53 protein-coding genes are annotated in these 57,671 nt (G+C 46.5%); 33 read left to right on the forward strand and 20 right to left on the reverse strand.

The window, feature by feature from the left end:
• Positions 1-413: 413 nt before the first annotated feature.
• The 3 genes from hemG to NL626_RS20630 are packed head-to-tail and all read right to left on the reverse strand — an operon-like array spanning position 414 to position 3,078.
• A complete protein-coding gene (hemG, locus tag NL626_RS20620; RefSeq protein ID WP_054577148.1) occupies positions 414-941 on the reverse strand; it encodes a menaquinone-dependent protoporphyrinogen IX dehydrogenase in 528 nt (175 codons plus the stop codon).
• A gap of 9 nt (positions 942-950) precedes the next feature.
• Positions 951-2,408 carry a TrkH family potassium uptake protein gene (locus tag NL626_RS20625; RefSeq protein WP_005378893.1) on the reverse strand — a complete coding sequence of 486 codons (1,458 nt, stop codon included), beginning with the start codon at positions 2,406-2,408 and terminating at the stop codon, positions 951-953.
• Positions 2,409-2,454: 46 nt separating this feature from the next.
• The gene (locus tag NL626_RS20630) at positions 2,455-3,078 is read right to left on the reverse strand and encodes a YigZ family protein (RefSeq protein WP_005378891.1); all 624 of its coding nucleotides are present in this window, start codon (positions 3,076-3,078) and stop codon (positions 2,455-2,457) included.
• Positions 3,079-3,339: 261 nt separating this feature from the next.
• Between NL626_RS20630 and fadB the strand changes: the two genes are divergently transcribed.
• The 3 genes from fadB (at position 3,340) to NL626_RS20645 (ending at position 7,932) form a co-directional block, all read left to right on the forward strand.
• Positions 3,340-5,511 carry a fatty acid oxidation complex subunit alpha FadB gene (gene fadB, locus NL626_RS20635; RefSeq protein ID WP_253657695.1) on the forward strand — a complete coding sequence of 724 codons (2,172 nt, stop codon included), beginning with the start codon at positions 3,340-3,342 and terminating at the stop codon, positions 5,509-5,511.
• Positions 5,512-5,525: 14 nt separating this feature from the next.
• Positions 5,526-6,701: an acetyl-CoA C-acyltransferase FadA gene (fadA, locus tag NL626_RS20640; protein WP_006743176.1), complete on the forward strand. Its 1,176-nt coding sequence runs from the start codon at positions 5,526-5,528 to the stop codon at positions 6,699-6,701.
• A 250-nt stretch (positions 6,702-6,951) separates the two neighbouring features.
• Positions 6,952-7,932 (forward strand): MDR family oxidoreductase, encoded by a 981-nt coding sequence (locus tag NL626_RS20645; RefSeq protein WP_025768943.1) that lies wholly within the window; start codon positions 6,952-6,954, stop codon positions 7,930-7,932.
• Positions 7,933-7,984: 52 nt separating this feature from the next.
• Here NL626_RS20645 and NL626_RS20650 read toward each other — a convergent pair whose 3' ends face one another.
• Positions 7,985-8,929: a LysR family transcriptional regulator gene (locus NL626_RS20650; RefSeq protein WP_017821924.1), complete on the reverse strand. Its 945-nt coding sequence runs from the start codon at positions 8,927-8,929 to the stop codon at positions 7,985-7,987.
• A 168-nt stretch (positions 8,930-9,097) separates the two neighbouring features.
• Positions 9,098-9,280, reverse strand: a complete 183-nt coding sequence (locus tag NL626_RS20655) for a hypothetical protein (protein WP_005378880.1) — start codon at positions 9,278-9,280, stop codon at positions 9,098-9,100.
• 133 nt (positions 9,281-9,413) lie between these two features.
• Between NL626_RS20655 and tusA the strand changes: the two genes are divergently transcribed.
• The gene (gene tusA / locus NL626_RS20660) at positions 9,414-9,662 is read left to right on the forward strand and encodes a sulfurtransferase TusA (protein WP_005378879.1); all 249 of its coding nucleotides are present in this window, start codon (positions 9,414-9,416) and stop codon (positions 9,660-9,662) included.
• A gap of 44 nt (positions 9,663-9,706) precedes the next feature.
• On the opposite strand, the gene NL626_RS20665 is transcribed toward tusA, so the two are convergent.
• Together NL626_RS20665 and NL626_RS20670 are read right to left on the reverse strand one after the other, a co-directional pair.
• Positions 9,707-9,967 carry a hypothetical protein gene (locus NL626_RS20665; RefSeq protein ID WP_005378878.1) on the reverse strand — a complete coding sequence of 87 codons (261 nt, stop codon included), beginning with the start codon at positions 9,965-9,967 and terminating at the stop codon, positions 9,707-9,709.
• A gap of 160 nt (positions 9,968-10,127) precedes the next feature.
• Positions 10,128-10,682, reverse strand: coding sequence for a TMEM165/GDT1 family protein (locus tag NL626_RS20670; protein ID WP_005378877.1), 555 nt, complete (start codon positions 10,680-10,682; stop codon positions 10,128-10,130).
• 484 nt (positions 10,683-11,166) lie between these two features.
• On the opposite strand from NL626_RS20670, the gene glyQ reads away from it, so the two are divergent.
• The 4 genes from glyQ (at position 11,167) to NL626_RS20690 (ending at position 17,949) form a co-directional block, all read left to right on the forward strand.
• Positions 11,167-12,084 (forward strand): glycine--tRNA ligase subunit alpha, encoded by a 918-nt coding sequence (gene glyQ / locus NL626_RS20675; protein ID WP_005383818.1) that lies wholly within the window; start codon positions 11,167-11,169, stop codon positions 12,082-12,084.
• Between the two features lie 13 nt (positions 12,085-12,097).
• Positions 12,098-14,164, forward strand: a complete 2,067-nt coding sequence (gene glyS, locus NL626_RS20680; protein ID WP_005378875.1) for a glycine--tRNA ligase subunit beta — start codon at positions 12,098-12,100, stop codon at positions 14,162-14,164.
• A gap of 217 nt (positions 14,165-14,381) precedes the next feature.
• The gene (locus NL626_RS20685) at positions 14,382-16,466 is read left to right on the forward strand and encodes an alpha-amylase (RefSeq protein ID WP_253657696.1); all 2,085 of its coding nucleotides are present in this window, start codon (positions 14,382-14,384) and stop codon (positions 16,464-16,466) included.
• Between the two features lie 229 nt (positions 16,467-16,695).
• On the forward strand, positions 16,696-17,949 hold the full coding sequence (locus NL626_RS20690) for a valine--pyruvate transaminase (RefSeq protein WP_017635592.1): 1,254 nt from the start codon (positions 16,696-16,698) through the stop codon (positions 17,947-17,949).
• A 126-nt stretch (positions 17,950-18,075) separates the two neighbouring features.
• On the opposite strand, the gene NL626_RS20695 is transcribed toward NL626_RS20690, so the two are convergent.
• From NL626_RS20695 to dnaA, 6 genes are all read right to left on the reverse strand, one after another.
• Positions 18,076-18,513 (reverse strand): Hsp20 family protein, encoded by a 438-nt coding sequence (locus NL626_RS20695; RefSeq protein WP_005378857.1) that lies wholly within the window; start codon positions 18,511-18,513, stop codon positions 18,076-18,078.
• A 532-nt stretch (positions 18,514-19,045) separates the two neighbouring features.
• A complete protein-coding gene (locus tag NL626_RS20700) occupies positions 19,046-19,462 on the reverse strand; it encodes a GreA/GreB family elongation factor (RefSeq protein WP_017635594.1) in 417 nt (138 codons plus the stop codon).
• 343 nt (positions 19,463-19,805) lie between these two features.
• The gene (gene gyrB / locus NL626_RS20705) at positions 19,806-22,223 is read right to left on the reverse strand and encodes a DNA topoisomerase (ATP-hydrolyzing) subunit B (RefSeq protein WP_005378841.1); all 2,418 of its coding nucleotides are present in this window, start codon (positions 22,221-22,223) and stop codon (positions 19,806-19,808) included.
• Positions 22,224-22,236: 13 nt separating this feature from the next.
• Positions 22,237-23,316, reverse strand: a complete 1,080-nt coding sequence (gene recF / locus NL626_RS20710) for a DNA replication/repair protein RecF (RefSeq protein ID WP_005378839.1) — start codon at positions 23,314-23,316, stop codon at positions 22,237-22,239.
• Positions 23,317-23,325: 9 nt separating this feature from the next.
• On the reverse strand, positions 23,326-24,426 hold the full coding sequence (dnaN, locus tag NL626_RS20715; protein ID WP_005394106.1) for a DNA polymerase III subunit beta: 1,101 nt from the start codon (positions 24,424-24,426) through the stop codon (positions 23,326-23,328).
• 63 nt (positions 24,427-24,489) lie between these two features.
• Positions 24,490-25,896 carry a chromosomal replication initiator protein DnaA gene (gene dnaA, locus NL626_RS20720; protein WP_005378835.1) on the reverse strand — a complete coding sequence of 469 codons (1,407 nt, stop codon included), beginning with the start codon at positions 25,894-25,896 and terminating at the stop codon, positions 24,490-24,492.
• A gap of 412 nt (positions 25,897-26,308) precedes the next feature.
• Here dnaA and NL626_RS20725 point away from each other — a divergent pair, with 412 nt between their 5' ends.
• The 23 genes from NL626_RS20725 (at position 26,309) to glmU (ending at position 46,567) form a co-directional block, all read left to right on the forward strand.
• Positions 26,309-27,055: an amino acid ABC transporter substrate-binding protein gene (locus tag NL626_RS20725; protein ID WP_005378831.1), complete on the forward strand. Its 747-nt coding sequence runs from the start codon at positions 26,309-26,311 to the stop codon at positions 27,053-27,055.
• 114 nt (positions 27,056-27,169) lie between these two features.
• Entirely contained in the window at positions 27,170-27,841 is a 672-nt protein-coding gene (locus NL626_RS20730) for an amino acid ABC transporter permease (RefSeq protein ID WP_005378829.1), read from the forward strand.
• Positions 27,838-28,575 carry an amino acid ABC transporter ATP-binding protein gene (locus NL626_RS20735; RefSeq protein WP_005378827.1) on the forward strand — a complete coding sequence of 246 codons (738 nt, stop codon included), beginning with the start codon at positions 27,838-27,840 and terminating at the stop codon, positions 28,573-28,575. Before NL626_RS20730 ends, NL626_RS20735 begins: the two co-directional genes overlap by 4 nt.
• 242 nt (positions 28,576-28,817) lie before the next feature.
• Positions 28,818-28,952, forward strand: coding sequence for a 50S ribosomal protein L34 (gene rpmH / locus NL626_RS20740; RefSeq protein WP_005378825.1), 135 nt, complete (start codon positions 28,818-28,820; stop codon positions 28,950-28,952).
• A gap of 46 nt (positions 28,953-28,998) precedes the next feature.
• Entirely contained in the window at positions 28,999-29,322 is a 324-nt protein-coding gene (rnpA, locus tag NL626_RS20745; RefSeq protein WP_005394102.1) for a ribonuclease P protein component, read from the forward strand.
• Positions 29,289-29,546, forward strand: a complete 258-nt coding sequence (gene yidD, locus NL626_RS20750) for a membrane protein insertion efficiency factor YidD (RefSeq protein ID WP_005378822.1) — start codon at positions 29,289-29,291, stop codon at positions 29,544-29,546. The genes rnpA and yidD overlap by 34 nt, the downstream gene beginning before the upstream one ends.
• Before the next feature lie 2 nt (positions 29,547-29,548).
• Positions 29,549-31,171 (forward strand): membrane protein insertase YidC, encoded by a 1,623-nt coding sequence (yidC, locus tag NL626_RS20755; RefSeq protein ID WP_005383834.1) that lies wholly within the window; start codon positions 29,549-29,551, stop codon positions 31,169-31,171.
• Between the two features lie 130 nt (positions 31,172-31,301).
• A complete protein-coding gene (gene mnmE, locus NL626_RS20760) occupies positions 31,302-32,663 on the forward strand; it encodes a tRNA uridine-5-carboxymethylaminomethyl(34) synthesis GTPase MnmE (protein WP_005383836.1) in 1,362 nt (453 codons plus the stop codon).
• 100 nt (positions 32,664-32,763) lie between these two features.
• Positions 32,764-33,198 carry an FMN-binding protein MioC gene (gene mioC, locus NL626_RS20765; protein ID WP_005378900.1) on the forward strand — a complete coding sequence of 145 codons (435 nt, stop codon included), beginning with the start codon at positions 32,764-32,766 and terminating at the stop codon, positions 33,196-33,198.
• 477 nt (positions 33,199-33,675) lie between these two features.
• Positions 33,676-35,571 (forward strand): tRNA uridine-5-carboxymethylaminomethyl(34) synthesis enzyme MnmG, encoded by a 1,896-nt coding sequence (gene mnmG / locus NL626_RS20770; RefSeq protein ID WP_005378901.1) that lies wholly within the window; start codon positions 33,676-33,678, stop codon positions 35,569-35,571.
• Positions 35,571-36,206, forward strand: a complete 636-nt coding sequence (gene rsmG, locus NL626_RS20775) for a 16S rRNA (guanine(527)-N(7))-methyltransferase RsmG (RefSeq protein WP_005378902.1) — start codon at positions 35,571-35,573, stop codon at positions 36,204-36,206. Before mnmG ends, rsmG begins: the two co-directional genes overlap by 1 nt.
• A 10-nt stretch (positions 36,207-36,216) precedes the next feature.
• Positions 36,217-36,990 (forward strand): ParA family protein, encoded by a 774-nt coding sequence (locus NL626_RS20780; RefSeq protein ID WP_005383838.1) that lies wholly within the window; start codon positions 36,217-36,219, stop codon positions 36,988-36,990.
• A 24-nt stretch (positions 36,991-37,014) separates the two neighbouring features.
• Positions 37,015-37,896 (forward strand): ParB/RepB/Spo0J family partition protein, encoded by an 882-nt coding sequence (locus NL626_RS20785; protein ID WP_005383840.1) that lies wholly within the window; start codon positions 37,015-37,017, stop codon positions 37,894-37,896.
• A gap of 198 nt (positions 37,897-38,094) precedes the next feature.
• The gene (locus NL626_RS20790; RefSeq protein ID WP_005378921.1) at positions 38,095-38,484 is read left to right on the forward strand and encodes a F0F1 ATP synthase subunit I; all 390 of its coding nucleotides are present in this window, start codon (positions 38,095-38,097) and stop codon (positions 38,482-38,484) included.
• 8 nt (positions 38,485-38,492) lie between these two features.
• Positions 38,493-39,305: a F0F1 ATP synthase subunit A gene (gene atpB, locus NL626_RS20795; RefSeq protein WP_005378922.1), complete on the forward strand. Its 813-nt coding sequence runs from the start codon at positions 38,493-38,495 to the stop codon at positions 39,303-39,305.
• A 57-nt stretch (positions 39,306-39,362) separates the two neighbouring features.
• Positions 39,363-39,617 (forward strand): F0F1 ATP synthase subunit C, encoded by a 255-nt coding sequence (gene atpE / locus NL626_RS20800; RefSeq protein ID WP_002540812.1) that lies wholly within the window; start codon positions 39,363-39,365, stop codon positions 39,615-39,617.
• Between the two features lie 74 nt (positions 39,618-39,691).
• Positions 39,692-40,162 (forward strand): F0F1 ATP synthase subunit B, encoded by a 471-nt coding sequence (gene atpF, locus NL626_RS20805; RefSeq protein WP_005378929.1) that lies wholly within the window; start codon positions 39,692-39,694, stop codon positions 40,160-40,162.
• A gap of 14 nt (positions 40,163-40,176) precedes the next feature.
• Positions 40,177-40,710 carry a F0F1 ATP synthase subunit delta gene (gene atpH, locus NL626_RS20810; RefSeq protein WP_017635596.1) on the forward strand — a complete coding sequence of 178 codons (534 nt, stop codon included), beginning with the start codon at positions 40,177-40,179 and terminating at the stop codon, positions 40,708-40,710.
• 13 nt (positions 40,711-40,723) lie between these two features.
• Positions 40,724-42,265 carry a F0F1 ATP synthase subunit alpha gene (gene atpA / locus NL626_RS20815; protein ID WP_005378931.1) on the forward strand — a complete coding sequence of 514 codons (1,542 nt, stop codon included), beginning with the start codon at positions 40,724-40,726 and terminating at the stop codon, positions 42,263-42,265.
• A gap of 44 nt (positions 42,266-42,309) precedes the next feature.
• Entirely contained in the window at positions 42,310-43,176 is an 867-nt protein-coding gene (atpG, locus tag NL626_RS20820) for a F0F1 ATP synthase subunit gamma (protein WP_005378932.1), read from the forward strand.
• Positions 43,177-43,211: 35 nt separating this feature from the next.
• A complete protein-coding gene (gene atpD / locus NL626_RS20825; protein ID WP_005383849.1) occupies positions 43,212-44,615 on the forward strand; it encodes a F0F1 ATP synthase subunit beta in 1,404 nt (467 codons plus the stop codon).
• Between the two features lie 18 nt (positions 44,616-44,633).
• Complete coding sequence (locus tag NL626_RS20830; RefSeq protein ID WP_005378937.1) at positions 44,634-45,056, forward strand: F0F1 ATP synthase subunit epsilon; 423 nt, start codon at positions 44,634-44,636, stop codon at positions 45,054-45,056.
• 149 nt (positions 45,057-45,205) lie between these two features.
• Positions 45,206-46,567 (forward strand): bifunctional UDP-N-acetylglucosamine diphosphorylase/glucosamine-1-phosphate N-acetyltransferase GlmU, encoded by a 1,362-nt coding sequence (glmU, locus tag NL626_RS20835; protein WP_047102566.1) that lies wholly within the window; start codon positions 45,206-45,208, stop codon positions 46,565-46,567.
• An 80-nt stretch (positions 46,568-46,647) separates the two neighbouring features.
• On the opposite strand, the gene NL626_RS20840 is transcribed toward glmU, so the two are convergent.
• A complete protein-coding gene (locus NL626_RS20840; RefSeq protein ID WP_005383852.1) occupies positions 46,648-47,388 on the reverse strand; it encodes an amino acid ABC transporter permease in 741 nt (246 codons plus the stop codon).
• Between the two features lie 115 nt (positions 47,389-47,503).
• Between NL626_RS20840 and NL626_RS20845 the strand changes: the two genes are divergently transcribed.
• Positions 47,504-48,280: a transporter substrate-binding domain-containing protein gene (locus tag NL626_RS20845; RefSeq protein ID WP_005378944.1), complete on the forward strand. Its 777-nt coding sequence runs from the start codon at positions 47,504-47,506 to the stop codon at positions 48,278-48,280.
• A gap of 44 nt (positions 48,281-48,324) precedes the next feature.
• On the opposite strand, the gene punC is transcribed toward NL626_RS20845, so the two are convergent.
• Complete coding sequence (gene punC, locus NL626_RS20850; protein ID WP_213896499.1) at positions 48,325-49,530, reverse strand: purine nucleoside transporter PunC; 1,206 nt, start codon at positions 49,528-49,530, stop codon at positions 48,325-48,327.
• A gap of 151 nt (positions 49,531-49,681) precedes the next feature.
• On the opposite strand from punC, the gene punR reads away from it, so the two are divergent.
• Positions 49,682-50,584, forward strand: coding sequence for a DNA-binding transcriptional activator PunR (gene punR, locus NL626_RS20855; protein ID WP_005378948.1), 903 nt, complete (start codon positions 49,682-49,684; stop codon positions 50,582-50,584).
• A gap of 54 nt (positions 50,585-50,638) precedes the next feature.
• On the opposite strand, the gene ilvA is transcribed toward punR, so the two are convergent.
• The 5 genes from ilvA to ilvG are packed head-to-tail and all read right to left on the reverse strand — an operon-like array spanning position 50,639 to position 56,937.
• Complete coding sequence (gene ilvA, locus NL626_RS20860; RefSeq protein WP_253657697.1) at positions 50,639-52,186, reverse strand: threonine ammonia-lyase, biosynthetic; 1,548 nt, start codon at positions 52,184-52,186, stop codon at positions 50,639-50,641.
• Positions 52,187-52,188: 2 nt separating this feature from the next.
• Positions 52,189-54,030: a dihydroxy-acid dehydratase gene (ilvD, locus tag NL626_RS20865; RefSeq protein ID WP_053308105.1), complete on the reverse strand. Its 1,842-nt coding sequence runs from the start codon at positions 54,028-54,030 to the stop codon at positions 52,189-52,191.
• A gap of 13 nt (positions 54,031-54,043) precedes the next feature.
• Positions 54,044-54,982, reverse strand: a complete 939-nt coding sequence (ilvE, locus tag NL626_RS20870) for a branched-chain-amino-acid transaminase (RefSeq protein ID WP_005378953.1) — start codon at positions 54,980-54,982, stop codon at positions 54,044-54,046.
• Between the two features lie 12 nt (positions 54,983-54,994).
• Positions 54,995-55,279 (reverse strand): acetolactate synthase 2 small subunit, encoded by a 285-nt coding sequence (gene ilvM, locus NL626_RS20875; protein ID WP_005378958.1) that lies wholly within the window; start codon positions 55,277-55,279, stop codon positions 54,995-54,997.
• Between the two features lie 11 nt (positions 55,280-55,290).
• The gene (gene ilvG / locus NL626_RS20880; RefSeq protein ID WP_005378960.1) at positions 55,291-56,937 is read right to left on the reverse strand and encodes an acetolactate synthase 2 catalytic subunit; all 1,647 of its coding nucleotides are present in this window, start codon (positions 56,935-56,937) and stop codon (positions 55,291-55,293) included.
• Positions 56,938-57,671 lie beyond the last annotated feature (734 nt).

Below are 57,671 nucleotides of genomic sequence, written 5' to 3' on the forward strand. Positions count from 1 at the left end.
TTGACTGTGCTGAATCCGAAGATTCAATGGTCACTTCGTTTCATTGAAACCTAATTTGATACCGAAGTATCGAATTGGATTATCATCAACGAGTGCCCACACAGATTGATAGGTCTATATTGTTAAAGAGCTTTCCTGTTGAGCTTTACTCAAAACAGGACGGCCATTTTAGCGAGTTAAAGTTTAGTGTCAATCACTTTTTTCAAACTTTCTTCAAGCGTTTCCGCTTGGCTAATTTGGCTTGCTAACTTGGCTTCTTACTTTCGAAACTTAAGCTTCGAAGCGTTGCCGTGTCAGCGAGGTGGCATTATAGAGATTGCGATCACATTGGCAAGCCCTTTTTCTCGTTTTTTTTGATTTTTTTATCGTTCGGATAAATTTGCATCAAAAGCGGTCAAAAGAGCACGTTATTTCTACAGTTCTCTGAATTTATCTGCGAAAAGAGCCACTTTTTCCCAATTGGTGTACTCCACCTCTTTGGTCGTATCAGTTTCGCCACCCGTCATCGACATAATGAACCTAATCATAGTTCTGTCGAACCAGCTGTAACGTGGGTAATAAAGTGCACCAGCAAAAACACCTATTAGCGTTGGTTTCCAAGGCGACTTAATTAGGAACTTGTGAATGTAGGCACTACCTTCAGGTGTATCCTTTCCTTGGTCCTCTTTACGAGCGGTTAGGTTTACGCAGAAAAATGCCACTTTATTTTGCTCCAATTGATTGAGGTTTCGCTCAATAAACTGGTATAGCTTTTTATTAAGATGGCCATAGCGAATAGAGGCGCCTATCAATACTCTGTCGTATTGGCTGAAGTCAATCGTCTCGACATTATGTAAATCCACCAGCTCACAATCGAAGTCTGGAAGTTGTTCATCTATATAGTGGAGAATTTTTTTAGTCTGCCCTTCGCGGGAAGAGTATAGAAATAATGCTTTTGCCACGATTTCCCCTTAGCTACGCCAAAACGTCGGCGTAAGTAGAATAAGTAAGGTAAAGATTTCCAAACGACCAAACAGCATAGAAACTATTAATACCCATTTTGCTTTGTCGTTAACATCACCAAAGTGAAGCGCCACTTCTCCCAAGCCAGGACCGAGGTTGTTCAGAGTCGCAGCCACCGCCGAGAACGCACTGAGCTCATCCATTCCTGTTGCAATCAACCCCAACATACAAACCACAAATACCAATGCGTATGCGGAAAAGAAGCCCCAAACCGCATCGACAACACGTTGCGGTAGGGCACTGCCACCTACTTTGATGGTGTAAACCGCGCGTGGATGGACTAAACGTTTTAGTTCACGCGCACCTTGTAAGGTAAGAAGAAGGATACGGATCACTTTCATGCCGCCGCCTGTTGAACCAGCACAACCACCTATAAAGGAAGAGAACAATAACAGCACAGGTAAGAAGAGCGGCCAATCCGCAAAACCTGTTGTCGTAAAGCCCGCTGTTGTGGATATTGATACGGTTTGGAACAGAGCCTGATCGAAAGCATCGTATGTCGATGTGTAAGAGTGATGTTTCAGTAATAATAGAAAGCAAATGATAAATAGCAGCACTTGAATAAACAAGAAGGCGCGAAACTCAGGATCTTTCCAGTAATACTTGGGATGTACGCCACCTGATGCAAATGCAGCAAAGTGCAGTGTGTAATTACACGCAGATATAAGCAGAAAAACCACCGTAATCAGGTTAATCGCGTAACTATCAAAGTATCCGATGCTGGCATCGTGCGTAGAGAAGCCACCGATAGCAATGGTGGAAAAGCTGTGACTGATGGCGTCAAATGGCGTCATACCAGCTAACCAAAAAGCCGAAGCACAGGCGATAGTCAGGCTCAAATAGATGTACCAAAGCGCCTTAGCAGTTTCTGCTATGCGCGGCGTCACTTTAGTATCCTTGACTGGACCAGGGATCTCGGCGCGGTAAAGCTGCATACCACCAATGCCAAGTACTGGCAAAATCGCCACAGCTAATACGATAATTCCCATACCGCCGAACCACTGCAGTAACTGTCGATAGAATAGAATCGCTTTAGGTAACTCATCCAAACCAACAATAACGGTCGCCCCGGTCGTCGTGAGAGCAGAAAACGATTCAAAAAACGCATCTGTCACTGAGACGTTCGGGTTGTCAGCAATGAGAAAGGGGATCGAGCCTGCACTGCCAAGTACTGTCCAGAATAAGACGACAATAAGAAAGCCATCTCGAGCTTTAAGCTCGTGCTTATACCTGCGGTTTGGGTACCAACAAACGGCCCCACAAAACAGCAGAACAAAAAATGTCGTGACAAAAGGCACACCAGCACCATCTCGATAGATCAGCGCAACGAGTGCTGGCGCAAGCATAGTGACACTAAAGAGTGCGAGCAGTAGCCCGACGATTCGAATAATTGAACGAAATTGCATGGATAAATTGACTAGCGAAGCTGTCCCTGTTGCTTCCTGTTTTTCATTATTGTCCGTCTAGCGGAGTGACAATTGCCTTTGCCCCGCTTTTATTGATGATTGCTTGGGTAAACGCGCTCACTTCTCGAAGCTCAATTTCCACCACTAATACGACCTGATCGCTGTATTCAGCCTCGACTTCTATCGCGCCAAATTGCGGCATGATTGATTGTGCGATAGGCATAAACCCATAGTCTAACGTTAGTCTGAGCTTTGTGGTTATTTTTTTCTCAATAGTTTGAAGCAGCTTGAGCGCTTGTTGAACCCCACCCCCATACGCTTTAACCAAGCCGCCTGTACCTAACTTGATTCCACCAGAGTATCGCGTGACCACAGCCGTGATCTCCCCCACCCCAGATCCAGACAGCTGCGCCAGGATTGGTTTGCCTGCTGTTCCGGACGGCTCCCCATCATCACTAAAGCCCCATTTCATTGAATCTTCCGGGCGACCAGCAACAAAGCCCCAACAGTTATGTCTAGCATCAGCGTGTTTAGCTTTGATTTGATCAACAAATGCTTTTGCAGCTTCGATACTTGGCGTGTGCGCTAAATAAGTAATGAATACGCTCTTTTTAATTTCTTCTTCAAATTGAGCGGGCTCTGCTGGAATCAGATAAGGCTTGTCATTCATAGGATTATGGATTCAGGTCTATTTGCCTGAAGTCTATCACGAGTGTGATTTACCCGTCGCATAAGATCTGCCACAGCGCACAATGTTAAACACTTGTTTAAAAAATGTATTGAAATTAAACAATCCACGATCCAAACTAACTTTACTGGTCAAACCAGAACAAAAATAAAACGACTTCCTCGATACCTATTTGCCGAGGTACACGGCGTCGTTGAAATAGGTATACAGACAATCCACGATTGTATGTCATGGAGATAGACAATGATTTACCAAGCCGAAACCCTACAGGTAAAGGAAATACAAGATGGTATTGCAGAGCTAAGCTTCTGCTCTCCAAAATCCGTCAACAAACTCGACCTAGCGACATTAGAATCGCTAGATAAAGCTCTTGATGCGCTCATTGCCCATCAAGGCCTCAAGGGGTTGTTGCTCACTTCAGATAAAGACGCATTCATTGTAGGCGCAGACATTACCGAGTTTTTAGGTCTGTTTGCTAAAACGGATGCCGAGCTCGACCAATGGCTGCAATTTGCTAATAGCATCTTTAACAAATTAGAAGACTTACCCGTTCCGACCATCTCAGTGATCAAAGGCCACGCTCTTGGTGGCGGTTGTGAATGTGTGCTAGCAACAGACATGCGTATTGGTGACAAAACCACCAGCATCGGCCTACCAGAAACGAAACTGGGAATCATGCCGGGCTTTGGTGGTTGTGTACGCTTACCTCGCGTTATTGGCGCAGACAGCGCAATGGAAATCATCACCCAAGGTAAAGCATGCCGAGCTGATGAAGCATTGAAAATTGGCTTACTCGATGCTGTTGTAGAGACTGATGCTTTATACGAATCAGCACTACAAACTCTTAACTCTGCAATTAATGAGAAACTTGACTGGCAAGCACGCCGAGCACAGAAAACATCTCCGCTAACGCTGAGTAAGCTTGAATCAATGATGAGCTTCTCCATGGCGAAGGGTCTGGTGGCACAAAAAGCAGGTCCTCACTACCCTGCCCCAATGACAGCCGTTATCACGATTGAAGAAGGTGCTCGCTTTGCACGTAATGAAGCGTTAGACATTGAACGTAAGCACTTCGTGAAATTGGCTAAATCGGAAGAAGCAAAATCACTCGTTGGCCTATTCCTTAATGATCAATACATCAAAGGCATTGCGAAAAAAGCAGCGAAGTCAGCAAGTAAAGACACGCAACGTGCAGCCGTATTAGGTGCAGGTATCATGGGTGGCGGCATTGCTTACCAATCAGCGCTAAAAGGTATGCCAGTCTTGATGAAAGACATCGCACAAGCGTCGCTCGACCTAGGCATGACTGAAGCATCTAAGCTGCTGAATAAACGCTTATCTCGCGGTCGCATTGATGGCTTTAAGATGGCGGGTATTTTAGCGTCAATCACACCGAGCTTACATTACGCAGGTATTGAAAACTCTGATGTGATTGTTGAAGCTGTCGTTGAAAACCCGAAAGTAAAAGCAGCAGTTTTGAGTGAAGTTGAGTCCCATGTCGGTGACGACACCGTTATCACCTCAAACACCTCGACGATTCCTATCAACCTATTGGCAAAATCACTAAAACGCCCAGAAAACTTCTGTGGTATGCACTTCTTCAACCCAGTGCATCGTATGCCTCTTGTTGAGATCATCCGTGGTGAGCACACCTCTGATGAAACCATCAATCGTGTTGTGGCGTATGCTGCGAAAATGGGCAAATCACCAATTGTCGTTAATGACTGCCCAGGGTTCTTCGTTAACCGAGTATTGTTCCCATACTTTGGCGGCTTCAGCATGCTACTTCGTGATGGTGCTGACTTTACGAAAATCGACAAAGTCATGGAGCGTAAGTTTGGCTGGCCGATGGGACCGGCGTACTTGCTTGACGTAGTCGGCATTGATACCGCGCACCACGCACAAGCTGTGATGGCTGACGGTTTCCCTGAGCGTATGGGTAAACAAGGTCGTGATGCGATTGATGCACTGTTCGAAGCAGACAAATATGGTCAGAAAAATGGTAATGGCTTCTACAGCTACACCATAGATAAAAAAGGTAAGCCGAAGAAAACCTTCTCCGAAGCGATCTTACCGGTACTTGCTGACGTTTGTGCCGATAAGCAGGACTTTGACGATCAGACCATCATTCAACGTATGATGATTCCAATGATCAACGAAGTGGTGCTGTGCCTACAAGAAGGCATCATCGCGACTCCGCAGGAAGCAGATATGGCATTGATTTATGGTCTTGGTTTCCCTCCATTCCGCGGTGGCGTATTCCGCTATCTAGACAGCGTGGGTATTGCTGAATACGTTGAAATGGCAAAACAACACGCCGAGCTAGGTGCGATGTACCAAGTACCGCAAATGCTGATTGATATGGCGGCGAAAGGTGAAAGCTTTTACGGTGCACAACAGCAAGGTTCTATCTAAGGAGGGATTCTAAAATGACTAATCAAACAAGAAATGTTGTCGTAGTCGATTGTCTACGTACTCCAATGGGTCGCTCTAAAGGTGGTGCTTTCCGTCATACACGAGCAGAAGATCTATCTGCGCGCCTAATGAAAGGCATTCTTGCGCGTAACCCACAAGTGAACCCAAGCGAGATTGAAGACATCTACTGGGGCTGTGTACAGCAAACACTAGAGCAAGGCTTTAACGTTGCACGTAATGCGGCGCTGCTTGCTGGTCTGCCGATTGAAATTGGCGCCGTGACGGTGAACCGCTTGTGTGGCTCATCAATGCAAGCGCTTCACGACGGTACACGTGCCATCATGACTGGCGATGCTGAAATCTGCCTAATTGGTGGTGTTGAGCACATGGGGCATGTGCCAATGAACCACGGTGTAGACTTTCACCCAGGTATGTCAAAGAACGTAGCAAAAGCTGCGGGCATGATGGGCTTAACGGCTGAAATGCTTGGTAAATTACATGGTATTAGCCGTGAGCAACAAGACGAGTTTGCCGCTCGCTCTCACGCTCGTGCGCACGCAGCAACCGTAGAGGGTCGTTTTAAAAACGAAATTCTACCAATTGAAGGCCACGCAGCAGACGGCACACTGTTCACTCTGGATTACGACGAAGTGATTCGCCCTGAAACATCCGTTGAAGGTCTATCTCAACTTCGCCCAGTGTTCGACCCTGCAAACGGTACAGTAACAGCCGGTACATCATCGGCTCTGTCCGATGGTGCATCAGCGATGTTGATCATGAGTGAAGAGAAAGCCAATGAACTTGGCTTGAAGATTCGTGCACGTATTAAAGGCATGGCCATTGCGGGCTGCGATCCTTCTATTATGGGTTACGGTCCTGTACCTGCAACGAAAAAAGCGCTCAAGCGTGCCGGTCTTTCAATTGAAGACATGGATGTGGTTGAGCTAAACGAAGCATTTGCCGCGCAGTCTCTGCCGTGTGCTAAAGACTTAGGCCTGCTTGATGTTATGGATGAGAAGGTCAACCTTAACGGTGGTGCGATAGCATTGGGTCATCCACTAGGCTGTTCTGGTTCACGTATCTCAACAACGCTGATCAACCTAATGGAAGCGAAAGACGCGAAATACGGTCTGGCCACCATGTGTATCGGTTTGGGTCAGGGCATTGCGACAGTATTTGAACGACCATAACAGTTCAAGACGTTGTTGTAGTGATCGAGCCAACAATCATAAGCAAATGAACTAGTACTAAAATTTTTAGTATTACACTTAAGGGCGACAATTGATGTCGCCCTTTGTTTTACATCAAACATGCATGAAGAGCATACATTAAATGCTCAAGTTTCATTTTATTCATAGACAAAGAAGACATACACTTAGACCAGTTGATATCTTGCTGCATGTGACCCAGAGTCATGCTACCGCACAATCGGAGAACCTTATGTTTAATGCTCTAGTTCTAAATCAAGAAGACAAACGTACTATCGCTAACATCGAGCAAATCGATGAAACACAACTGCCTGAAGGCGACGTTCTGATTGACGTTGATTACTCATCGTTAAACTACAAAGACGGTCTTGCGATCACAGGTAAAGGTAAAATCATCCGTAACTTCCCGATGGTGCCAGGTATTGACCTAGCAGGTACGGTAGTAAGCTCAGAAGACGACCGCTACCAAGTTGGTGACAAAGTTGTCCTTACTGGCTGGGGCGTGGGTGAAAACCACTGGGGTGGTATGTCTCAGCGTGCTCGTCTAAAAGCGGATTGGCTAGTACCACTACCAAAAGGTCTAGACAGCAAGAAAGCAATGATGGTTGGTACTGCTGGCTTCACTGGTATGCTGTGTGTTCAAGCACTGCTTGATGCAGGCATCAAACCTGAAAATGGCGAAATCCTAGTAACTGGCGCAAGTGGCGGTGTAGGCTCAGTCGCAGTAACGCTTCTAGCACAGCTTGGCTACAAAGTTGCTGCAGTGACAGGTCGTGTAGAGAAAAACGGCCCGCTACTTGAAAAACTAGGTGCTAGCCGCATCATCGACCGTACTGAATTTGAAGAACCAGCACGTCCGCTTGAAAAACAAGTATGGGCAGGTGCGGTTGATACTGTAGGCAGCAAAGTACTAGCAAAAGTATTGGCGCAAATGGATTACAACAGTGCAGTTGCAGCTTGTGGTCTTGCAGGTGGTTTTGATCTACCAACCACAGTGATGCCGTTCATCCTACGTAATGTTCGCCTACAAGGTGTGGACTCAGTAATGTGCCCAACAGAGAAACGTATCGCTGCATGGGAAAAGCTGGTCGAGCTACTACCAGACAGCTACTTCGAGCAAGCGTGTACTGAAGTTGCTCTTGCTGAAGCACCGAAATATGCAGAAGACATCACCAACGGTCAAGTAACGGGTCGTGTGGTTATCAAGCTATAAACACTGACTCAGTGTAAACAGACGAAGAGCCGGCATTGCTGGCTCTTTTTTGTTAGCAGTTCAGTCCCATATCTTCGATACGTTTAGCTATCAGACGGCTACACTCTTCACGCACAATCGTTCTTAACCATTCTTGAGCGGGAGAATGCTCGCAACGCGCATGCCAAATCATCGAGTATTCAAACGGCGTGAATTGGAATGGTAACGGTTTCACCACCAAGTCATAACGCTCGGCAACCAGATACGCCAAGTCCGCTGGCACTGTGATGATAATTGGCAAGGTATCCATGATCGCCAATGCGGCTTCTAAATGGTACGCCCGCAGAACCATTTTACGCTTAGGTTTCTCCATCAAAGCTTGTTCGATCAGTGCCTTAACACCATCACTGATGGCGATCATGGCATGTGGATGACTCAGATAATCATCCAAGCTCATTTCTTTATTCGCTAATGGATGCTGTTTTGAAAGCATACACAGCACCCCCACTCGCCCCAACACTTCACTGCGTAGAGGCTCCACCGGGCCTGTCGGGCGACAAATCGCTAAGTCTGCACCTTCATAAGTGAGCTGATCTGATAAACGGTCGTGTTGCAGTGGTAAGAAGTTGAAAGACACGTTTGGTGCTTCTTGGTAAATTCTCGGCAAAGCGAACGGTAAGATCGTTTGCATGGCATAATCGGTGGTCACGATGTTGAAAGTCTGTACGCATTGCAATGGGTCAAACTCAACCGGAGATAACAACTGACGTAAAGACTCTAATGGCTCGCCCAATGAGCGATCGATCTCTAACGCTTTCTGAGTTGGGATCAAATGCTGTCCCTGACGAGTAAACAGCGGGTCTCCCAATAAGTCGCGTAGACGACCAAGCACACGACTCATTGCCGATTGACTCAAGTTCAGACGTGTTGCCGCCTTACTGACACTGTTTTCTTCTATCAGTACTCGCAACGCAACCAGTAAATTTAAATCTCGGCGATAGATATCTTCCAGTTCCACGAATTAGCCACTTATTTTGTATGTGTTTGGGTAAATTGTACTCTTTAGGCAAAAAAAATCCCGCCTTTCAGCGGGGAAGCCCAAGAAAAATGGGGATAGTGTCGGAATGAAGTGTCGGTAAAAAATAGGTGAGCGTTATTAAAAGCATTCTGATCCAAGCAAGAAGCGCTAATTTTCTTGCTCAGATGCGCCAGACCATCTGCGCATCTCGATCCAAATCCCAATAATAGTGGCAACCATGCCTACTAGAGGCGTCAAAGAGGTGTCAGCTGGCGTCCTGAGTACCAATGCACAAAACGAGATAAAACACAGCACTGAGTAAATCGTAAGTCTGTCTAACGCTGTTAACATTGCCTCTCCCTTGCCAGTTGTTACCAAATTGTTAATTTAAGGTAAAACAAAAAATTCGGTTTGCCAAGTGGTTATTGAATATTTTTTCAACGAAAGTAAAATTCAACGCTCAGTTAGTTACGAGAATCACACTATGAGCTTTAATCCTGAACTGGCAAACAAGACATTAGAGGCGGAAGGACTGCGCTGCCCAGAGCCAGTGATGATGGTCAGGAAGACAATTCGCAACATGCAAGATGGTGAGATTTTGCTGGTCAAAGCAGACGATCCATCCACAACTCGAGACATTCCGAGTTTCTGCCGCTTTATGGACCACCAATTAGTTGCGGCACAAACGGAGCAAGTTCCGTATCAGTACCTGATCAAGAAAGGATTGGAATAATCTGGTCGAACTAAAAACGGCAGCCAATATTGGCTGCCGTTTGTTTATTCGTCGTATTCGAGTGTGCGAACTTCTGATTGGAGCTTGTTAAGTTGTTTCTTCATTGCCCGCATCTCTTCATGCATAGGAATGATGTGAGCGACACGAATCCACGCTTCTACTGTCAATCCAGTAAGGACGAACGATCCTGCTACAATCGGTAACCACATATCAGTTAGCACCATCGCTAGTAAACACAGCGCTAAACCAAAAGTGAATAAATAACTCTGACTCTTCGGGGACATCCCCATGTAACGTGTAAGCATAAACTTGCCCTCTCGCTATCATTCACACCATTAAACTACCATGACAAGTATGACACTTATATGTCATCCGTCACGCAACGGAACGATTTAGAGTCAGAGTTTGAACTCGCGCAGCACGCCACTAATGATTGATAACTCACATCATTTCACGTGCAAAAAATCAGAACAGTGCAGCCCCTATTGCCAGAGCAATAAACAAAAATGCGGTGATTTTACGGATCAGCCCTAAAGGCATCTTGTCGGCCGACAATTTACCAATCAGGACCACAGGTACATTCGCCAGCAGCATACCGATTGTGGTACCGATAATCACCAAACTTAACGCATCCGCGTATTGCGCCCCTAAGATGGAAGTGGCGATCTGAGTTTTATCGCCTATCTCCGCAACGAAGAACGCGATAAAGCTGGCAATAAATGGGCCTCGATTAGAAATCTGCTCGTCATCATCCAGTTTGTCCGGGATCAGAACCCAAGCCGCCATCGCGACAAAACTGACCACCAGCACCCACTTTAAAATCTCAGGTGATAGATAGTCTGCGACAACCACACCTAACCATGCAGCCAAAGCGTGGTTGGCAATAGTTGCCAAAAAGATTGCTGCAATAATTGGGATTGGTTTTCGGTAACGACTTGCAAGTAATAGAGATAGCAATTGGGTCTTATCGCCAATTTCTGCTAACGCTACAGTAGTAATTGAAATAGCTAAAACGCTCACGACATGCTCATTGGGGCAGGGATTATTATTTTTAACCGAAGACAAACCTCACGCCCCTACCCCGGTTCGTGATGATTTGTCTAAGGTCTTGCTAAACTTGAAAGGCTTCAAGTCTCGAACGCCATGGTGATTTTGCACCAATTATGTTGACGGACGAACCAGATGAAACAGAAACTTCATCAGGTAAGCTACTCCCCAAAGACAGGCGCAATTCTAGCCACCTTTGTTGCGCTTCTCAAGAGCCAAAGCAGGCAAAAACTCCCTTTTAGGAAAAATACAGCAGATAACGCGGTAAAAATTCATTAAAGGAGAAAATCGCCCACGAATTAATCAAGATTAGCTCTACTCCCATGCTCAATATCTGGTTATACTAGATTGTTAATTTATTCAACCGTAATTACTCTTTATCGCCGTTGTTAGAGTTGAAAAACTCGGCATAGATGACGAATTAACGAGTAACAAGAGAATCGCGCGAACCTGACTTATGCAAAAATACGATATCAAAACCTTCCAGGGAATGATCCTCGCGCTGCAGGATTATTGGGCTCAAAATGGTTGTACCATTGTTCAACCGCTAGATATGGAAGTGGGTGCGGGTACCTCTCACCCAATGACCTGTCTACGAGCGCTTGGCCCAGAGCCAATGTCGACAGCTTACGTACAACCTTCACGTCGTCCTACTGATGGCCGTTACGGTGAAAACCCTAACCGTCTTCAGCACTACTACCAATTCCAAGTAGCGCTAAAACCATCGCCTGACAATATTCAAGAGTTGTACCTTGGCTCCCTTGAAGTTCTTGGTATTGACCCTCTTGTACACGACATCCGTTTCGTAGAAGACAACTGGGAAAACCCAACACTAGGCGCATGGGGTCTGGGCTGGGAAGTTTGGCTAAACGGCATGGAAGTGACCCAGTTTACTTACTTCCAGCAAGTTGGTGGTCTTGAGTGTAAGCCAGTAACTGGTGAGATCACTTACGGTATCGAACGTCTAGCAATGTACATCCAAGAAGTAGACTCTGTTTACGACCTCGTTTGGAACATCGCACCAGATGGCAGCAAAGTGACTTACGGTGATATCTTCCACCAAAATGAAGTGGAGCAATCGACTTACAACTTCGAGCACGCAGACGTTGAATTCCTATTTGGTTTCTTCGAACAGTGCGAGAAAGAGTGTAAAGAGCTGCTTGAGCTTGAAAAGCCACTGCCACTACCTGCTTACGAGCGCATTCTAAAAGCCGGTCACGCATTCAACCTACTAGACGCACGTAAAGCGATCTCAGTAACTGAACGCCAACGTTACATCCTACGCATCCGCAACCTGACTAAAGCAGTTGCAGAAGCATACTACGCATCGCGTGAAGCTCTAGGCTTCCCAATGTGTAAGAAAGAACAAGCGTAAGGGGTAGAGTAACATGGCAAAAGAATTTCTAATCGAGCTAGGTACAGAAGAGCTACCACCAACGCAACTTCGCACTCTAGCTGAAGCATTCGCAGCAAACTTCGAAGCAGAACTAAAAGGCGCTGAGCTTGCTCACGAAGGCGTGAAATGGTTCGCAGCACCTCGTCGTCTTGCACTTAAAGTTGCAGCACTAGCGGACAGCCAGTCTGACAAAGTTGTTGAGAAGCGTGGTCCTGCGGTTTCTGCAGCGTTTGACGCGGAAGGCAACCCAACAAAAGCGGCTCAAGGCTGGGCACGCGGTTGTGGCATCACGGTTGACCAAGCAGAGCGCATGGTAACAGACAAAGGTGAATGGCTACTGTTCAAACAAGAAGTGAAAGGTCAGCCAACGTCTGAGATCGTAGTTGAACTTGCAGCGAAAGCACTAGCAAACCTACCTATCGCAAAACCAATGCGCTGGGGTAACAAAACGACTCAATTTATCCGTCCAGTTAAGACGCTAACCATGCTAATGGGCAGCGATCTAATCGAAGGCGAGATCCTTGGTGTCGCTTCAGACCGCACTATCCGTGGTCACCGCTTCATGGGTGAGCAAGAGTTCACTATCGATTCTGCTGAACAATACCCTGCGATCCTAGAAGAGCGCGGTAAAGTAATGGCAGATTACGAAGCGCGTAAAGCAATCATCCTAGCTGACGCACAAAAAGCGGCAGCAGCGGTTGGCGGTATCGCTGACCTAGAAGATGATCTAGTAGAAGAAGTAACGTCTCTGGTTGAATGGCCAGTAGTACTAACAGCGAAGTTTGAAGAAGAGTTCCTAAAAGTGCCTTCTGAAGCGTTGGTTTACACCATGAAAGGTGACCAGAAGTACTTCCCTGTTTACGACGAAAACAAGAAGCTACTACCTAACTTCATCTTCGTATCGAACATCGAATCAAAAGAGCCTCGTTACGTAATCGAAGGTAACGAGAAAGTGGTTCGTCCTCGTCTTGCAGACGCAGAATTCTTCTTCAACACAGACCGTAAGCGTCCGCTTATCGACCGTCTGCCTGAACTAGAGCAAGCGATCTTCCAAAAGCAACTGGGTACGATCAAAGACAAAACAGACCGCATCACAGAACTTGCTGGCTACATTGCTGAGCAAATCGGTGCTGACGTTGAGAAATCAAAGCGTGCTGGTCTACTAGCAAAATGTGATCTAATGACCTCAATGGTATTCGAATTCACGGATACTCAAGGTGTTATGGGTATGCACTATGCTCGTCACGACGGTGAAGCAGAAGAAGTTGCAGTAGCACTGAACGAGCAATACATGCCTCGTTTCGCAGGTGATGAACTGCCATCAAACGGCGTTTCAACAGCAGTTGCAATGGCAGACAAGCTAGACACTATCGTAGGTATCTTCGGTATTGGTCAAGCGCCTAAAGGCAGCGACCCATTCGCACTACGCCGCGCATCTCTAGGTGTACTACGTATCATCGTTGAATACGGCTACAACCTAGATCTTGTTGACCTAGTAGCGAAAGCGAAGTCACTGTTTGGCGATCGCCTAACCAACGACAACGTTGAGCAAGACGTTATCGAGTTCATGCTTGGTCGTTTCCGTGCTTGGTACCAAGACGAAGGCTTCAGTGTAGACATCATTCAAGCAGTTCTAGCTCGTCGTCCGACTAAGCCAGCAGACTTCGACCAACGAGTTAAAGCGGTTTCTCACTTCCGTGAACTAGAAGCAGCAGAGTCTCTAGCAGCAGCGAACAAACGTGTAGGTAACATCCTAGCGAAATTCGACGGCGAACTAGCAGCAGACATCGACCTAGCACTTCTACAAGAAGACGCAGAGAAAGCACTAGCAGAAAGCGTTGAAGTAATGACTGAAGCGCTAGAGCCAGCATTTGCTACAGGTAACTACCAAGAAGCCCTAAGCAAGCTAGCTGACCTACGTGAACCAGTTGATGCGTTCTTTGATAACGTAATGGTAATGGCAGACGACGAAGCACTTAAGAAGAACCGTCTGACACTACTGAACAACCTGCGTAACCTGTTCCTACAGATCGCAGACATTTCTTTGCTTCAAAAGTAATTCATTACTCTTCGAAGTGATTAAGAAATAACTAAAAGGGAAGCAGATGCTTCCCTTTTTTGTTGCCTTCAAACCGATGAAGGTGACGCTTATTATTCATTTTGTGAACAAGACGAAAATTTGTAGGGTGAGACGCGTTTAACTTGTTGGTATAGAGCTCGGATTGTAGAGGCACAGTTTTGCTATAACTGGACTGTTTATTCGGGGGAAGGACACAATGAAAAAAACAATTCTCGCACTCTCTATCGGTCTACTGAGCGCCTGCAGCCAGATTCCAGAAAATGCCATCGTATTAAGCGTTGGTGATGACACCGCTGTTTTTGAAGAAAACTCACAAGGCTTACTTGTCGCCGAGCAAAAACTCGAAAAAGGCAGTTACACCTTTACCATTGCTGACAGCAAGCAAAACTGTGGCAGTAGCTTTGCCCTAGCAGAAGAAGATCGCATCAAGTTCAATCGTCCATTAAAAATGGATAACTGCGCCACTGATGCACAAATGCCGCTGCGCATCTTCAAAGCCAATACCTATCAATTTACGCTCAATCCAACCACCAATGAGCTGACGGTAAAAATCAAACCAAAACAGAGTCAGGACATCACCTACTCTTGCCCTGTCGCAACTGACGCGCCAAAAACCATCAATGTTGCTCAAACCTTTAATGATGGCACTGTCGTTCGCGATGCCTTAACCGGACAAGAAGCCACAGTCGCCAATGGCAGCATCACTATGCAGCCGGGTCCTATGAGCCAAGGTCTATTGCTGCTAGAAGAAGTTGAACAGCAAGCCGAGAAACCATTCAGCTGGGATAACGCGACGGTGTACTTCGTCATGACCGACCGCTTCTACAACGGTAACCCAGACAACGACAACAGCTACGGTCGCAGCAAAGATGGAAAATACGAGATTGGTACCTTCCACGGTGGTGACTTAGCGGGCCTAACGAAAAAACTCGATTACATCGAATCACTTGGTGTGAATGCTATCTGGATAACCTCACCACTGGAACAAATCCATGGCTGGGTTGGCGGCGGCGATAAAGGCGACTTTAAGCACTACGGCTACCACGGCTATTACCATCAAGATTGGACCAAGCTTGATGCCAACATGGGTACCGAAGATGAACTAAGAACCTTCGTCGATACCGCTCATAAGAAAGGCATCCGCGTGATTTGGGATGTAGTCATGAACCACACAGGTTATGCGACATTAGCAGACATGCAGGAATTCGGATTTGGTCAGCTTTACCTTGATGACCAAGAAGCCAAAGAAGTCCTCGGTGAGAAATGGACCGATTGGCAGCCAAAATCAGGACAAAGCTGGCACAGCTTCAACGATTACATCAAATACGGTGATAGCGAAGCGTGGGATAAATGGTGGGGCAAAGATTGGGTACGCACCGACATTGGCGACTACGATGCTCCGGGCTACAACGACATCACCATGTCTTTGAACTACCTACCGGATCTAAAAACCGAATCGACTCAGAAAACCGGATTACCAAACTTCTTCCGCAATAAAGACACCAATGCGCAAGATGAGCTGCAAACCCCACGTGAACACCTGATTACCTGGTTATCCGATTGGGTACGTGACTACGGCATTGACGGCTTCCGTGTCGACACCGCAAAACACGTTGAAATGGAAGCGTGGGCAGAGCTGAAAGCCAGCACCACCCAAGCGCTTGCCCAGTGGAAGCAAAACAACCCGGACAAAGCCTTGGATGACTTACCTTTCTGGATGACGGGTGAAGTGTGGGCACACAGCGTGGTGAAAAGCCCGTATTTCGATAACGGCTTCGATTCCATCATCAACTTCGAGTTCCAATCTGACGTAGCACCAAAAGCGCTGAAGTGTTTCGCTCAACTTGATAATGATTACCGCCGCTATGCAGAACGCATCAATACCGATCCTGAGTTCAACGTGTTGAGCTACCTATCTTCACACGATACACAACTGTTTTGGTCAGCGCGCAGTCGCAGCTTTGATGACCAAGCACGTGCCGCGAATGCTCTGATGCTGGCTCCCGGTGCAGTACAAATCTATTACGGTGATGAGATAGCTCGTGATTTTGGCATTACTGGTTCAGACGCCCACCAAGGCACACGCTCAGATATGCCATGGGATAAGATTCATGGCGAGCGTGAAGATCTGCTGCAACATTGGCAAAAATTGGGTGAATTCCGTAAACGCCACCCAGCGGTTGCTCAAGGTAAGCACATCACTCGCAATCAAGAAGGTTACTACGCGTTCGAACGCCAATACCAAGACGACAAGGTACTGATTGTTTACACCGGTGAGTAAATCACACTCTCTCCACCAGCAAGGGAAGCATAAGCTTCCCTTTTTTATTGTTCTTTTTGCCATTTAGTCTCGTCCCTCTGGTCTGATGACGCACTTTTTTCTTTTTCGGCTTAATTCACACTTTGCGTTAATTACACATTGAGGTAAGGTCAAGGATTACTCGATAAGCCGATAAAACATCGGCATAAACATACACAAAGCAATCACAATGAATTAGGTATAAGTCAGCATGCAGTTCTCAAAGTTTGGTGAAAAATTTAATCAGTATTCAGGTATTACGCAGTTAATGGACGATTTGAATGATGGTCTGCGCACACCAGGTGCTATCATGCTCGGTGGAGGTAATCCTGCCGCCATTCCTGCCATGCTCGATTACTTTCACCAAGCCAGTGAGGAAATGCTCGCCAGTGGGGAGCTCGTCGCCGCCCTCGCCAACTACGATGGCCCGCAGGGTAAAGACGCGTTCGTCAAAGCGCTAGCTCAGTTATTCCGTGAAACTTACGGCTGGGATATTTCCGAAAAGAACATCAGCCTAACTAACGGTAGCCAGAGTGGCTTCTTCTACTTGTTCAACTTGTTGGCAGGTAAACAGCCAGACGGTTCGCACAAGAAAGTGCTACTGCCTATCGCGCCTGAATACATCGGTTATGGTGATGCTGGCATTGATGAAGATATCTTTATCTCTTACCACCCAGAAATCGAGCTGTTAGATAACGGCCTGTTTAAATACCACGTCGATTTTGAGCAACTCGCCGTCGACGACTCTGTTGCGGCAATCTGCGCGTCTCGCCCAACTAACCCAACGGGTAATGTACTGACAGATGAAGAAGTACGTAAGCTGGACAAGCTAGCACGTGAGAACAACATCCCACTGATCATCGATAACGCCTACGGTCTACCTTTCCCGAACATCATCTTTGAAGATGTCGAACCGTTCTGGAATGAAAACACCATCCTATGCATGAGCCTATCTAAGCTTGGTTTACCGGGCGTGCGTTGTGGCATTGTGATTGCGAGTGAAGAAATCACTCAAGCGTTAACCAATATGAACGGCATCATCAGCCTAGCGCCGGGCAGTGTTGGTCCAGCGCTGGCAAACCATATAATTGGCAAAGGCGATCTGCTTAAACTGAGTTCAGAGGTGATTAAGCCGTTCTACAAGCAAAAATCACAACGTGCGGTTGAACTGCTCCAACAAGCAATTACCGATGAGCGATTCCGCATCCACAAGCCGGAAGGCGCTATCTTCTTGTGGTTATGGTTTGATGAACTGCCAATCACAACAATGGAACTGTACCAACGCTTGAAAGCGCGTGGCGTATTGATTGTCCCTGGTGAATATTTCTTTATTGGTCAGCAAGACGAGTGGGATCACGCGCACCAATGCCTGCGTATGAACTACGTTCAAGATGATGAGATGATGCAAAAAGGCATTGCGATTATCGCTGAAGAAGTGGAAAAGGCTTACCGCGAAGGTAAATAGACGGATTGAACTCAGCCGTTCTTCTCTTTGAAATTACAGCTTTAAAATAGCGGATTTGAAAACCCCAAACTAAAAAGAGCGCCCATATGGCGCTCTTTCTCATTCTATAACCGGGTGGTTAACTGATTAGTTGTTCTCAATCAGGTTGTTACCACCGATAGCAATCTTACGTGGTTGCATGGCTTCAGGGATTTCACGAACTAAATCGATATGAAGCAGACCGTTTTCCATTGATGCACCCACGACTTTTACGTAATCCGCTAGCTGGAATTTACGTTCAAAATCGCGTTCTGCAATACCTTGGTAAACGTAGTTTTTGCCTTCTTCGGCTTTACGTTCGCCCTTCACAATCAACATGTTTTCGTTTTGAGTCAGATCGAGCTGTTCTTCAGCAAAGCCAGCAACGGCCATAGTAATACGGTAGTTGTGCTCGTCTTTTTGCTCAATGTTGTATGGAGGGTAACCGCCAGAAGTATTTTTCGCTGTATTCGCTTCCATCAGGTTTAGCAGACGATCAAAGCCAATTGCATTACGGTATAGTGGTGAGAAATCTACATTACGCATAAATCTATCCTCTTAATTAAGCAATAGTCTTAGTTCAGATGAGTTCCATCCTACTGGCGTGTTTATGCAAAAACCAACGCCGAACTAAGAGATTCTTATCATTCCACTGGCCTTGGTTTGGCTCGGAGACATGATATTGAATCTAAAGGTTTAAGTTGTGTGCTAAAACGCCATATCCTCTTCTGAGCGATCTCGTTTTAGCGATTTCAGAGGGCTGGTCTTCTAGTCTCTAGCAAGCCAGTCACCCTCTTCACAACTAGATATAAGGTCGTCAAAAATGACTCTCAAGGGAAAAAATAAAAAATTTTAAAGCATCCACTATCCCCTTGAACAGCTTAGTTCCTCATTACTTCGCGATCAGTGATAAAAAGCCCGCCGTTCTGGAGGGCTCAATCTACACTTTACTTGCGGGAGGATTTACGCGCTTTTACAACGCCCTTTTCTGCCGCCTTTTCCTGCTTTAGTTTGCGCTTTTCTTTTAGACTCAACTGCGGTTGTTTCTTTTCTTTCTTACTCATGACTTCACCTCTATTTATTGGCACAACAGACAACCACACAGCATTTTCTGAGCTGGTGGCTGCGATTGATGAACAATTTCAGTAATCACAAAGCAGCGTCGCTGATTAAAAATTTCCACTTCGAGCGCATCATTTTTAGCTCGACCTAACAGTCGAGACCCCAAATAAGAATCGACCGCGAGCATACCTGTCATGGGTTGCCCCTTGCGCGAGCTGACCAATGTCATGCGATATTGATAGGCGCGTTCAACATCCACTAAGCGAACCGTGTCTCCAACCGCAATACGAGCTCGGTTACGGCAATGGGCTTGTTGCTCGCAGATTTCAAATAGCGATAACAACCTTAGTGGTGATTGATAGGTTAAAAAGCGACTGGTTAACCACCAAGTTCGCAGCGCCAAGCAGTACGCCGAGAACCAGCGTTCAAACATGATTATTTCCTTCTTAATGCCTTGTCTTACAAATAAATTCAGTGCATTGAACCGGAAGTGCATCACTTCCGGCTTAGTTCAGGAAAGTCATCACCATTTTCTTAGTCTCCTTAATCATCAGCTCTTCAGCACTATAGCGAGCAGAAAAAAGAAAGCAAAAGCGCTCAAGCGAACAAAATGGCGAGAAAAAAAGAAAACAGATATAAAGTGGCAGGCTTGATCGGGTTGTTGGCAGTTAGTACCAGAAAAACATCCGCTTTAGCAGAAAGTGGCGATTTTAGCTGGTGGTACAACAAAAAAAGCAGCGATTTCTCGCTGCTTTTTACTATCACGAACAGTGTCGTTATACGTCTAGGTTCGCTACTTTCAGTGCGTTCTCTTCGATGAAGTTACGACGAGGTTCTACTTGGTCACCCATTAGCGTAGTGAACAGTTGATCTGCGCCTACCGCATCTTCAATCGTTACCTGCATCATACGACGAGTTTCTGGGTCCATGGTGGTTTCCCAAAGTTGGTCTGGGTTCATCTCACCTAGACCTTTGTAGCGCTGACGGCTTAAGCCACGCATTGACTCTTTCACTAACCAGTCAAGCGCTTCTGCAAAGTTTGCCACTGGCATGGTACGCTCACCACGTTTGATGTACGCGCCTTCTTCCAGAAGTCCGTCAAGTGCTTCTGATAGATCAGCCAACTTGCCGTACTCTTTCGAGTTTAGGAAGTCGATGCTAATTGCATGTTCGTGCGTCACGCCGTGAGTACGAACCACAATCTTAGGCAAGTTTAAGCCTAGCTCTTCGTGCTGCTCAACTTCGTAGCTGTACTGGCTTGCACCCACTTCTTTCGCATTCAGCTGTTCAATAAGCTGCTTCGTCCACGCTTCCACAACTGATGCGTCATGGCATTGCTCTGGCGTTAGGCGAGGAGTGTAAATCAACTCGTTTACCAAAGCACTTGGGTAACGACGGCTCATACGTTCCGCCAGTTTAATACCCGCATTGTACTGTTGAACAAGCTTCTCTAGTGCTTCACCAGCCAATGCTGGTGCTTCTGCGTTTACGTGTAGCGATGCATTGTCCAGAGCTAATGATACTTGGTATTGGTTCATCGCTTCTTCATCTTTGATGTACTGCTCTTGTTTGCCTTTTTTCACTTTGTATAGTGGTGGCTGAGCGATGTACACATAGCCACGCTCGATAAGCTCTGGCATTTGACGGTAGAAGAAGGTCAACAGTAGCGTACGGATGTGCGAACCATCGACATCGGCATCGGTCATGATGATGATGTTGTGGTAACGAAGCTTGTCCGGGTTGTACTCGTCACGACCGATACCACAACCTAGTGCGGTGATCAGTGTTGCTACTTCTTGAGAAGATAGCATCTTGTCGAAACGTGCTTTTTCTACGTTAAGAATCTTACCTTTTAGCGGTAGGATCGCTTGGTTCTTACGGTTACGGCCTTGTTTTGCGGAGCCGCCTGCCGAATCACCCTCCACTATGTATAGTTCAGAGAGTGCCGGATCTTTTTCCTGACAGTCTGCAAGTTTACCTGGAAGACCTGCTAGGTCTAGTGCACCTTTACGGCGCGTCATTTCACGAGCTTTACGCGCAGCTTCACGTGCACGTGCTGCATCGATGATTTTCGAACAAACCATCTTCGCTTCTGTCGGGTTCTCAATCAGGAACTCAGACAGTTTTTCACCCATTGCAGACTCAACAGCTGATTTCACTTCAGAAGAAACCAGTTTGTCTTTTGTTTGGCTTGAGAACTTAGGATCAGGCACTTTCACCGAAACAACCGCAGTTAGACCTTCACGCGCATCGTCGCCTGAAGTCGCTGTTTTCGCTTTCTTCGAGAAACCTTCTTTATCCATAAAGCTGTTCAATGTACGTGTTAGCGCAGCACGGAAACCAGCAAGGTGAGTACCACCATCACGCTGTGGGATATTGTTGGTAAAGCAGAAGATGTTCTCTTGGAAACCATCGTTCCATTGCATCGCCACTTCAACTGAAATGCCGTCTTCACGCTCAGAGTTAAAGTGGAAGATTTTTTCGATGATTGGCGTTTTGTTGGTGTTTAGGTGATCAACGAACGCTTGAATACCACCTTCATACATGAAGTGATCATGTTTGTCCGCTTCACGTTCATCAACCAATTTGATCGACACACCAGAGTTCAGGAATGACAGTTCACGCAGGCGTTTCGCCAGAATGTCATAGTGGAACTCAGTGTTAGAGAACGTTTCGGCACTTGGCCAGAAACGAATTTGTGTACCGGTTTTATCCGTATCACCCACAACGGCTAGTGGCGCTTGAGGCTCACCATGGCGGTAGGTTTGCGTATGGATATGGCCACCACGATGAATCGTTAGCTCAACTTTCTCTGATAGTGCGTTTACTACTGAAACACCTACACCGTGAAGACCACCCGATACTTTGTATGAGTTATCGTCGAACTTACCACCCGCGTGAAGAACCGTCATGATTACTTCTGCTGCAGAGACATTTTCCTCTGAGTGGATTTCTGTTGGAATGCCACGACCATCATCGCTAACGGAAACCGAGTTATCCTCATGAATTGTCACAACGATGTCTTTACAGTGACCTGCCAACGCTTCATCAATTGAGTTATCCACCACCTCGAAAACCATGTGGTGAAGGCCGGTGCCGTCGTCCGTATCGCCGATGTACATTCCTGGACGCTTACGTACCGCATCCAGACCCTTCAGTACCTTAATACTCGATGAATCGTAATTTTCAGACATGAGTTTCTCTCTTCTAGTTTGACTCTATCCTGCCATGTTCCACATGAAACAATTTACCGTTATCGTCCAACATATCGGCGATTTGGCTTTCAGTAATAGAGCTTACAAATACTTGTGCGCCCGTCTCTTTTAAGCAGTCAGCAAGACGCTTGCGACGTTGGCTATCTAATTCCGACGCGAAGTCATCAATTAGGTAAATGCATTGTTTACCGGCCATCTCTGTCAGGTGTTGCCCTTGCGCTACACGCAATGCACACACCATGAGTTTTAATTGACCGCGTGACAGAACATCTTCAACGGGCGTTCCGTTCACTTTAATGCGCAAATCAGCTTTGTTTGGGCCACTAAAGGTGTATCCCAATGCCTGATCACGCTCAAAATTCTTTTCTAGTATCTCGTGGTATGGAGTGTCTTTATCCCAGCCACGATAATACTTCAATTGGATCTCAAATTCTGGCAAAAATGTCTGACAGATAGTTTCTGCGACAGTTTTCATCTGCTCGATGTAACTTGCTCGCCATTGGCTGATGTTTTCAGCCAATCCTGCCATTTCCTGATCCCAATAACTGAGCTCACGATAACTATTGGCGGTTTTCAACAACGCGTTGCGCTGCTTGTTCAGGCGCTTGAACCTTCCCCATGCTTGATAAAAAGCGGGCTCGGTATGAAACACGCCCCAATCAATAAACGCACGACGATGTTTAGGGCCATCTGTCAGTAAATCAAACCCTTCTGGGTGTATCAACTGCAGAGGCAGAACTTGTGCCAACTGCGCTAATTTTTGTCCAGATTGACCGCCTATTTTAACCTCTGTTGAGCCATCACGCTGCTTATTAATGCCGATAGGTAGCTCAAATTGATCCGAGTTCAAAAAACGACCATGAACAAACAGTTCGTCACACTCATTTTGTATCACTCGTCCGGTGAGAGAGCTCTTGAATGAGCGGCCATGCCCGAGCAGATAAACCGCTTCTAAGACACTGGTTTTACCGCTGCCGTTCGGCCCGATAAGAAAGTTAAAGCCTGCTGATAACTCAATATCACAGGCTTTAATGTTTCGAAACTGCTGAATGATGAGACGAGAAAGAGGCATTCAGTTGGCTTATAGACGAATTGGCATCACCACGTACATGGCACTGTCATCGTCGGCATTTTCAATCAACGCGCTAGCGTTAGCATCCGACATCGACACACGTACATTTTCACAACGCAACGTGTTCAGAACATCAAGCACATAGCTTACGTTAAAGCCGATTTCGATGGCGTCACCTTCAAAGGTTACATCAAGCATCTCTTCCGCTTCTTCTTGTTCAGGGTTATTCGCAGTTATGCGCATTTCAGTATCAGCCAGATTCACTCGCACGCCACGGAATTTTTCGTTGGAAAGAATCGCAGCACGAGAGAAGGCTTGGCGCAACTCGTCACAACTGGCTATTAGTGTCTTATTGGTGCTCTGAGGCAATACACGGCGGTAGTCAGGGAAACGACCATCAACCAACTTAGAGGTAAAAGTAAAGTTATTCACCTCAGCACGAACATTGGAGCTACCGATCTGAAGTACTACAGGCTGCTCTGGCGCATCCATCAACTTTACTAATTCTTGCACACCTTTGCGTGGCACGATGATTTGCTTCTGCGCAAAGTCCGCACCTAGCTGAGTTTGCGATACCGCCATACGGTGGCCGTCCGTCGCCACGCTGCGTAGCGTGGTGCCGTCAATTTCAAACAACATGCCGTTGAGGTAGTAACGAACGTCTTGATTCGCCATCGAGAACTGAGTTTTGTCGATCAGCGTACGTAAATCAGCTTGGCTCAGTGATACTTCCACTTCGCTTTGCCAGTCTTCAATATTAGGGAAATCGTTCGCAGGAAGCGTTGCCAACGAGAAACGGCTGCGACCAGAGCGAACTTGTACGCGATCACCTTCTAATACAAATGTGATGATCGCATCGTCCGGTAAACCACGGCAGATATCGAGAAACTTACGCGAAGGAACGGTAATGCTGCCCGCTTCAAAATCACCTTCTAGCGTCACTTTGCTTACTAACTCTACTTCAAGATCGGTTGCCGTCATCGACAATACGTTCTCTTCTACTTTAAGAAGTAGGTTACCCAGGATTGGCAGAGTTGGTCGGCCACCTAAAGCGCCCGAAACCTGCTGTAGCGGTTTGATTAAATGACTACGTTCAATGGTAAATTTCATGCTTGGCTCTTTACGCTGTCAGCTCAATAAATGATTTGCTTAGAATACCGTTATTCTAACCGATTACGAAGACAGGGTGCGAATCAAGTTAGAGTAATCTTCTTTAATGTCGTGGCTCTCTTCACGCAGCTGCTCAATCTTGCGACAAGCATGAAGTACGGTCGTATGATCGCGGCCCCCAAACGCATCGCCAATTTCAGGCAAGCTATGGTTGGTTAGTTCTTTTGCTAACGCCATAGCCAGCTGACGAGGACGCGCTACAGAACGAGAACGACGCTTAGACAGCAAGTCCGCTACTTTAATCTTGTAGTATTCCGCCACGGTCTTTTGAATGTTATCGATTGTCACCAGCTTCTCTTGTAGAGCAAGCAGATCGCGTAGCGCTTCACGAACAAAATCAATCGTAATTGGACGACCAGTAAAGTTCGCGTTCGCGATAACGCGGTTCAGTGCACCTTCTAGCTCACGAACGTTCGAACGCAGACGCTTGGCAATGAAGAATGCCACTTCATCAGCAAGGTGGATTTGGTGATCTTCGGCTTTTTTCATCAAGATAGCCACACGCGTTTCAAGCTCAGGTGGCTCGATCGCAACAGTAAGACCCCAACCAAAGCGAGATTTAAGACGATCTTCAACGCCATTAATTTCTTTAGGATAACGGTCAGACGTTAGAATGATCTGCTGATTACCTTCCAATAGTGCGTTGAAGGTATGGAAGAATTCTTCTTGTGAACGTTCTTTATTAGCAAAGAATTGGATGTCATCGATAAGGAGCGCATCCACGCTGCGGTAGTAGCGTTTGAATTCTTCAATCGCATTGTTTTGCAACGCTTTTACCATGTCTTGCACAAAACGTTCTGAGTGCATGTAGACCACTTTTGCGTTCGGGTTGTTATCCACAATCGCGTTGCCCACCGCATGCAACAAGTGCGTTTTACCCAAGCCCGTGCCGCCGTATAGGAACAGCGGGTTGTATGCTGCACCAGGATTATCCGATACCTGACGCGCCGCAGCCAAACCCAGTTGGTTCGACTTACCTTCAACAAAGTTGTCGAACTTGTGTTTTGGGTTCATGTTTGAGCGGTGATTGATAGCCGCAATCGCTTGAGCGTCGTCATCCCAGGTTTTGTGTACTGGCTTACGCGCCTGTAATTGCGCAGGTGCAGATGACTCGGCAGCCACATCTGCAGGCGTACGTGTCGGCGCTGGTTTTGGTGCAGAGACAGGTCGGCTCCCCACTTCAAAACGTAAGTTAGGAATATCGCCACCGCAGTATTCCTGCAGTAAGCGAGTAATATTGTTCAGATACTTATCACGCACCCAGTCCAACACAAAGCGGTTTGGCGCGAATAGAGTGAGAGTATTGTCATTGAGCTCCGCTTGTAGCGGACGAACCCACATGCTGAATTCTGTAGCTGGTAGCTCTTCTTGAAGCTGCTGCAAACATTGCAGCCAAAGCGAAGATGACACGGTGCCCCCACTGAGTAATTGAATTATCGGAAAAGACTGGCAATTTTACCTGTTGATAACCAAGATCGCCAGCGATTGATCGACGATCCAGTGAATAAGATCCAAGTTATTCACAATTATTTCTGCAAACTTGATGAGATCAACACACCTTGCCCCAAATTTGCCCACACAACGATCCACAATTGGGCAAAATTCACAAGATCGAGCGATTGGTGATAAGTCTGTGTATTATTTTATTCCCAATGCTGATTTTGTCGATCATTTCGCTAGGTTCAGTTCGCATTTTCGTCACATTTAACATTCTTCTTCTATTATCTAATAACTCACAGGTCTAGGTTATTGCTCTTGGTTATTTATTTAATTGAGCTAACTAACAGTAGTATTTCCAACCATAAAATTATGGAGATGTATTATGAAAAACTGGATTAAGGTTGCCGTTGCAGCCATTGCACTGTCGGCAGCAACCGTACAAGCCGCTACTGAAGTCAAAGTTGGTATGTCAGGTCGCTACTTCCCGTTTACTTTTGTAAAGCAAGACAAGCTACAAGGCTTTGAAGTCGACATGTGGGATGAAATCGGTAAACGTAACGATTACAAAATCGAATACGTAACAGCCAACTTCTCTGGTTTATTTGGTCTTTTAGAAACTGGTCGTATCGATACGATCTCCAACCAAATCACCATGACTGATGAGCGTAAAGCTAAATACCTATTTGCTGACCCTTACGTTGTAGATGGCGCACAAATTACCGTGCGTAAAGGCAACGACAGCATCAAAGGTGTTGACGATCTTGCGGGCAAAACCGTTGCGGTGAACCTAGGCTCTAACTTTGAGCAACTGCTGCGTCAATACGACAAAGACGGCAAGATCAACATTAAAACGTACGACACAGGTATCGAACATGACGTGGCGCTCGGTCGTGCAGACGCGTTTGTAATGGATCGTCTTTCTGCGTTAGAGCTGATTAAGAAAACTGGCCTTCCTCTGGAATTGGCAGGCGAACCGTTTGAGACCATTCAAAACGCATGGCCTTTCGTTGACAACGAGAAAGGTCGTAAGCTGCAAGAAGAAGTAAACAAAGCACTGGCTGAGATGCGCGCAGATGGTACAGTAGAGAAAATTTCCGTGAAGTGGTTTGGCGCTGACATCACGAAATAAGAACTCTTTGTACTTTAGGCCGCAAAGTGGTATCACTCTCGGACTAAAATAAACTTACGTAAAGGTGGAACTTGTTTTCCACCTTTTCTTTTCTCTAGCCTTTAGGTAAGCCGTATGGGATTTGACTTTAATTACATGTTGGAACTGCTGCCGATATTGCTGAAATATCTTGGCACAACCATGGAAATGGCGACATGGGGATTGGTGTTTTCGCTGATTTTATCCGTCATTTTAGCCAATATTCGCGTATTTAAACTGCCAGTTCTGGATCAATTAAGCCAACTGTACATCAGCTTCTTCCGTGGCACCCCACTGTTGGTTCAGCTTTTCCTGCTCTATTACGGCTTACCGCAAATTTTTCCATTGATGGTCGGTATCGACGCCTTTTCAGCAGCGGTTATCGGTTTAACGCTGCACTTTGCCGCTTATATGGCGGAAAGTATTCGTGCCGCCATTATTGGCATTGATCGCAGCCAAATGGAAGCGAGCTTATCGGTCGGTATGACGACATCCCAAGCAATGCGCCGAGTGATTTTACCTCAAGCAACGCGTGTCGCACTGCCTTCATTGATGAACTATTTCATCGATATGATCAAGTCAACGTCTCTTGCTTTCACGCTTGGTGTGGCCGAAATCATGGCGAAAGCACAGATGGAAGCCTCATCAAGTTTCCGTTTCTTTGAAGCTTTCCTTGCGGTTGCTCTTATTTACTGGGGCGTGGTGGTGATTCTGACTCGCGTACAAATCTGGGCAGAAGCAAAACTGAATAAGGCGTACGTACGATGATTAAGTTAGAAAATATTCACAAACGTTTTGGTGAGACTGAAGTGCTGAAAGGCATCGACCTCGATATTAAGCAAGGTGAGATCATCGTGATTATCGGCTCAAGTGGTACGGGTAAATCAACCTTGCTGCGTACGGTGAACTTTCTAGAACAAGCAGATGAAGGTCGTATCACGATAGATGACATCTCCGTTGATACTCAAAAACACACTAAAGCCGAAGTATTAGCGCTGCGTCGTCGAACTGGCTTTGTGTTCCAAAACTATGCCCTGTTTGCCCACATGAATGCGCGCCAGAACATTGCCGAAGGTCTAGTGACCGTTCGAGGTTGGAAAAAAGCCGATGCTCTCAAACGAGCGCAACAAATTCTGGATGACATCGGTCTTGGGGATAAAGGCGATAGTTATCCAGCGGCATTGTCTGGCGGCCAACAACAACGTGTGGGTATCGGCCGAGCGATGGCGCTACAACCAGAACTGCTGTTGTTTGACGAACCAACTTCTGCGCTGGATCCTGAATGGGTCGGTGAAGTTCTCTCATTAATGAAGAAGTTAGCTAATCAGCATCAAACCATGCTGGTGGTGACGCACGAGATGCAATTCGCGAAAGAAGTAGCTGATAGAGTGATCTTCATGGCGGAAGGCAATATCGTTGAGCAAGGTTCTCCACAGGATATCTTCGATAATCCACAAGATCCTCGTTTGAAAAAATTCCTTAACCAAGTAGGAATAGAGTAACGATCAAGCATCAGGATCGATTGATCCTTGAGATTTTACTCACACTACGTATAATCGCCCGGCCGGAATTTCGTACTCATTGAGTCATTGACACATTATGTGAGTGTGATTACAATTCCGCCTCTTTGTTGAGAGGCGTCGGTTGTCCTTCTCTATATAAAGAGCTTCTTTATATAAGAAAGCAAATACCCACGCCGGGTTTAACAAGAACCTAAAACTACTGATCAGTAAAGGTAATTATCATGAAACGCACTTTTCAACCTACAGTTCTAAAGCGCAAGCGTACTCACGGCTTCCGTGCTCGCATGGCAACTAAGAACGGTCGTAAAGTTATCAACGCACGTCGTGCAAAAGGCCGTGCGCGCCTATCAAAATAATCGCTAGTTTATTTTGAACACGTACGCGTTTAATCGGGAGTTACGTTTGTTAACTCCCGAGCATTATCAAAACGTCTTCCAGCAAGCTCATCGAGCTGGCTCGCCTCATTTCACCATCATTGCTCGCAATAACAAACTTTCTCACCCACGATTAGGTTTAGCGGTTCCCAAAAAGCAAATCAAAACGGCTGTCGGTCGTAACCGATTTAAGCGTTTGGCTCGTGAAAGCTTTCGTAACAATCAACATCAGCTTCCAAACAAAGATTTTGTTGTGATTGCAAAGAAAAGCGCGCAAGATTTAAGCAATGAGGAAATTTTTAAGTTGTTTGATAAGCTATGGCAACGCCTGTCTCGCCCTTCACGTGGATAGCCATTGGGCTCGTTTATCTGTATCGCTGGTTTATCAGCCCTTTGATTGGTCCTCGTTGCCGGTTCACACCAACCTGTTCCACTTACGCGCTAGAAGCTTTGAGAGCTCACGGTTTTGTAAAAGGATGTTGGTTATCAGGCAAACGTCTATTAAAATGCCACCCTTTGAATGAAGGGGGGTATGACCCCGTTCCACCAGTCCAAAAACAAGACAGAGATAACTAACGATGGATTCTCAACGTAATATCCTGCTCATCGGTTTGGCCCTGGTTTCTTTTTTGCTGTTTCAACAATGGCAAGTTGCAAAGAATCCAGAACCTCAAGCAGTTGAACAGGCTCAATCAAGCAGCACTCTACCTGCACCATCTTTTGCTGATGAACTTGACCCAGTTCCTGGTCAACAGCAAGCTTCTGCAAAAACTATCACAGTAACGACTGATGTTTTAACTCTGTCGATCGACACCGTTGGTGGCGATGTGGTACATGCCAACCTTAACGAATACTCTGCTGAGTTAGATTCATCAGATTCCTTTGTTCTGCTTAAAGACGCTCAAGGTCACCAATTTATCGCTCAAAGCGGTCTAGTGGGCCCTCAAGGTATCGACTTGAGCAGCACAAATCGCCCTCACTACAACGTAAGTGCAGACAGCTTCACAATGGCTGACGGTCAAGATGAACTTCGCGTTCCGATGACATTCACTGCAAACGGCATCGAATACACCAAAACTTACATCTTTAAACGCGGCAGCTACGCGCTTAATGTTGAATACGATGTAGTGAACAACTCAGGCAACAACGCAACATTTGGTATGTACGCTCACCTACGTCAAAACCTAATGGACGATGGTGGTAGCATCACAATGCCTACTTACCGTGGTGGCGCATACTCAACAGAAGATACGCGTTACAAGAAGTACAGCTTTGATGATATGCAGGATCGCAACCTGTCTCTTAACCTAGCCGATGGCCAAGGTTGGGCAGCAATGATTCAGCACTACTTTGCCGCAGCTTGGATCCCACGTAACGAACCAGGTACTAACCTATACACTCGTGTAATTGGCAACCTAGGCGACATCGGCGTTCGTATGCCGAACAAAACTATCGCAACAGGCGATCAGGCTAAGTTTGAAGCAACACTTTGGGTTGGTCCAAAACTGCAAGATGAAATGGCAGAAGTGGCACCTAACCTAGACCTAGTAGTGGACTACGGCTGGTTATGGTTCATTGCGAAGCCTCTTCATATGTTGCTTTCATTCATCCAGAGCTTTGTTGGCAACTGGGGTGTGGCAATCATCTGTCTGACCTTCATCGTTCGTGGTGCAATGTACCCACTAACAAAAGCGCAATACACGTCTATGGCGAAAATGCGTATGCTTCAGCCTAAGCTGCAAGCTATGCGTGAGCGCATCGGTGATGACCGTCAGCGCATGAGCCAAGAAATGATGGAACTGTACAAGAAAGAGAAAGTGAACCCACTAGGTGGCTGTTTACCTCTTATCCTACAGATGCCTATTTTCATCGCACTATACTGGGCACTAATGGAATCGGTTGAGCTACGTCACTCTCCATTCTTCGGTTGGATTCATGACCTTTCAGCGCAGGACCCTTACTACATCCTGCCTCTACTGATGGGTGCGTCAATGTTCCTAATCCAGAAGATGAGCCCGACAACAGTAACGGATCCAATGCAGCAGAAGATCATGACCTTTATGCCGGTTATGTTTACCTTCTTCTTCTTGTTCTTCCCATCAGGTCTCGTTCTGTACTGGTTGGTGTCGAACATCGTAACGCTTATCCAGCAAACTCTGATCTACAAAGGATTAGAGAAAAAAGGCTTACACAGCAAGTAACCTTTTAGGAAATGATTGAGAAAGGCGGCCAAAAGGTCGCCTTTTTGTTTTTGGCTGATTACAATTCAGCTAATTAATTGTGATGGCTCCCTAGGTATCTTCCCTATAGCCCAGCTCAAAAGGCAAAATTATGACTACAGATACGATTGTCGCTCAAGCGACCGCGCCTGGTCGTGGCGGTGTCGGTATTATTCGAGTTTCTGGCCCTAAAGCCAACCAAGTGGCGTTAGAAGTCACTGGCAAAACACTAAAGCCCCGCTACGCAGAGTACCTGCCGTTTAAGTCAGAAGATGGCACTGTGCTTGATCAGGGCATCGCACTGTACTTCCCTAACCCACACTCATTTACAGGTGAAGACGTACTTGAGCTGCAAGGCCATGGCGGCCCTGTCGTGATGGATATGCTGATAAAACGCATTCTAGGTATAGATGGTATTCGAGCTGCTCGCCCTGGTGAGTTCTCTGAACGCGCATTTCTGAACGATAAGCTCGACCTAGCTCAAGCCGAAGCGATTGCAGACCTCATTGATGCCAGTTCTGAAGAAGCAGCAAAATCGGCGCTGCAATCCTTACAGGGCGCATTTTCAGGCCGTATTAATACCTTAGTTGAGTCGCTGATTCATTTGCGTATCTATGTTGAAGCAGCCATCGACTTCCCTGAAGAAGAGATCGACTTTTTGGCCGACGGTAAAGTGGCTGGTGACCTACAAGCCATCATCGACAACCTAGATGCGGTGCGCAAAGAAGCTAACCAAGGCGCTATTATGCGTGAAGGGATGAAAGTCGTGATTGCGGGTCGCCCAAATGCGGGCAAATCAAGCCTACTGAACGCGCTATCGGGTAAAGAATCTGCAATCGTAACCGACATCGCAGGAACCACGCGTGATGTACTGCGTGAGCATATCCATATTGATGGCATGCCACTACACATCATTGATACAGCAGGTTTGCGTGATGCTTCCGATGAAGTAGAGAAAATCGGTATCGAACGCGCGTGGGATGAAATAGCCCAAGCAGACCGCGTGTTGTTCATGGTGGATGGCACGACAACCGATGCCACCGATCCGAAAGATATCTGGCCAGATTTTGTGGATCGCCTACCAGACAACATTGGCATAACTGTGATCCGTAATAAAGCGGATCAAACGGGTGAAGATATGGGGATCTGCCACGTCAATAACCCTACTCTTATCCGTTTGTCAGCGAAGACTGGTGCAGGGGTTGAAGCTCTGCGCGATCATCTCAAGGAGTGTATGGGCTTCTCTGGCAACAGTGAAGGTGGGTTTATGGCTCGTCGTCGTCATCTCGATGCATTAGAACGTGCCGCACAGCACCTTCAAATAGGCCAGGAGCAGCTTGAAGGCTATATGGCAGGTGAAATATTGGCTGAAGAGCTACGCATCACCCAACAACATCTCAATGAGATTACCGGTGAGTTCAGTTCTGACGACTTACTGGGACGAATCTTCTCTTCATTCTGTATCGGGAAGTAAATAATCGAACGCGCGGTGCTGAGCTTAACTCACACCGCGTTTCTTTTTGTACGGCAAGCCATCCATGAGCTTTAGCCGTCGCATTCAATAAGGAAGAAGTATGATCCACATTATTACAGGCAGCACGTTAGGTGGCGCAGAATACGTAGGGGATCACCTGAGTGATCTACTCAACGAGAATGGATTTGAAACAACGATCCACAACCAGCCTTCCCTCAGTGATATCGAAAATCAAGGTACGTGGTTGGTGATCACCTCTACACATGGAGCTGGTGAGTATCCTGATAATATCCAACCTTTTATCGCAGCATTACAAAATACACCGCCAAAAATGACTGATGTAAAATTTGCGGTGATTGCGATTGGTGACTCTAGCTACGATACGTTCTGTGCCGCTGGTCAACACGCTTATGATTTATTAGAGGATATTGGTGCAACCCCTCTCGCAGATTGCTTTAAAATCGATGTACTGAGCCATGATGTGCCAGAAGACGCCGCAGAAATGTGGTTAAAAGAGAATATCGAACGTTTTTAAACTCACGACTTTCCCTTCAACAGAGTCGAAATTCGGCTCTGTTTTCTCCCATGTGAATAACTCCCACCAAATTATTTTGTTTAACCGCTCAAAAACCAACCAAACAGACTGTGGATAACTACAATAAGATCCAGTGATTTTCCTTTAGTTATCCCAATAACAACTTTGATCAATTTCACCCCCTGTGTATAACCACCACTTTTGATCCCAGGTAATCCTCGATCTGATCCAATCATGATCACAAGATATGATCCAAAGAAGATCCATGATCTTGTTGATCATTTTTAGGTTATCCACAGAAACGGTCGATCCTAATAGTAGATCTAATAAAAGATCATATATATAGATCTTATATATATTTATCTTGAAGCTTAAAACGGATAAAACGAGAAAACGTTTTTCTCTCTGGCATAAAGCAGGTAAAATACGGCTCCTTTATCTGTCCATTAAATCCCTTTGAATACCTGAGGTCAGTTCATGCTTTATCACGAAAACTTTGACGTCATTGTTGTCGGTGGCGGACACGCAGGAACGGAAGCCGCGCTCGCATCTGCACGCACAGGACAAAAAACGCTTCTCCTTACCCATAACATCGATACATTAGGCCAGATGTCTTGTAATCCGGCGATCGGTGGTATTGGTAAAGGTCACTTAGTAAAAGAAGTAGATGCTATGGGCGGTTTGATGGCTGAAGCCATCGACCATGCAGGTATTCAGTTTCGTACACTAAATGCCTCCAAAGGTCCTGCAGTACGAGCAACTCGAGCTCAAGCCGATCGCGCTCTGTACAAAGCGTACGTTCGTAATGCATTAGAAAATGCGCCTAACTTAACGTTGTTCCAGCAATCAGTTGATGATCTGATTGTTGAACAAGATCGCGCAGTTGGTGTGGTAACTCAAATGGGACTTCGCTTCCATGCGAAAGCCGTTGTGCTAACCGTGGGTACCTTCCTTGGTGGTAAGATCCACATAGGTATGGAAAGCTCGTCTGGTGGTCGTGCCGGGGATCCACCATCGATCGCATTAGCGGATCGACTGCGTGAACTGCCGTTCCGTGTGGATCGTTTAAAAACAGGTACTCCACCGCGCATTGATGCTCGTACTGTTGATTTTTCAGTGCTAGAAGCTCAGCATGGTGATAACCCAACGCCTGTATTCTCGTTCATGGGCAAACGTGAACAGCATCCGCGTCAGATTCCATGTTTCATCACCCACACCAATGAACAAACTCACGATGTGATCCGTAGTAACTTGGATCGCAGTCCAATGTACGCTGGTGTGATTGAAGGTATTGGTCCTCGTTACTGTCCGTCTATTGAAGACAAAGTGATGCGTTTCGCTGACAAAAACAGCCACCAAATCTTCATTGAGCCAGAAGGCCTAACCACGCACGAGTTATACCCTAATGGTATCTCGACCAGCTTGCCATTTGATGTGCAAGTACAAATCGTGCGCTCAATGAAAGGGTTTGAAAATGCACACATCGTTCGCCCAGGTTATGCGATTGAATATGATTTCTTCGATCCACGTGATTTGAAGCAAACGTACGAGACGAAGTTCATCCATGGTTTGTTCTTTGCTGGCCAGATTAATGGCACGACTGGCTACGAAGAAGCCGCAGCGCAAGGCTTGATGGCCGGTCTAAATGCAAGCTTGTTTAGCCAAGACAAAGAAGGCTGGAGCCCACGTCGTGACCAAGCTTACATGGGCGTGTTGATTGATGACTTATCGACCATGGGTACCAAAGAGCCGTACCGCATGTTCACTTCTCGTGCGGAATACCGCCTGCTACTTCGTGAAGATAATGCCGATTTGCGTTTAACGGAAAAAGCGCGCGAGCTAGGCTTGATTGATGATGTTCGTTGGGCTCGCTTTAACGAGAAAATCAACAATATGGAAACGGAGCGTCAGCGTTTGAAAGCAACGTGGATGAATCCGAAGTCAGAGGGTGTTGATGAGCTGAACAAGCTGCTGAAAACCCCAATGGCCCGTGAAGCGAGTGGTGAGGATCTTCTGCGTCGTCCAGAGATCACTTATTCGCAACTGACGCAACTTGAAGCATTTGCTCCTGCACTTGAAGATCAGCAAGCGGCTGAGCAAGTTGAAATTCAAGTGAAATACGATGGTTACATCAAGCGTCAGCAGGAAGAGATCGAAAAATCACTGCGTCACGAAAATACCAAGTTACCTGCTGATTTGGATTACCGCGATGTAAAAGGTTTATCAAACGAAGTCGTTGCTAAACTGAGCGAGGCCAAACCAGAGAGCATCGGTATTGCATCACGCATTTCTGGTATTACGCCTGCTGCAATTTCTATTCTACTTGTTCACTTGAAAAAGCATGGTTTGCTGAAGAAAGGTGAGGAAGAATAATGAGTGCATTGCGAACAAAGCTGGATTCACTGATCGCGAAAACCGATTTGGAAGTGTCAGAACAGCAACGAGAACAGTTAGTTGGTTATGTCGAACTGCTCGATAAATGGAACAAAGCGTACAATTTAACATCGGTACGTGATCCGCTTGATATGTTAGTGAAACATATTCTTGATAGTATCGTTGTAAGCGCACACCTGCCCGGTGAGCGCTTCATTGATGTTGGCACTGGTCCGGGGTTACCGGGCATCCCTTTGGCAATCATGAACCCTGAGAAAACCTTCTTTTTGCTCGACAGTCTTGGCAAACGCATCCGTTTTATCAAGCAAGTCGTGCACACATTAGGGCTGAAAAACGTGACACCAATTCAAAGTCGCGTCGAAGAATTCCAACCTGAAGAAAAATTTGATGGCGTTTTGAGTCGAGCTTTTGCTTCAATGACAGACATGGTGGAATGGTGCCACCATTTGCCGAAACAAGAGCACGGGGTGTTTCTAGCGCTGAAAGGACAGCACCCTAAAGATGAAATGGATCAGCTTCCTGAATGGTGCAGTGTGACAGAGATCATATCTTTGGCTGTTCCTGAGTTGGAAGGTGATCGTCATCTAGTAATCTTATCGCGCAAGGAAAATTAGCGAGGTAATCGTGGGTAAAATTGTAGCAATCGCCAACCAGAAAGGTGGGGTCGGCAAAACAACAACGTGCATTAACTTAGCGGCTTCGATGGCGGCAACAAAGCGCAAGGTTTTGGTGATCGATCTCGACCCGCAAGGCAATGCTACGATGGCCAGTGGTGTGGATAAGTATATGGTCGACGCCACCGCATACGATCTTTTGGTCGAAGATACACCGTTCGATCAAGTCGTTTGTACCCAAACAACAGGGAAGTATGATTTGATCGCGGCGAACGGAGACGTCACCGCGGCAGAAATCAAATTGATGGAAGTTTTCGCTCGTGAAGTGCGTCTAAAAAATGCATTGTCGTCAGTTCGCGATAACTATGATTTCATCTTTATTGATTGTCCTCCTTCTCTAAACCTTCTTACAATCAATGCGATGGCGGCAGCTGACTCTGTGCTGGTGCCGATGCAATGTGAATACTTTGCGTTAGAAGGTTTAACTGCTCTTATGGATACAATCAGCAAGTTAGCGGCTGTTGTGAATGAAAACCTAAAAATCGAAGGTTTATTGCGTACCATGTACGACCCACGCAACCGCTTATCGAATGAAGTATCCGATCAACTTAAAAAACACTTTGGGAATAAAGTTTACCGTACTGTCATTCCGCGTAATGTTCGTTTGGCTGAAGCGCCAAGTCACGGTAAGCCAGCAATGTACTACGATAAGTACTCCGCAGGTGCCAAAGCGTATCTTGCTTTAGCGGGCGAAATGCTCCGCCGCGAAGAAATCCCAGTTTAACTCTAACCTAAGGAATTCAATCCCATGTCTAAGCGTGGTCTCGGAAAAGGACTGGATGCGTTATTGTCGACCAGTTCGTTTGCTCGTGAAAAACAGCATATTGCATCGCATAGCCAAGAATTATCGGCAGACGGTGAGTTAACCGATTTAGCGATTGGTCAATTGCAGCCGGGCGTATACCAACCGCGTAAAGATATGGCGCCTGAAGCGCTAGAAGAACTAGCGGCTTCGATTCAATCACAAGGCATTATTCAACCAATCGTGGTTCGCCAGGTCGAAAATGGTCAGTTTGAGATCATCGCAGGTGAGCGCCGCTGGCGTGCTGCAAGGCAGGCGGGTTTAAAACGCGTGCCGTGTTTGGTGAAAAAAGTTGAAGATCGTGCCGCCATCGCCATGGCGTTGATTGAAAACATTCAACGTGAAGACTTGAATGTGATTGAGGAAGCCCAAGCGCTTGAGCGTCTACAAGATGAATTCACGCTGACACATCAGCAAGTGGCCGATGTGATTGGTAAATCAAGAACGACGGTGAGTAACCTATTACGTCTGAATCAGTTGGAAGTTGATGTAAAAGGTCTGGTTGCAGATAAAAAATTGGAAATGGGTCATGCTCGAGCTCTGTTAGCGTTAGAAGGCGAACAGCAAGTCGAAGTAGCTCAACAAGTGGCTAAGAAGCAAATGACTGTTCGCCAGACCGAACAGTTAGTAAAAAAGTGCTTAGCCCCACAAAATGAGCAAAAAGGGCAACAAGAGGATACCGAAGCCGAGCAAATGTCGCATAAATTGAGTCAGCTGCTTGATGCAAAAGTTTCTCTTACCCGTTCTGCAAACGGAAAAGCGAAATTGACGATAAGTCTTGATGAGCCTCACAAATTGGACCAACTAATTGCCAAGCTTGAGGCCTAGATGAGATAATTGATTTAGGTCAATTAATCTAATTAATCTAATTAATCGAATTTTGTGCGAAAGTTGTCGTTTTGTAAACAAAACTGTAAGTTTTTGATGCAATCGAATTGCTTTACGTTGAACTGAACGTATAATTTTCGCCAATTTCCCAGCACAGAGAGTTAAGTGCGAAGTGGATATTACTAGAGGTACGAATACATGGTAGCTGCGTTAGCTAGACCAGGACGAGAGCTCGCAAGGCAATTGTTAATGATCCAGTCTGGCGCGGTTATTTTTGTGGCAGCAGGAATGGCGGTAGCCATAAATCCTGACTGGGGATTTTCAGCGCTGATTGGCGGAGGCATTTTTGTTGTTGCCAATGCAGTATTCGCGCTGTGTGCTTTCATGTTTAGTGGAGCTCGCGCTGCCAAGCGCATCGCTGCTTCCTTCTATACGGGTGAAGTACTGAAAATTCTCATCACGGTTGCACTGTTCTATGTTGCCTACATGTATATGCAGGTGGAACTTGTTCCCCTCAAACTAACCTATTTGCTGGTACTAGGTATTAATATCTGTGCACCAGTGCTATTCATTAACAACAAAAAATAGGATGAGTTATGGCTGCGCCAGGTGAAGCGCTAACATCGTCCGGTTACATTGCCCACCACCTTTCTAACCTATCGCTATACAAGTTGGGTTTAGTAGGGTCGGAGACAAGTTTCTGGAACGTACATATCGATAGCCTGTTTTTTTCTTGGTTTACTGGTTTAATCTTCCTCGGAATTTTTTACAAAGTAGCAAAGAGAACAACAGCGGGTGTACCGGGTAAGCTTCAGTGTGCTGTAGAAATGATCGTTGAATTTGTCGCCGATAACGTCAAAGACACGTTCCATGGACGCAACCCACTGATCGCGCCTTTAGCACTGACTATCTTTTGTTGGGTATTTTTGATGAACGTGATGGACTTAGTTCCTATCGACTTCTTACCATACCCAGCAGAGCATTGGCTAGGTATCCCTTACCTTAAGGTTGTACCGTCTGCTGATGTGAATATCACCATGGCTATGGCTCTAGGCGTTTTTGCATTGATGATTTACTACAGCATCAAAGTAAAAGGTCTAGGTGGATTCGCAAAAGAACTTGCACTACATCCATTCAATCACCCACTGATGATTCCGTTTAACCTACTAATTGAAGTGGTATCGCTATTAGCGAAACCTCTATCACTTGGTATGCGTCTATTCGGTAACATGTTCGCGGGTGAGGTTGTATTCATTCTTTGTGCGGCAATGCTACCATGGTACTTACAATGGATGGGTTCACTACCGTGGGCAATCTTCCATATCTTGGTTATTACGATTCAAGCCTTCGTATTCATGATGTTGACAATTGTTTACCTGTCAATGGCACACGAAGATCCTGATCATTAATTTTTTTAAAGCTTTTTATTTGGGCACTAAGCCAACAACTATAAATTGGAGATAGTAATGGAAACTTTACTGAGCTTTTCTGCAATCGCCGTAGGTATTATCGTCGGTCTTGCTTCTCTTGGTACAGCGATTGGTTTCGCACTGCTAGGTGGTAAATTCCTAGAAGGTGCTGCACGTCAACCAGAAATGGCTCCTATGCTACAAGTTAAGATGTTCATCATCGCGGGTCTACTTGATGCGGTTCCAATGATCGGTATCGTAATCGCGCTACTATTCACTTTCGCAAACCCATTCGTTGGTCAACTAGGTTAATCACCTTTAACTCGGGACGGGCGATTATCGCTTGTCACTGATTAACACTAAGTCCAAATAGAGGGGTAGCTGTTGTGAACATAAACGCAACTCTGCTAGGTCAAGCAATCTCGTTCGCACTATTTGTGTGGTTCTGCATGAAGTATGTATGGCCACCATTGATGCAAGCGATCGAAGAGCGTCAGAAGAAAATTGCTGATGGTCTTCAAGCAGCAGAACGTGCTGCGAAAGACTTGGATCTAGCACAAGCCAACGCTTCTGATCAATTGAAAGAAGCGAAGCGCACAGCAACTGAGATCATCGAACAAGCGAACAAGCGTAAGTCTCAAATTCTTGATGAAGCTCGCGAGGAAGCTCAGGCAGAACGCCAGAAAATCCTAGCGCAAGCAGAAGCAGAACTTGAAGCTGAACGCAATCGTGCACGCGATGAGCTGCGCAAACAAGTTGCTACTCTGGCTGTAGCTGGTGCTGAGAAAATCCTTGAGCGTTCTATCGATAAAGATGCGCAAAAAGATATTCTCGACAACATTACTGCAAAACTTTAAGTCTGGGGGCGCATATGTCTGATTTGACTACTATCGCACGCCCCTATGCTAAAGCAGCCTTCGACTTTGCTTTAGAGAAAGACCAGTTGGACCAATGGGGCCAAATGTTATCTTTTGCTGCTGAAGTGGCCAAAAACGAACAAATGAACGAACTACTAACGGGTTCAGTTTCTGCTGACAAAATGGCAGAAATTTTTGTTGCAGTTTGCGGCGAACAAGTTGATGCGCACGGTCAAAACCTTTTGAAGGTAATGGCTGAGAATGGTCGTTTAGCGGCCCTTCCTGATGTTTGTACGGAGTTTTTTACTCTGAAAAAAGAACATGAGAAAGAAATTGATGTTGAAGTAATTTCAGCAACAGAGCTTTCTGATGAACAACTTGCAAACATTGGCAGCAAACTTGAAAAGCGTCTTGAACGCAAAGTGAAGCTGAATTGCAGTGTAGATGAGACCCTACTTGGTGGGGTTATTATTCGAGCCGGAGACCTAGTCATCGATGACTCAGCGCGTGGTCGTTTGAACCGCCTGAGCGATGCATTGCAGTCTTAATGGGGATTGGAGCATGCAACTTAATTCCACGGAAATTAGCGATCTGATCAAACAACGTATCGAATCTTTCGAAGTTGTTAGTGAAGCTCGCAACGAGGGTACTATCGTATCGGTAAGCGATGGTATCATCCGCATCCACGGCCTAGCGGACGTGATGCAAGGTGAAATGATTGAATTACCGGGTGGCCGTTATGCACTGGCACTTAACCTTGAGCGTGACTCGGTTGGTGCGGTTGTAATGGGCCCATATGCTGACCTTAAGGAAGGCATGAAAGTTACAGGTACTGGCCGCATTCTTGAAGTGCCAGTTGGTCCAGAACTACTAGGCCGCGTAGTAAATACGCTGGGTGAGCCTATCGATGGTAAAGGTCCAATCGAAGCGAAAATGACTTCGCCTGTAGAAGTGATCGCACCAGGTGTAATCGACCGTAAATCGGTAGACCAACCTGTGCAAACTGGTTATAAGTCAGTTGACTCAATGATCCCAATCGGTCGTGGTCAGCGTGAGCTTATCATCGGTGACCGTCAGATTGGTAAAACAGCACTGGCGATCGACGCGATCATCAACCAGAAAGACTCTGGTATTTTCTCTATCTACGTAGCAATCGGTCAGAAAGCATCGACTATCGCTAACGTTGTTCGCAAACTAGAAGAGCACGGCGCACTACAAAATACTATCGTTGTAGTTGCATCAGCTTCTGAATCTGCAGCGCTTCAATACCTAGCGCCTTACGCAGGTTGTGCGATGGGTGAATACTTCCGCGATCGCGGTGAAGACGCACTGATTGTTTACGATGATCTATCTAAGCAAGCGGTAGCTTACCGTCAGATCTCTCTACTACTTAAACGTCCACCAGGCCGTGAGGCATTCCCAGGTGACGTATTCTACTTACACTCGCGTCTACTAGAGCGTGCAGCTCGTGTAAACGAAGAGTACGTAGAGCGTTTCACTAACGGTGAAGTGAAAGGTAAGACTGGTTCTTTGACTGCTCTTCCTATCATCGAAACTCAAGCAGGTGACGTTTCAGCATTCGTACCGACTAACGTAATCTCGATTACCGATGGTCAGATCTTCCTACAAACTGAGCTATTCAACGCTGGTGTTCGTCCAGCTGTTGACCCTGGTATCTCAGTATCTCGTGTAGGTGGTTCAGCTCAGACGAAAATCATCAAGAAACTATCAGGTGGTATCCGTACAGCACTAGCTGCATACCGTGAACTAGCGGCATTTGCTCAGTTCTCTTCTGACCTTGATGACGCAACGAAGAAACAGCTAGACCATGGTCAAAAAGTTACAGAACTAATGAAGCAGAAGCAGTACGCTCCAATGTCTGTATTTGACCAAGCTCTAACTATCTTCGCGGCAGAGCGCGGTTACCTTGATGATGTAGAACTTAACAAAGTTCTAGATTTCGAGGCGGCTCTACTATCGTACGCTCGCGGTCAATACGCTGAACTAGCAGCTGAGATCGACAAGTCTGGCGCTTACAACGATGAAATCGAAGCTCAGTTGAAGAAACTGACTGACGACTTCAAAGCAACCCAAACTTGGTAATTAGGTCGGTGGCAGTTTCTGCCACCAACTAACGGAGAGTAACGATGGCCGGCGCAAAAGAGATACGTAATAAAATCGGTAGTGTTAAAAGCACTCAGAAAATTACGAAAGCGATGGAAATGGTAGCAGCTTCAAAAATGCGTCGTTCTCAAGATGCAATGGAAGCTTCTCGTCCATACGCTGAAACAATGCGTAAAGTGATCGGTCATGTGGCTAACGCAAACCTAGAGTACCGTCATCCGTACCTAGAAGAGCGTGAAGCTAAACGTGTTGGTTACATCATCGTTTCGACAGACCGTGGTCTGTGTGGTGGTTTGAACATTAACGTGTTCAAAAAAGCCGTTACAGACATGCAAGCATGGAGAGAGAAAGGTGCTGAGATTGAGCTAGCCGTTGTTGGCTCAAAAGCAACAGCTTTCTTTAAACATGGTGGCGCAAAAGTTGCGGCACAGGTTTCTGGTCTTGGAGATAATCCAAGCCTACAAGACCTAATCGGCTCTGTTGGCGTAATGCTGAAGAAATACGATGAAGGTGAACTGGACCGTCTATATGTAGTATTCAACAAGTTTGTTAATACTATGGTTCAGCAACCAACGATCGATCAATTGCTACCTTTGCCTAAATCGGACAGCGAAGAGATGCAGCGTGAGCATTCATGGGACTACATCTATGAGCCTGAACCAAAACCTCTACTGGATACGCTATTAGTGCGTTACGTAGAGTCTCAGGTATACCAAGGTGTGGTTGAGAACCTTGCTTGTGAGCAAGCGGCTCGAATGATTGCGATGAAGGCTGCAACGGATAACGCAACCAGTTTGATTGACGATTTGGAACTTGTGTACAACAAAGCCCGTCAGGCTGCGATTACACAAGAACTATCAGAAATCGTTGGTGGTGCAGCTGCGGTTTAAGCTTAGGTAAAACGAAATAGTTTAGAGGATTAACGATGGCTACAGGTAAGATCGTACAGATCATCGGTGCGGTAGTCGACGTAGAGTTCCCACAGAGCAATGTACCTAGTGTATATGACGCTCTAAACGTAACGGACTCAAAAGAGCGTCTAGTTCTTGAAGTTCAACAACAGCTAGGCGGTGGCGTAGTTCGTTGTATCGTAATGGGTAGCTCTGATGGTTTACGTCGTGGAGTAGAAGTGGTTAACACTGGCGCTCCAATTTCAGTACCAGTAGGTACTAAAACTCTAGGTCGTATCATGAACGTCCTAGGTGACGCGATTGACGAGCGTGGTGAAGTGGGTGCGGAAGAGGTTTACTCTATCCACCGTAGTGCACCAAGCTACGAAGAGCAATCAAACGAAATTGCACTTCTAGAAACGGGCGTTAAAGTAATCGACCTAATTTGTCCATTCGCTAAGGGTGGTAAAATCGGTCTATTCGGTGGTGCAGGTGTAGGTAAGACCGTTAACATGATGGAACTTATCAACAACATCGCACTACAGCACTCAGGTCTATCAGTATTTGCTGGTGTTGGTGAGCGTACTCGTGAAGGTAACGATTTCTACTACGAGATGCAGGAAGCGGGCGTTGTAAACGTTGAGAAGCCTGAAGAATCAAAAGTAGCGATGGTTTACGGTCAGATGAACGAGCCACCAGGTAACCGTCTACGTGTTGCACTGACTGGTCTAACAATGGCAGAGCGTTTCCGTGACGAAGGTCGTGACGTACTACTGTTCATTGATAACATCTACCGTTACACACTTGCAGGTACAGAGGTATCAGCACTACTAGGTCGTATGCCTTCTGCGGTAGGTTACCAGCCAACTCTTGCAGAAGAGATGGGTGTACTTCAGGAGCGTATCACGTCAACGAAATCAGGTTCTATCACGTCTGTACAGGCGGTATACGTACCAGCGGATGACTTGACTGACCCGTCTCCAGCAACAACGTTCGCGCACTTGGATGCAACGGTTGTACTTAACCGTAACATCGCTGCAATGGGTCTATACCCTGCGATCGACCCGCTAGATTCAACATCTCGTATGCTTGATCCACTAGTCGTTGGTCAAGATCACTACGAAGTTGCTCGTGGTGTTCAGCAGACTCTTCAGCGCTACAAAGAGCTGAAAGATATCATTGCTATCCTAGGTATGGACGAGCTATCTGAAGAAGATAAGCAAGTTGTATCTCGTGCACGTAAGATTGAGCGTTTCCTAACTCAGCCTTACCACGTAGCAGAAGTATTTACAGGTGACCCTGGTATTTACGTACCTCTAAAAGAGACTCTACGTGGCTTTAAAGGTCTACTAGCTGGTGAATACGACGACATTCCTGAGCAGGCATTTATGTACTGCGGTAGCATCGACGATGCTATTGAGAATGCGAAGAAGCTATAAGGCTAACTAGGAGGCGATATGGCAGCAATAACCTTTCACCTAGACGTAGTAAGCGCTGAGAAGAAAATCTTCTCTGGTCGTGTTGAAACGTTTCAGGTGACCGGTAGCGAAGGTGAACTTGGTATTTTCCATGGTCACACACCGCTGCTGACCGCTATCAAGCCTGGTATGGTGCGTATTGTGAAACAGCACGGCCACGAAGAAATTATTTATGTTTCTGGTGGTATGGTAGAGATTCAGCCTGGTACAGCGACTGTACTAGCTGATACAGCTATCCGTGGTGAAGAGCTAGACGCAGCGAAGGCAGAAGAAGCCAAACGCCGCGCTGAGGAGCAAATCCAGAATCAGCATGGTGACATGGACTTCGCACAAGCGGCCAGTGAACTGGCTAAAGCCATTGCTCAGCTACGAGTTATCGAGCTGACAAAAAAGCGTCGCTAAGCTCAATTAGCAACGTTGCATGAAAAAAGGCGGCCAATTGGTCGCCTTTTTGATTAATTTTAGTTGGAAATTTACCTTACTCCATTAACTATTTTAAAAGAGCTGTTTAAAATAACGGCCAATTAACATAAAACGTCAATAGGTTATCAATGAAATTCAGTGCTGTGATTCTTGCAGCGGGTAAAGGTACCCGTATGCATTCGAACATGCCTAAAGTGCTACACACTTTGGCAGGCAAGCCAATGGCAAAACATGTTATCGATACATGTACAGGTCTTGGCGCACAAAACATCCACTTGGTCTTTGGTCACGGTGGTGATCAAATGCAAACCACTCTTGCAGAAGAGCCTGTAAATTGGGTGCTTCAAGCGGAGCAGTTAGGGACAGGTCATGCGGTTGATCAAGCGTCTCCGAAGTTTGAAGACGATGAAAAAGTACTGGTGCTTTACGGTGATGTTCCACTGATTTCAGCTGAAACGATTGAAAACCTATTAGATGCACAGCCAACTGGCGGTATTGCACTACTAACAGTGATTCTAGATAACCCGACAGGCTATGGTCGTATTATCCGTAAGAATGGTCCTGTTGTGGCGATCGTTGAGCAAAAAGATGCAACAGAAGAACAAAAACAAATTAAAGAGATCAACACTGGCGTGATGGTTGCGACTGGTGGGGATCTTAAGCGTTGGTTGTCTGGCTTAAACAACAACAACGCACAAGGCGAATACTACCTAACTGACGTTATTGCAGCTGCACACGATGAAGGTCGTGCCGTTGAGGCAGTACACCCAGTCAATGCCATTGAGGTGGAAGGGGTCAACGACCGCGCACAGCTTGCTCGTCTAGAGCGTGCTTTCCAGTCAATGCAAGCTCAGAAGCTACTAGAGCAAGGTGTCATGCTACGCGATCCAGCACGCTTTGATTTGCGTGGTGAGTTACAGTGCGGTATGGACTGTGAAATCGACGTGAATGTTATCGTCGAAGGTAAAGTTTCACTGGGTGATAACGTGGTTATCGGTGCGGGTTGTGTACTGAAAGATTGTGAAATCGACGACAACACCATCGTTCGCCCTTACAGTGTGATTGAAGGTGCAACGGTTGGTGAAGAATGTACGGTTGGTCCATTTACTCGCCTTCGTCCTGGTGCTGAAATGCGTAACGATTCCCATGTGGGTAACTTCGTTGAAGTGAAAAATGCGCGCATCGGAGAAGGTTCAAAAGCGAACCACCTAACTTACTTAGGTGATGCAGAGATCGGTCAACGTACTAACATCGGTGCAGGTACTATCACTTGTAACTACGATGGTGCGAACAAGTTTAAAACCATCATCGGTAATGATGTTTTTGTTGGTTCTGATAGCCAGCTGGTGGCGCCTGTCACTATCGCTGATGGCGCAACCATCGGTGCAGGCACGACACTAACAAAAGATGTTGAAGAAGGTGAGTTAGTAATTACTCGCGTCAAAGAGCGCAAAATTACTGGCTGGCAGCGTCCTGTAAAACAGAAATAAGCATTACCTACACTCTGTCTCTATATTGTCAAAGCCGCTCAACAAGAGCGGCTTTGTTGTTTCTAGCTAAGGCTTCATCGCTAGTAGCTAGGAATGGCAATACGTTTTTCGAGCCAACGAACGGCTTGAGATACAAATAGGATGAGTAACAAGTACTCCAAAACGAGGAAGGTATAAATCTCTAAGGGTAAGTACTCATTCACCACCAGCTCATTAGCACGGCGAGTGAGATCGCTTAAACCAATCACGCTGACTAAAGAACTCATCTTGAGAATGTAGACAAATTGATTGCCCAGTGGAGGGAGGATTTGTCGAAATGCTTGGGGAAGAATTACCAGGCGCATCTTTTGCCAATAGCTTAAGCCCAAAGATTCAGCCGCTTCATGTTGGCCACGGCTGATAGCTTGTATCCCACCGCGAAACACTTCCGCCATAAACGCACTCTCAGCGATAGTCAGTGCAATAACACCCGCCCAAAAGTGATTGAGTGAGACATCCAATAGTGTAGGCATGCCGTAATACACCCAAAGTAGTAAGACTAAAACTGGCACTGAACGGATCACCTCGACATAAATACGGTTTATCCACTTCAGAGAGGCTGAGTCCGACAGAGCGGGTAACGCAACGATTAGGCCCAAGCTCATCGCAAATAACATACTAAGGAGTGATACTTGGATGGTGTCGTTAAACCCAGCGATTAAAAACTTTAGATTGGTGAGCCCTTGATCCGTCGAAGGGTCAAGTACATACCAGCCCCATTGATAATCTGAACAACCAGTGAGTAATAGTAGTGAAAATAGCCATAGAGTTCGAAACGTCACATTTACTCCCTGAATTAACTAAAAAACTTCCTTTGTTGCTGCTATGTTATCAGTAGAGCTCTAATAAAGGTTAATTATTAAACCGTATAAGGTCATTATTTTTAAGGGAATAAAAATGAGAAAGATTTTACTAGTGCTAGGAATGTGTTTGCTTGCTGCGACTCAAGTCGCTCACGCTGAAAGCCGTCTTCAATCTATTTTAGACAATGGCGTACTCCGAGTTGGAACGACGGGAGATTGGAATCCGATGACGATGAAAGACCCCGCGACAAACAGTTATCGTGGCTTCGATATCGATGTAACAACAGAACTTGCTAAAGATCTCGGTGTAAAAGTGGAGTATGTTCCCACGGATTGGAAGACGCTAGTTAATGGCATTACCGCCAACAAGTACGATATTACTGGCAGCGCATCTCTGAACATGTCGCGCGCGAAAGTAGCTGGATACAGCCAGCCATATTTCTACCTTGCCTTTGTACCTGTGGTGCAAAAGAAAGATCTCGCCAAATTCTCTGATTGGGCGGATTTTAATAAACCAGAAGTAAAAGTCGCGGCGACGTTAGGTACGGTACAAGAAAAAATGGTTAAGGAGTTCTTCCCGTCTGCTCAGCATATTGTTATTGAAGCGCCAGCGCGCGACTTCCAAGAACTACTAGCTCGCAGGGCCGATGTATCGGTGACGTCCAATGTGGAAGCAGCGACGTTGGTGGACAAGTTTAAACAGTTGGCGATAGTGCCAGTGACCGCACCGCGTAAACCAACCCCAATTGCTATGTTGTTGCCGCAAGACGATCAAGTATGGATTAATTACATCAATCACTGGGTTGAGTTGAAAAAGACTCAAGGCTTTTTTAAGCAGACTGCCAAGAAGTGGGGGTTGAAAAGCTTATAAACAGAAAGAGCCGCATTGCGCGGCTCTTTTTATTATTTGAACGATTAAAGTTCGTCTTCACTCACGACTCGGGCGTTGTCAGGAGTCGTAAAGTGCTTGGATAATTCGCGATTCGACAGAATGTATCCCATCCACAGCCCAGCCATACAGATGATGATTGCGATGCCAGTAACCATCTGAGCTTGGCTTGCCATTGCGGCTACCAATGCACTTGAGAAGCTACTTACACAGATTTGCAGGCTGTTTTGCAGACCTGCTGCTGTTGCAGGGCTCTGTTGTGCGCTGGCCAGTGCACGGTTTACCACGATTGGGTACAGCGCGCCGTTAGCGACGGCAATCAAACAGAATGGCGCAAGAATAGGCCAAATCGATGACAGCTCCCACTGTGAAGCAATGAAAATCATTAATGCCGCGACACTAAATAGGCCAATCAGTTGGCGCAGAACCTTTTCATCACCAAATTTTCGAACGCCTACTTTACCTAAGTAGCCACCAGCCATAAACGCGATAGTTTGTGGGATAAAGCTCAAACCAATATCTTTTGCTTCGTAGCCCAGTTGCGCCATGATTTCTGGCATCCCAGTTAGGTAAGCAAAGAATGCAGCTGAAGCCGTCGCAAACATAAACACGTTGCCAAGGTATTTTTTAGAACTCAGCAGCGCTTTGATGTCGGCAGACATACTGGTTTGTTTGATTTCTGCTTTCTCGTCTTTTTGTGCCATGGTCGCAAAGACCAAGAAGACACCAACCAGTGTTAGCGTAATAAAGATACTGTGCCAGCCGAAGTTATCTGCCAACACAACCCCTAATTGAGGTGCTAGTGCTGGTGATAGCGCGACGAGTGGCATGATTGTCGCAAAAATTTGTTGGCTACTGCTTGAGTAGCGCTTAATGACCATAGCCTGCCAGATCACGGCTGGTGCACACACACCGATAGCTTGGATAAAGCGCAGTGTGAGTAGTTGCCATACTTGATCACAGAAAGCCAAACCGAATGACGCGATAGTAAATAGCACCAACCCGGCTGCGAGTGTATTACGATGGCCAAATTTATCGGATGCCAATCCCCACATTAGTTGGCCAATCGCCATACCAACGAGGAATACCGTTAAAGAGAGAGCAATTTGCTCAGGGCCTGTTGCAAAGTCGATTTCCATCGCTTTGAATGCTGGCAGATACATATCCGTAGCAACGAAGCCAAGCATCGATAATGCTGCCAGGTAAATGAGCTGTAGTTTTGAGATTTTCATGATTCAACCAGTCAAATTATTTAATCATTTTTTATCAACATCAGTTGGCGCCAACCCTGATTTATTTACCTTATTATTCTATTTTTCGATTTTGAGAAAATAAAACGCTAAAATTGTTGGTTATCAATCAAATTTTTTGAAAGGTTAAATCATGTTCTCTAAAGCGTCTTTGGAAATGCTGGATACGGTTGCCCGTTTAGGCAGTTTCACCGCTGCGGCTGAGGTATTGCATAAAGTCCCCTCAGCCATCAGCTATGGAGTAAGGCAGGTCGAGCAAGATTTAGATGTGGTGCTGTTTCGACGTTTACCAAGGAAAGTCGAGCTAACTCCAGCAGGTGAACTTTTTATGGCCGAGGCGCGCTCTTTGCTGCGTCAAATGGAAGAGGTGAAAGCACAAACGCGGCGAGCGGCTCAAGGATGGAAAAGCACGTTAAAGCTGACCTTAGATAACGTGGTGAAGTTAGAAAAACTCAAACCTTTGGTGGAAGATTTCTATCGCGAGTTTGAATTTGCTGAATTGCAGATCAATATGGAGGTCTTCAATGGTTCTTGGGAAGCCATAGCACAAGGTCGAGCCGACATTGTCGTTGGCGCGACATCTGCGGTTCCCGTTGGGGGAGATTTTGAAGTCAAAGATATGGGCGTATTAGATTGGGCATTTGTAATGTCACCCGCTCATCCTTGCGTTCGACAACAAGTGCTTACTGAAGCGTTTGTGAGTCAATTTCCGGCGATCTGTCTTGATGATACTTCGAACGTGCTGCCAAAACGCCATACTGGCCATTATCCGCAACAACGCCGATTATTATTGCCCAATTGGTATAGTGCGATTGAATGTTTAAAAAATGGGGTGGGCGTGGGTTACATGCCACGTCATATTGCAACACCCTTAATCAATGATGGTGTGCTGGTGGAGAAGGTCATGCCGGATGATAAACCGCTCAGTCACTGCTGCTTAGTATGGCGCAAAGATGATAATCATAAATTGATCCAGTGGATGGTGGACTATCTTGGGTCGCCTAATCAGCTACATAAAGATTGGTTACAGTCATAAAAAACACCTCGCATTAGCGAGGTGTTTTCATTGATATGTTTAAAATGTGGCGTTTTATGACAAGAAAAACTTATACGATGGGTTGTCTGTCTCGTCTTTGCATTGATAGCCAAGTTCACGTAAATGTGCAGAAAACTGAGCTAAATCGCTTTCATCTAACTCGAAACCACATAAAACGCGTCCGTAGTCAGCGCCGTGGTTACGGTAGTTGAACAAGCTGATATTCCAATGAGTACCGAGTGTGCTTAAGAACTTAAGTAGCGCCCCAGGATACTCTGGGAATTCAAAGCTGTAGAGGCGCTCTTTAAGCGGCTTAGACGGCTTACCACCAACCATGTAGCGCACGTGCAGCTTCGCCATTTCATCATCAGACAAATCAACCACTGGGTAGCCACCATCACGTAAGTCGCGAATGATATGTTCTAGCTCTTCCTGACCGCCTTGCAAACGCACACCGACAAAGATATTTGCCAATGAGTCATCGTTGTAGCGGTAGTTAAACTCTGTCACGGCACGGCCGCCAATGAGATTACAGAACTCAAAGAAAGCACCTTGACGCTCAGGGATGGTGACGGCAAGCAGACCTTCACGTTTTTCACCAAGCTCGCAGCGTTCAGAAACATAACGCAGACCGTGGAAGTTGGTGTTTGCGCCAGACAATACCGTACCTAGGTTTTTGTCTTTCAGCTTGTTCTGTTCAGCAAACTTCTTCAAGCCCGCCAGAGCAAGCGCGCCAGAAGGCTCTGCAATCGCACGGGTGTCTTCAAAGATGTCTTTTACTGCTGCGCAGATTTCATCGCTAGAGACTGCAATATGGCCATCAATGTACTTTTGGCATAGACGAAACGTCTCTTCACCAATGCGTTTTACTGCAACGCCATCGGCAAACATGCTGACCTGGTCTAATACTACTGGTTCACCTGCATCCAATGCCGCTTTGAGGCATGAAGAATCTTCTGGCTCGACCGCAATCACTTTGATTTCTGGCATGAGCTGCTTCACGAGTACTGCAACACCCGCAGCCAAACCGCCACCACCGACAGGAACGAAGATGTAGTCAAGGTGACCATTTTGTTGCAGCATTTCCATGCCGATGGTGCCTTGACCAGCAATCACCAGTGGATGATCGAACGGTGGGACAAAGGTGTACCCGTTTAACTCGGATAGACGCTCTGCCTCGGCTTTGGCCTCATCAAAGTTACTGCCGTGCAGCACCACATTGCCACCAAAGCTGCGTACCGCATCGACTTTGATGTCTGGTGTGGTTTTTGGCATCACGATAGTGGTCTTAATGCCAAGCTTAGTACCAGAAAGCGCCATGCCTTGTGCGTGGTTACCTGCCGATGCTGCAATGACACCAGCGGCTTTTTGTGCTTCAGATAAACTCGCCACCATGTTGTATGCACCGCGCAATTTGAACGAGTGTACGGGTTGGCGATCTTCACGCTTGATTTGCACATTGTTGCCAATACGAGCAGCAAGGCGAGGCATCTCTTGCAAAGGTGTGACAGTCGCGACTTCATACACAGGAGCACGCAAGATCTGGCGCAGATAATCTGCGCCAGTTTGGTTCACTTGTTTTTCGGGTTGAGCTTCCATCATTGCTAGCCCTCTAGCTTCGACTTGTCTCGTACTGCACCCTTGTCAGCACTGGTTGCCATACTCGCGTACGCTTTGAGTGCAAATGAAACTTCACGTTGGCGGTCAACTGGTTTCCAGCCTAGTTCGTCTTGTTTTGCACGGCGCTCAGCAAGTTCTTGTTCAGACACTTGGAGTGAAATTGAACGGTTTGGAATATCAATTGCGATCATATCGCCTTCTTTTACCAGACCAATTGCACCGCCGTTTGCTGCTTCAGGAGAGGCGTGACCGATTGACAGACCTGATGTGCCGCCAGAGAAACGGCCGTCAGTCAGAAGTGCACACTCTTTGCCAAGGCCCATCGATTTTAGATAAGTGGTTGGGTAAAGCATTTCTTGCATGCCCGGACCACCTTTAGGGCCTTCGTAACGGATAATTACCACGTCGCCAGCTTTTACTTTGCCACCCAAGATGCCTTCTACGGCGTCTTCTTGGCTTTCAAATACTACGGCTGGGCCAGTGAATTTATGAATGCTCTCATCCACACCAGCAGTCTTAACGATACAACCATCTAATGCGATATTGCCTGATAGAACGGCTAGGCCACCTTCTTGGCTGAAAGCATTGTCTTTGGCACGAATACAACCTTCAGCGCGATCATCATCAAGTCGATCCCAGCGACAATCTTGTGAGAATGCTTGTGTAGTACGAATACCTGCAGGACCTGCGCGGTAGAACTTGAGTACTTCTTCGTCTTCAGTTTGGATGATGTCGTATTTCGCCAGCTGCTCTTTCATCGAAAGGCCAAGCACGGTGCGCGCATCATTGTGTAGAAGACCTGCACGGTCAAGCTCACCAAGGATAGCCATTACACCACCAGCGCGGTGCACGTCTTCCATGTGATATTTCTGGGTAGATGGTGCCACTTTACATAGGTGTGGTACTTGGCGTGATAGGCGATCGATATCTTCCATATCGAAATCCACTTCACCTTCTTGCGCCGCGGCAAGTAGGTGCAAAATGGTGTTGGTTGAGCCACCCATTGCAATATCCAGTGCCATTGCGTTTTCGAAGGCATCAAACGTAGCGATGTTGCGAGGCAGTGCTGATTCGTCATCTTGCTCGTAGTAACGACGAGTCAGTTCAACGATGCGACGACCTGCATTAAGGAACAGCTGTTCACGGTCTGCGTGCGTCGCCAGCATAGAACCGTTGCCCGGCTGAGAAAGACCCAGGGCTTCTGTTAGACAGTTCATCGAGTTTGCGGTGAACATGCCTGAACACGATCCACACGTTGGACATGCGCTACGTTCGATCTGCTCACTTTGCTCATCAGACACTTTTGGATCCGCGCCTTGGATCATCGCATCTACAAGGTCTAGTTTGATGATCTGATCAGAAAGCTTGGTTTTACCCGCTTCCATTGGACCACCAGAAACAAAGATAACCGGGATGTTGAGACGCATAGATGCCATCAACATTCCCGGAGTGATTTTGTCACAGTTAGAGATACATACCATGGCATCGGCACAGTGCGCGTTGACCATGTACTCCACAGAGTCTGCGATCAGTTCGCGTGAAGGCAGTGAGTACAGCATGCCGCCGTGACCCATTGCGATACCATCATCAACCGCGATGGTGTTGAATTCTTTCGCAATACCGCCAGCTTTTTCGATTTCGCGTGCTACAAGCTGACCCATGTCTTTCAGGTGTACGTGACCCGGAACAAATTGAGTAAACGAGTTTACAACGGCGATGATTGGTTTACCGAAGTCTTCTTCTTTCACACCCGTTGCACGCCACAGTGCTCGTGCACCCGCCATGTTACGACCATGTGTGGTGGTAGCTGATCTATATTTTGGCATTTCCTAATCCTTCTTACTTCTGTTCTGGGTACACATAGTCTAACCAGCCCCACTTATCTTCCGTGGTGCCGTCAAATAGGCCAAAGTAGGCTGCTTGTAGTTCTTTAGTGATAGGGCCGCGCTTACCAGTGCCCACTTCAATCTTGTCGATGGTTGCCACTGGTACAATCTCAGCCGCAGTACCTGTCATGAAGACTTCATCGGCAAGGTAAAGGGCTTCACGAGCAATGTTCGCTTCACGGACTTCGTAGCCTTTATCGCGTGCAATTGTCATGATCGAGTCGCGAGTGATGCCCGGTAGAATCGCGCTAGTTGCTGGTGGTGTGGTGATTACGCCATCTTTGATAACGAAGATGTTTTCACCAGCCCCTTCCGATAGGTAACCATCTACGCTTAGCGCAATACCTTCGTCGTAACCGTGACGACGCGCTTCACCACCAACCAGTAGTGAAGATAGGTAGTTACCGCCTGCTTTAGCTGCAGTTGGGATGGTGTTTGGCGCAGCGCGGTTCCAGCTTGAAATCATCGCATCGACACCTTTTTCTAGCGCTTCTTCGCCTAAGTAAGAGCCCCAAGGAAATGCTGCAATGATTAGATCCATCTCAGTGCCAACTGGTGGACATACGCCTAAGCCAACATTACCGACAAAACCCAATGGACGAATGTAAGCGCTGTCGAGTTTGTTTTGGCGCAGTGTTTCGCGGGTCGCTTCCATGATTTCTTCTACAGAGAAAGGGATCGGAAAGCGGTAAATCTTGGCAGAATCTTTTAGACGTTGTGCATGCTCACGGTGACGGAAGACAATTGGGCCTTTTGGTGTGTTGTAACAGCGCACGCCTTCAAACACGGATGTACCATAGTGCATTGCGTGAGTCAGAACGTGAACGTTCGCCTCTGCCCATGGAACCATCTCACCATTAAACCAAATGAAATCTGCAGTTTTCGTTGCCATTTGTTGCCTTCCTTATGCACTTACGTGTTGTTGTAAGTTGTGATTTGGCAGTTCATCGTTGCGGATTTTTAGCACCTCAACCTTACGAACGTCCCACAACTTCTCTATTTGATTGATCAAAAACGAGATTGGTCGATCGCTGTCGACGATGATCTCGACGCTGGCTACTTTGCTTTCGTGGTTTTGCGTAGCAGCGACTTGTTTGATCACGAAGCCTCGGTGACGAATCACACGTAGAACGCGCTCCAACAGTACCGGTTTGTCATCGGCTTTGATGTCGAGTAAATATCTGTCCATGCGATTGTCTCCTATGTATTTTCCAACATATCACTGTTTGATGCGCCAGGTGGCACCAATGGCCACACGTTTTCTTCTTCATCAATCAAAACGTGAAGCATGTAAGAAGTTTCACTCGCTAGCATCTCTTTGAGAGCAGGTTCGACTTCTTCTTTCTTGGTGATGGTTTTGCCCGGGATATCGAACGCTTTTGCTAACATCACGAAATCTGGGTTGTCATCAAGAATGGTTTCACTGTGGCGACCGTCAAAGAACAATGACTGCCATTGGCGAACCATGCCAAGACGTTGGTTATTAAGAAGGACAATCTTCACTGGAATCTGACGACGCTTCAGCGTGCCCAATTCCTGAACGTTCATCATAAATGAACCGTCACCTGTAATAAGGATAGACTGATCATCAGGACGTGCGACTGCAGCACCCATCGCCGCTGGCAAGCCAAAGCCCATGGTGCCAAGGCCAGCAGAAGTGATGAAATTTTGTGGTTCGCGTGGCTGGATATGTTGCGCTGCCCACATCTGGTGCTGACCGACGTCGGTCGAGACAATTGAGCTATCTGGCATCATGTCAGACAGCTGTTTAAGCAATAGCGGTGCGTAGATTAACTCGCCCGGGTGGTCGTAACGCCACTTAAAGCCGCTGCGCAGACTTTCACTGTGATGAACCCACGGTGAGATATCTTGAGTCAGTTCTAGCTGAGGGAGAATGGTGTTGATGTCGCCACGTAATGGTGCGTTGGCGTGGCGCAGTTTATGAATCTCCGCAGCATCAATGTCGATGTGAATCACTTTCGCATTTGGTGCAAACGTATCGAGCTTACCCGTCACACGGTCATCAAAACGCGCGCCAACCACAATCAATAGATCAGCTTCTTGAACCACTAGGTTGGCGGCTTTGGTGCCATGCATACCCAACATACCAAGATAGTGGGGATCATGGCGTTCAATGGTACCGAGGCCTTTTAATGTGCTAACTGCAGGCATTGGGTTTAAGCGAAGAAATTCGCGTACTGCATCGGTTGCTTTCGCAAGTTGCACGCCACCACCAACATACAACACTGGGCGAGTAGATGCTGCCAGCACATCTTGCGCACGTTTGATATCTTCAGCGCTGACATCTTCGATTGCTGGTGCTATGTATGGAGGAAGAAGGTCTGTGGGTGCTTGAGCGAGTTGAACGTCTTTGGCGATATCGACAATGACTGGACCCGGACGACCGGTTTTTGCGACCTCAAAGGCTTCGGCAAGTGTCGGAGCTAGATCTTCAATTTCGGTCACGAGATAGCTGTGCTTAGTACAGGCTAGGGACATTCCGATCACATCCATTTCTTGGAATGCATCGGTACCGATATGAGAGCTAGCAACCTGGCCTGTGATGGCAACTAGAGGTACGGAGTCAAGGAAAGCGTCGGCAAGGCCGGTAACAAGGTTAGTGGCTCCTGGGCCAGAAGTTGCCATGCACACAGCAACGTCTTGAGTGGAACGAGCCATCCCGATAGCTGCCATAGCGGCCCCTTGCTCGTGACGGCATAGGATGTGTTCCACCCCACCGTCATACAAAGCATCATAGATTGGCATGATGGCCCCGCCGGGGTAGCCAAAAACGGTTTCGATGCCTTGCTGTCTTAAAGCGGCTACGACAAGTTGTGCACCAGTCATCGTAAACCTCCTTTGCTACGTTGTGGCTCGTAGCGATTGCCATATTTATTGCACTTCATGTGCACTCCCATTCTTCCCGTTAAACTGTCCGAGGGTTAGACAGATGACAACTTGTAGTTGTAAAAAAACCCCCGGACTTTTCAGTGCGGGGGTTTTTTGTAATTTGTGGTTACCTTTCGCCCACAATACCCCGCGCGGTGCCAATAATGACCACGATAATCAGGGCTAGCAGTGCGTTGATATGAGCGAAAAGGTTCATCTGTCTGTCGTTCTTTTTTCGTTAAAAAATGTTGTGTAATGTTCTACGAAATTGTTTGCGTCATTAGTGGTATCACACAATTCCGCTGCATGACAAGCAAAAAGTCATTCTTTTTTCACATTAACTCTCAATTGGGACGCGGTATATAACATAACCAACTAGATAAAACATTTGTTTACAGAGTGTTCAAAAAAATTGAGGAACGTATGGGGCTGGCAATCATTCATAGTCGAGCAAGCGTCGGGGTGCAAGCGCCATCGGTTAGTGTAGAAGTTCATATCAGCAATGGCATGCCAGGGTTTACTATTGTTGGCAACATTTACCTTATTAATAAAGTAATGAATTTAAGGTCTCTTCGGGTTCAATAATGAGTGACTATATAGAAGTGGCAACAATGGAAATAGTGGCAACTATGGCAAGACGGCGTAGTTACAAGACTGGGATACAGAGGATTACTACCTTAGTTATTGCATAA

Origin of the sequence: Vibrio sp. Y58_MX_L22, assembly GCF_024181865.1 — a bacterium.
GTDB classification, from domain to species: domain Bacteria; phylum Pseudomonadota; class Gammaproteobacteria; order Enterobacterales; family Vibrionaceae; genus Vibrio; species Vibrio alginolyticus.

What these genes read in the sequence shown, in the direction of transcription:
- NL626_RS20625 (WP_005378893.1), bottom strand. Translation starts at nt 2,408, where the DNA reads ATGCAATTTCGTTCAATTATTCGAATCGTCGGGCTACTGCTCGCACTC.
- NL626_RS20630 (WP_005378891.1), bottom strand. Translation starts at nt 3,078, where the DNA reads ATGAATGACAAGCCTTATCTGATTCCAGCAGAGCCCGCTCAATTTGAA.
- fadB (WP_253657695.1), top strand. Translation starts at nt 3,340, where the DNA reads ATGATTTACCAAGCCGAAACCCTACAGGTAAAGGAAATACAAGATGGT.
- fadA (WP_006743176.1), top strand. Translation starts at nt 5,526, where the DNA reads ATGACTAATCAAACAAGAAATGTTGTCGTAGTCGATTGTCTACGTACT.
- NL626_RS20645 (WP_025768943.1), top strand. Translation starts at nt 6,952, where the DNA reads ATGTTTAATGCTCTAGTTCTAAATCAAGAAGACAAACGTACTATCGCT.
- NL626_RS20655 (WP_005378880.1), bottom strand. Translation starts at nt 9,280, where the DNA reads ATGTTAACAGCGTTAGACAGACTTACGATTTACTCAGTGCTGTGTTTT.
- tusA (WP_005378879.1), top strand. Translation starts at nt 9,414, where the DNA reads ATGAGCTTTAATCCTGAACTGGCAAACAAGACATTAGAGGCGGAAGGA.
- NL626_RS20665 (WP_005378878.1), bottom strand. Translation starts at nt 9,967, where the DNA reads ATGCTTACACGTTACATGGGGATGTCCCCGAAGAGTCAGAGTTATTTA.
- glyQ (WP_005383818.1), top strand. Translation starts at nt 11,167, where the DNA reads ATGCAAAAATACGATATCAAAACCTTCCAGGGAATGATCCTCGCGCTG.
- glyS (WP_005378875.1), top strand. Translation starts at nt 12,098, where the DNA reads ATGGCAAAAGAATTTCTAATCGAGCTAGGTACAGAAGAGCTACCACCA.
- NL626_RS20685 (WP_253657696.1), top strand. Translation starts at nt 14,382, where the DNA reads ATGAAAAAAACAATTCTCGCACTCTCTATCGGTCTACTGAGCGCCTGC.
- NL626_RS20690 (WP_017635592.1), top strand. Translation starts at nt 16,696, where the DNA reads ATGCAGTTCTCAAAGTTTGGTGAAAAATTTAATCAGTATTCAGGTATT.
- NL626_RS20695 (WP_005378857.1), bottom strand. Translation starts at nt 18,513, where the DNA reads ATGCGTAATGTAGATTTCTCACCACTATACCGTAATGCAATTGGCTTT.
- NL626_RS20700 (WP_017635594.1), bottom strand. Translation starts at nt 19,462, where the DNA reads ATGTTTGAACGCTGGTTCTCGGCGTACTGCTTGGCGCTGCGAACTTGG.
- gyrB (WP_005378841.1), bottom strand. Translation starts at nt 22,223, where the DNA reads ATGTCTGAAAATTACGATTCATCGAGTATTAAGGTACTGAAGGGTCTG.
- recF (WP_005378839.1), bottom strand. Translation starts at nt 23,316, where the DNA reads ATGCCTCTTTCTCGTCTCATCATTCAGCAGTTTCGAAACATTAAAGCC.
- dnaN (WP_005394106.1), bottom strand. Translation starts at nt 24,426, where the DNA reads ATGAAATTTACCATTGAACGTAGTCATTTAATCAAACCGCTACAGCAG.
- NL626_RS20725 (WP_005378831.1), top strand. Translation starts at nt 26,309, where the DNA reads ATGAAAAACTGGATTAAGGTTGCCGTTGCAGCCATTGCACTGTCGGCA.
- NL626_RS20730 (WP_005378829.1), top strand. Translation starts at nt 27,170, where the DNA reads ATGGGATTTGACTTTAATTACATGTTGGAACTGCTGCCGATATTGCTG.
- NL626_RS20735 (WP_005378827.1), top strand. Translation starts at nt 27,838, where the DNA reads ATGATTAAGTTAGAAAATATTCACAAACGTTTTGGTGAGACTGAAGTG.
- rpmH (WP_005378825.1), top strand. Translation starts at nt 28,818, where the DNA reads ATGAAACGCACTTTTCAACCTACAGTTCTAAAGCGCAAGCGTACTCAC.
- yidD (WP_005378822.1), top strand. Translation starts at nt 29,289, where the DNA reads ATGGCAACGCCTGTCTCGCCCTTCACGTGGATAGCCATTGGGCTCGTT.
- yidC (WP_005383834.1), top strand. Translation starts at nt 29,549, where the DNA reads ATGGATTCTCAACGTAATATCCTGCTCATCGGTTTGGCCCTGGTTTCT.
- mnmE (WP_005383836.1), top strand. Translation starts at nt 31,302, where the DNA reads ATGACTACAGATACGATTGTCGCTCAAGCGACCGCGCCTGGTCGTGGC.
- mioC (WP_005378900.1), top strand. Translation starts at nt 32,764, where the DNA reads ATGATCCACATTATTACAGGCAGCACGTTAGGTGGCGCAGAATACGTA.
- mnmG (WP_005378901.1), top strand. Translation starts at nt 33,676, where the DNA reads ATGCTTTATCACGAAAACTTTGACGTCATTGTTGTCGGTGGCGGACAC.
- rsmG (WP_005378902.1), top strand. Translation starts at nt 35,571, where the DNA reads ATGAGTGCATTGCGAACAAAGCTGGATTCACTGATCGCGAAAACCGAT.
- NL626_RS20785 (WP_005383840.1), top strand. Translation starts at nt 37,015, where the DNA reads ATGTCTAAGCGTGGTCTCGGAAAAGGACTGGATGCGTTATTGTCGACC.
- NL626_RS20790 (WP_005378921.1), top strand. Translation starts at nt 38,095, where the DNA reads ATGGTAGCTGCGTTAGCTAGACCAGGACGAGAGCTCGCAAGGCAATTG.
- atpB (WP_005378922.1), top strand. Translation starts at nt 38,493, where the DNA reads ATGGCTGCGCCAGGTGAAGCGCTAACATCGTCCGGTTACATTGCCCAC.
- atpE (WP_002540812.1), top strand. Translation starts at nt 39,363, where the DNA reads ATGGAAACTTTACTGAGCTTTTCTGCAATCGCCGTAGGTATTATCGTC.
- atpH (WP_017635596.1), top strand. Translation starts at nt 40,177, where the DNA reads ATGTCTGATTTGACTACTATCGCACGCCCCTATGCTAAAGCAGCCTTC.
- atpA (WP_005378931.1), top strand. Translation starts at nt 40,724, where the DNA reads ATGCAACTTAATTCCACGGAAATTAGCGATCTGATCAAACAACGTATC.
- atpG (WP_005378932.1), top strand. Translation starts at nt 42,310, where the DNA reads ATGGCCGGCGCAAAAGAGATACGTAATAAAATCGGTAGTGTTAAAAGC.
- atpD (WP_005383849.1), top strand. Translation starts at nt 43,212, where the DNA reads ATGGCTACAGGTAAGATCGTACAGATCATCGGTGCGGTAGTCGACGTA.
- NL626_RS20830 (WP_005378937.1), top strand. Translation starts at nt 44,634, where the DNA reads ATGGCAGCAATAACCTTTCACCTAGACGTAGTAAGCGCTGAGAAGAAA.
- glmU (WP_047102566.1), top strand. Translation starts at nt 45,206, where the DNA reads ATGAAATTCAGTGCTGTGATTCTTGCAGCGGGTAAAGGTACCCGTATG.
- NL626_RS20845 (WP_005378944.1), top strand. Translation starts at nt 47,504, where the DNA reads ATGAGAAAGATTTTACTAGTGCTAGGAATGTGTTTGCTTGCTGCGACT.
- punC (WP_213896499.1), bottom strand. Translation starts at nt 49,530, where the DNA reads ATGAAAATCTCAAAACTACAGCTCATTTACCTGGCAGCATTATCGATG.
- punR (WP_005378948.1), top strand. Translation starts at nt 49,682, where the DNA reads ATGTTCTCTAAAGCGTCTTTGGAAATGCTGGATACGGTTGCCCGTTTA.
- ilvA (WP_253657697.1), bottom strand. Translation starts at nt 52,186, where the DNA reads ATGATGGAAGCTCAACCCGAAAAACAAGTGAACCAAACTGGCGCAGAT.
- ilvD (WP_053308105.1), bottom strand. Translation starts at nt 54,030, where the DNA reads ATGCCAAAATATAGATCAGCTACCACCACACATGGTCGTAACATGGCG.
- ilvE (WP_005378953.1), bottom strand. Translation starts at nt 54,982, where the DNA reads ATGGCAACGAAAACTGCAGATTTCATTTGGTTTAATGGTGAGATGGTT.
- ilvM (WP_005378958.1), bottom strand. Translation starts at nt 55,279, where the DNA reads ATGGACAGATATTTACTCGACATCAAAGCCGATGACAAACCGGTACTG.
- ilvG (WP_005378960.1), bottom strand. Translation starts at nt 56,937, where the DNA reads ATGACTGGTGCACAACTTGTCGTAGCCGCTTTAAGACAGCAAGGCATC.